Below are 56,091 nucleotides of genomic sequence, written 5' to 3' on the forward strand. Positions count from 1 at the left end.
TGACTACTGGCTCAAGCTCGCAAAGCGCGTCAACACGCTCCTCGCGCAGGACGACGTCGATGGGATCGTGATCACGCACGGGACCGATACGATCGAGGAAACCAGCTATTTTCTGGACCTCGTCGTCAAGAGCAAGAAACCTGTCGTCGTCGTCGGCGCGATGCGGCCGTCGACAGCGATCAGCGCGGATGGGCCGATCAACCTCTTTAATGCGGTGATCCTCGCAGGCAGTGACGAGGCCGTCGGCAAGGGCGTGCTCGTTGCCCTCAACGATCAGATCAACGCGGCGCGCGATGTGACCAAGAACAACACCTCGTCGGCAGACACCTTCCGCACGCCGGAGCTCGGCTTCCTCGGCTACATGCAGGGCAACAAACCATACTTCTATCGTCAATCGACGCGGCGGCACACGGCGGACTCCGAATTTGACGTCTCTAACCTCGATGTCCTGCCGCAAGTCGACATCGTCTACGGCTACGCCAACATGAACCGGGTCGCGATCGACGCTTTTGTCGCCGCCGGAGCCAAGGGGATCGTGCATGCCGGCACGGGCGACGGCAGCCTGGCCCGGCCCGCGGTCGAGCCGGCTCTCGACGAGGCCCGCAAGAAGGGTGTCGTGATCGTTCGCAGCAGCCGTGTCGGCAACGGTATCGTCGCGCGCAACGGGGAAGCCAAGGACGACGAACACGACTTCGTCGTCTCGGACACGCTCAATCCTCAAAAGGCGCGTATCTTGCTGATGCTGGCGCTGACCAAGACGACCGACACCAAGGAGATCCAGCGGATGTTCTACACCTATTAGACCATCCGAAGTGCGGGCGCGCTACTCCCGCTTGAAACGGTAGTCAAAGGCGGCGCCGAGCGGCTTGATCAGCCCGACCGTCGGCGTCGGAAAATGGATCGGCAGGATCAGCGTGTCGGTGTCGGCGACGGAAGCAAAAAACTTCCGCCGCGACACCGCCGACTGCTTCGCATCCCAATCCGGCTTGGACGACCATTCCGGCTCGCGGCACTGGATCTGGTGATGCATGAGGTCGCCGGCGACCACCGCGCGCTGGCCTTTCGAGAAGATGTTCACGCAGCAATGACAGGGCGAATGCCCCGGCGTCGGCGTCAGCGTCACGGTGTCGTCGAGCGCGTAATCGTCATCCACCAGCAGCGCCTGCCCGGCTTCCACGATTGGCAAGCAATTGTCGCGGAAGACCGTGCCGGGCGGATCGTTGCCTTTGGCATTTTCCGTCTCCCACGCCGCATACTCGCCCTTGTGAAAGACGTATTTGGCGTTCGGGAACGTCGGCACCCAGCGGCCGTCGCGCAGTATCGTGTTCCAGCCGGTATGGTCGATGTGCAGATGGGTGCAGAACACGTAGTCGATCTGCTCGAAGCCGATGCCGAGCGCGAACAGCTCGTTGCGCCAGCGCTCCTTGCCGGGAAAGTCGAACGGCGGCGGATGCCCCTTGTCCTCACCGGTGCAGGTGTCGACCAGGATGGTGTAGCGCGGCGTGCGGACGACGAATGTCTGGTAGGTGATGACCATCATGCCGCGCGCGGCATCGAACACCTCGGGCTCCATGGTCGGCAGATGGTGCTTGAACACGCCCTCGTCATAGGCCGGGAAAAAATCCTGCGGCCGCCGCCACGGTCCTTCCCGCTCGATCACCGCGTCGATGGTGATGTCGCCGATCCTGAGCTGCTTCATGGTTATCGCTCCCTTTTTGGGAGAGCGTAGCGGGCGGCACAGCGTCGTTCAAGCCGTGCAACGCCCATGCAGCGCCCATGCGTGAGGATCGCCGCAAATCGACCCCAAACGCCACCGACGATGATCGCGGAATTGGGGAAGAATCGGTGGGCAGGAAACTCGGATTTGCGACGGCGGCCATGATCGCCGCTGCGGCGGGCGTCTACATCAACAACACAAACCTGCTGGCGACGCATCGCGACGGCAAACCGGTGTTGCTCGCCCATCGCGGCAAGGCGCAACGCTTCGATGAGCGCGAGTTGAAGAACGATACCTGCACTGCCGCGCGCATGTTGCCGGCGACGCACGACTACCTCGAGAACACCATACGTTCGATGCGAGCAAGCTTCGAGGCCGGCGCCAATTTGGTCGAGCTCGACGTGCATCCGACGACCGACGGCGAGTTCGCCGTATTCCACGACTGGACGCTCGACTGCCGCACCGACGGTCACGGCGTCACGCGCGAGCAGCCCATGGCGAAGCTGAAAATGCTCGACATCGGCTATGGCTACACTGCCGACGGCGGCAAGACCTTCCCGTTTCGCGGCAAGGGCATCGGAATGATGCCGACGCTCTCCGATGTGTTTGCCGCCTTCCCCGACCGGCGGCTTCTCATCAATGTGAAGAGCCGCGACGCGAACGAGGGCGAGAAGCTCGCGGCCGTGCTGAACGCGCTGCCGGCCGAACGACGGCGGATGATCATGGTCTATGGTGGTGACGAGCCGATCGAAATGGTCCGCCGCCTCATCCCGGACGTCCGCACCATTTCGCGCGGCGCAATCCGCAGCTGCCTGACCCGCTATATCGGCTATGGCTGGAGCGGCCTGGTTCCGGCGGCCTGCCGGAACGCGATGGTGCTGGTTCCGATCAATGTTGCCCCCTGGCTATGGGGTTGGCCTGACCGATTCCTGAATCGCATGGACGACGCCAACAGCGCCGTTTTCGTACTCGGTCCTTACAACGGAGGTGAGTTCTCGACCGGCATCGATACGCCGGAGTTGTTTGGCCGGCTGCCGCAAGGCTATTCCGGCGGCATCTGGACCAACGAGATCGAGACGATCGCCGAAATCACTGGCAAGACAAAGGACTAACGCCGTCGGACGCCGGTCAGGCCTGCTTCAGCAGATGCCGGGCGAATTCGGGCAGCGTGCGGAAGGCCATGTGCATATTGTCGTTGAAGGACGCGGTCTGATAACCATGGTGCTGCCAGGCGCGGACAAGCGCTGCACGGCTGAAGATCGAGACATGGCCGTTGCGCGGGCCGACATACCACCAATTGAGGCCGTGCATCTCGAAATCGGGCGGCTGCACCAGCGTGGAGAACAGCACGAGCCCGGCCTCCTCCGTGCTTGACGCGATGGCGGCGATACCGGCCATCGGATCGGGCATGTGCTCCAGCGTTTCGAAGCAGGTGACGAGATCGAATTTTTCCTGCGGCGGCCGCGCGAAATCGGCCACGAAGGGATCGAAGGTCTGCGCTTCCAGGAAGCCTGAGCCGCGCAAATTTGCGCTCAGCAGGCCGTCGCCGCCGCCATAGTCGAGCACGCGCAACTCGGCCTTCCTCGCTCCGAATAAATCCTGCACCAGTTTTGCGCAGCTCGCGGGTCGAGCCTCCCTGTAGTCGGGATCGAACTCGATATAGCCGTCGTTATAAATGTCGGCCTTGAAGTTCGTCTCGCTCCAATCGTCAAATGCATCGGTGAACAGGAACCCGCAGAGCTGGCAGCGGCGGTAATAGACCGGCGTCCCCGACACCGGCAGCCGCCTGCTGCGCTTTTCATTGCAGTGTTTCGCGAAATCGACCACGCCGAACAGCGCGGCCTCCGCGCCACAGATCTTGCACGGCAGAGGTGCCGTGGAAACCGGTCTCAGTTTGGTGATCATGCCCCGTCCCGCAACCTCGCCCGAGGCGATCTTCGCCCGCGAGGATTGCGCGAGGGTTGCGCGGTCGCGACCGTTCACGGTTATGGATCCGTCACTTGCAATGTCGGCAACCGATCAGGGCGATCCCGATTACGACCGCAACCCCGGCGCTTCCTGCCCCGTGCGGGCGACGTATTCGGTGTAGCCGCCGCCAAACTGGTGGATGCCATCCGGCGTCAGCTCCAGCACGCGGTTCGACAGCGTCGCCAAAAAATGCCGGTCATGCGAGACGAACAGCATGGTGCCTTCGAAATCCGACAGCGCCGTGATCAGCATCTCCTTGGTGGCGAGATCGAGATGGTTGGTCGGCTCGTCCAGCACCAGAAAGTTTGGCGGATCGAACAGCATCTTGGCCATCACCAGCCGCGCCCTCTCGCCGCCCGACAGCACGCGGCAGCGCTTCTCGACGTCGTCGCCGGAGAAGCCGAAGCAGCCTGCGAGTGCGCGCAGGGAGCCCTGCCCCGCGGTCGGAAACGCATATTCGAGCGACTCGAACACCGTCTGCTCGCCGTCGAGCAGGTCCATCGCGTGCTGGGCGAAATAGCCCATCTTGACGCTGCCGCCGACCGCCACAGTGCCCTGATCCGGCTCGCTCGCACCGGCAATGAGCTTGAGCAGCGTCGACTTGCCGGCGCCGTTGACGCCCATCACGCACCAGCGCTCGCGGCGGCGGATCATGAAATCGAGCCCGTCATAGATGCGCTTGCTGCCATAGCCCTTGTGGACATTCTTCAAGGCCACGACGTCCTCGCCCGAACGCGGCGCCGGCAGGAAGTCGAAGGCAATGGTCTGGCGACGGCGCGGCGGCTCGACCCGCTCGATCTTGTCGAGCTTCTTCACGCGGCTCTGCACTTGAGCTGCATGCGAAGCGCGCGCCTTGAAGCGCTCGATGAACTTGATCTCCTTGGCGAGCATAGCCTGCTGGCGCTCGAACTGCGCCTGCTGCTGCTTCTCGTTCAGCGCACGCTGCTGCTCGTAGAACTCGTAATTGCCGGCGTAGGTGGTGAGCGAGCCGGAATCGATCTCGACCACCTTTGAGATCACGCGGTTGATGAACTCGCGGTCATGCGAGGTCATCAACAGCGTGCCTTCGTAATCGTGCAAAAACTTCTCGAGCCAGATCAGGCTTTCCAGATCGAGATGGTTGCTCGGTTCGTCGAGCAGCATGACGTCGGGACGCATCAGAAGAATGCGGGCCAGCGCCACGCGCATCTTCCAGCCGCCGGAGAGTTTTCCGACGTCGCCGTCCATCATCTCCTGGCTGAAGCCGAGGCCTGAGAGCGCCTCGCGCGCCCGGCCGTCCAGCGCATAGCCGTCGAGCTCCTCAAAGGCGTGCTGCACCTCGCCATAGCGGGCGATGATCTCGTCCATCTGATCGGCCTTATCGGGGTCGGCCATCGCGGTCTCAAGCTCGTGCAGCTCGGCCGCGACCACACTCACCGGCCCTGCCCCGTCCATGACCTCAGCCACGGCGCTGCGGCCGGACATCTCGCCGACATCCTGGTTGAAATAGCCGATGGTGATGCCGCGGTCGGTCGAGACCTGCCCTTCGTCGGGCAGTTCCTCACCGGCGATCATCCGGAACAGGGTGGTCTTGCCTGCGCCATTCGGCCCGACGAGGCCGATCTTCTCGCCCTTGTTGAGGGCGGCGGAGGCTTCGATGAACAGGATCTGGTGGCCGGCTTGCTTGCTGACGTTGTCGAGGCGGATCATGATGTCTTCTGGGGGAATTTTTGCGTTGCGGCGTAATAGGCCATGCGGGCCGCCAAGGGAAGCCCGGCCAGACCCGGATCAGCCCCGGCCGGTCGTCAAATTCCCGCAATTCCCCCAGAAGCTTAGGGCTTGTAGACCTCCACGGTCTGCATCATGCCCATCTCCTCATGGTTCATCATGTGGCAGTGGAGCATGTAGACACCGGTGAAATCGATAAAGCGTGAGCGGAACACGACCTGGCCGCCCTTGCGCTCGACGATCACGGAATCCCGCCATTCCGGCACGGCCAGCGTCTTGCCGTTGACCGAGACCACCTGGAACGGGTTGGTGTGGATGTGGAAGACGTGGTCGTCATGCTCATGGGTGTTGACGATGGTCCACTCCTCGACCGCCCCGAGCTTGACCCGCTGGTCGATGCGGCCGGGGTCGAACTTCTTGCCGTCGACGAAGAACTCGAATTCCTGCCAATGGCCGGCGGCGTCGGCTTCCGGCGCGGTCGCCGACAGCACCACCTTGCGGCGGTTGGTGATCTCCGTGTCCTTGATGGCCGCGAGCGGCGCCGGCGGCAGGGCGCGCGGCAGCTTCATGTCCATCGGCGCGCCTGACACCACGACCCGCGCCAGCGGCCCCACCGGCGAAGGGTGGCCCTGATCGTAAGGCGCCGCGTTGAAGGCGTAGGTGCCGGGGCTGCCTGCTTTCACCAGAATATCGGCGCGCTGGCCCGGCGCGATCAGGACCTGCTTGAGCGACTGCATGGCGCCGAGCTGGATACCGTCATAGGCGATCGCCTGCAGATCGTGCTTCTCGAGATCGAGCAGCATGTCGTCCTGATAGGCGGCATTGAGGATACGCCAGCGCTGAACCTCGCCGGGCCGCATCTCGATCGCCGGCCGCCGCTGCCCGTTGATCGCGAGGAAGCGCGTCGCAGTCTCCGGAAACAGCGTCTCGAAATTCTCGACCATGCCGTTGGCGTCGTAGACCACTTGGGTCAGCACCATGAGGCGCTCGCGGGCAGTGGCGATCTCGGGAACGTCGGCGAAATCGCCCTCGATGACGACGGCGCCGACCATGCCGGAGGACATCTGGATATCGGCGCTGCCGTGGTGATGCGGGTGATACCAATAGGTGCCCCTGGTGTGATCGGCCGGCAGGGTGATTTCGATGTTGTAGCTGCGGCCCGGGGCCATCGAGCGCATGACGTTGTCGGAAATCCCGCTCGGGCTGGTATGCGCGCCGTGGAAATGGAAATTGGTGTTGTTGAACTGGTGCGGATGGCTGATGTCGGCCGGCAATCCATCGCGGTTCGGCGGCAGGTCGTTGATCATCTTGATGCGCAGGGTTTCGCCGGGCTTCATGCGCAAGGTCGGTCCGGGGCTGCCACCTTCATAGGACCTGACGCAGAGCCTGACGCCGCCGATCTGGCGATAGGCATAGCCGACGCGCAAGGTCGTGCTGAGCACGCCGTTGACGGACCGCCGCACCTCGGGCTCGAGCAGCGGCTGATCCATCGCGGGGACCGGGGTTTCCGGAATCATCCCCATCGTCGGTGACATGTCCGCGGCGTGCGATGCGCCCGCATGGTCGTGCATGGCGTGCTGGGCCTTCGCGGCCCCTGCGACCAGCGACAACGCGCCCACCTTGAGACCGTAATCGAGCAATTGGCGCCGCGAGAGCTTTGTCATATCCGCCGTGACTGGAGAGACGTCGTTCGGATCGTGCTGCATTTGAGTTTCGCCCCCGTTGCCGATCCGTCTTCAGTTCGATTCGATTCTAAAGCAAGCGCGAACGACGATTCCATCCGGGAAGCGCACGACATTCACCGGTTGTAAACGCCCCGACCCTTTCTATCGTCGTATGACGAATCATGACGGATTCGAGCTAGCATTGGCGCGTACTCTCTGGGCATCGATGCCGCGAGCATCATGATGTCGTCGAAACCCTGTACAAGGATCAGATCATGAGGCCTTCGCGACGCGAGTTCGTGAAGTGGTTATCGGCGGGAGGCATCTCGGTCAGCCTGTCGCATCTGGCTTCGGCGGCGGGAGTTTCCTTCGCGGCCCACGAGACGCTGCCGGGACGCGGTAACTTCAATCCCGCAACAAAGGGCGCCGGCCGTGTCGACGGCGTCGCCAAGGTCACCGGCGCAAAGCTTTACGCCTCCGACTTCCGCGCCAACGATCTGCCGGGTTGGCCGTCAGCCACCTCGCACGCCATCCTGGTCCGCGCCAATGACGCCACGCATGTCTACACCGGCATGGACCTCGCCCGCCTCGGCGGCGCGCTCAAGCCGTCGGTGGTGGTGACTGCCGCCGATCTCGACCGGATCGGGACGCAGGTGCCGGAATTCTATGCGGGCGACCTGTTCTGTCCGATCGGCAAGACGCCGCTCTATCTCGGCCAGCCGGTCGCGCTTTTGATCTTCGAAAAGTTCGACGCCTTCGACCAGGCGCGTCTCGCGCTGCGCGACGGCACGTTCGTCCAATTCGGCGAGGAGACCGGGCCAGTCGTCGTTCCCGATTACGGCGCCTTCCGCTTCACCCGCGTGGCAGGCCCCTCGCCTGACAAGCCGGATGTCTATTCGCCGCTCCAGGCCGGCTGGGTCTCGCCGAAGAAAGTACAGAGCGCGGCGCTGCCGGTGTGGTCGCCGCTCGCCAAGGAGATGCCGGCAGATTACGCCAAGGCGGCGAAATATGGCGAGCAGATCCGCGCCGAGCTTGCAGCGGATGACGCCTCCATGCTGGTGCTCGACCGCGAGTTCGAGACGCAATCGGTCGACCCGATGTTCCTGGAGCCGGAATGCGGGCTCGGCTGGTACAACGGCAAGGGCGGCAACCTCGAACTGCTGCTTGGCGTACAATCGCCCTACGAGGCGGCGGAGTCGATCGCGCATCTGTTTGGCAAGGCCCGCGCGCCCTACAAGCCGGCGCACATCAACGCGCAGTTCGCCCATGTCGGCGGCGGCTTTGGCGGACGCGATCACACGCCTTTCATTCTCTATGTTGCGCTTGCGGCGGTCTGCTTTCCCGGTAAGCCCGTGCGGCTGGCACATGACCGCTACCAGCAGTTTCAGGCCGGCATCAAGCGCCACGCGATCAAGATGCGCTCGCGCATCGGCATCGATCGCGCGACCGGCAAGATCAAGGCGTTCGCCGCCGATCACGTGCTCGACGGCGGCGGGCTCGCCCATTTCTCGGCCAGCGTCGCCGTCGTCGCGGGCACGGGCGCGATCGGCATCTACGACATTCCAAAGGTCGACGTCAGGACCGTCGCGGTGCACTCGCGCGGTGTGAGCGCGGGCTCGATGCGCGGCTACGGCATCCTGCAAGCCATGACGGCGCTGGAGGTCCTGATCGACGAGGCGGCGTCCGAGCTCAAGCGCGATCCGATCGAATTCCGGCGGCGCAATGCGCTGCCCCAGAACGGCCGGACCATGACGGGCAATCCCTACATCGTCTCGGTGCGCACGCCCGAAATCCTTGACAAGCTCGAGCAGCATCCGATCTGGCAGCAGCGGGCACAATTCAAGCAGACATCGTCGGATCGGCTGGTCGGCACCGGCGTCGCCTGCGTGACGAAAGACTACGGCTCCGGCGCGGACGGCTCGCTCGGACGCGTGGAGCTTGCCCCCGACGGCAGGATCGTAATCTATTGCGATCATGTCGAGATGGGCAACGGCATCGGCACGGCCTTGGCCAACCGGGTCGCAAGCCATCTCGGCGCCATCGCCGACGAGGTCTCGGTCGCCCGCGTCGACAGCTATGACGTACTCGGACTGGTCACGTCCGGCGATCCCTCCACCATGGACCAGAAGACCCAGGATGCCGCGGAGAAAAATCCGCGCTGGGTGCCCGCGATCAGCTCGCCGACGAGCTCCTCGATCGGCGCGCATGTCGGCACCCATTCCGCCGGGGAAGCCGCCCGCGTCATTTTCCGCTTCGGCCTATGGCCCGCGGCGCTTGAGCTGTGGCGCATCCCGAAGACCGATCCCCGCGCCAAGCAATCGGCGATCGCAAGCTGGCAGAACGGCCAGCTCACGATGCCGGGCCTGGAGCCGCTGGCACTCCCCGTGCTTGCGGCAACCGCCCATGCGCGTGGCTTCGTCACCGGTGCGGTCGCGCACAGCTTCTCCCGCTGGGCGTGGTCGCGGGCACGCTTTCCGCTGTTCGGCGAGCAATACCGCGCCGACATCGACGCGCTGGCGATCCGCAGGGGCAACGGCAAGTTCGAACGGATCAACCGTGTCAGCGTCAAGTTTCCGCCGACCGACAACAACCGGATCGGCACCGCCTACACCTCGATGTGCGGCACGGTCGTCCGCGTCGAGATCGAGCGCGCGACCGGGAGCTTGCGCATCGCCAAGGCCTACAGCGTGTTCGAATGTGGCACCGCGCTGGTGCCTGAGGTGGTGATGGGCCAATCCCAGGGCGGTTTCGCCATGGGCGTCGGCTATGCGCTGCTGGAGACGCTGCCGCCCTTCGAGGGCGGTCCCGGAAACGGCGAATGGAATCTCGGGCGCTATCTGGTCGCACGCGGCTCCGACCTGCCGCTCCGCGATCTCGAGATCGAGATGCTGAAGCCGCTAGTACCAGACGAAGCACCGAAGGGCATGGCCGAAGTCGTGATGATCCCGATCGTGCCGGCGCTGATCAACGCCATCCATGACGCCACCGGCCATCGCTTTCGCGCGCTGCCGGTCACCGCAAGCCTATTGAAGGGAGTGCTCGCGTGACGACCCTCAGCCTTACCATCAACGGCCAGAAGCACGGTCCGATGGACGTCCGCGACGACCTCTCGATGAACGATTTTCTGCGCGAGATGCTCGGCATGACCGGCACCAAGTTCGGCTGCGGCGCCGCGCAATGCCTGAGCTGCGCCATCATCGTCGACGCGCCTGATGGCACCAGCACCACCAGCCCGACCTGCGTCGCCCCGGCCGTGAATTTTGACGGCAAGTCGATCCGCACCGTCGAGGGGCACGCCAAGGACGGCGAACTCTCGGCCCTGCAAAAAGCCTTCGTCGACCACTTCGCCTTCCAGTGCGGCTACTGCACCGCCGGCTTTCTCAACGAGGGACAGGTGCTTCTGGAACGACTGTCGCATGCGCCGGTCGCGCGCGAGGCGCTGGAGCAGACCATCGCGGATGCGCTCGATGGCCATCTCTGCCGCTGCACCGGTTACATCAAATATCACGAGGCGGTGCGTGACGTGATCCTCGCCGATTCAAACCGCTACCTCATCGCCACCAAGTGAGCGTGCCTGGGGGCACACGAGCCATGATCTCCGACGCACGATTCAAGACGATTGCCGTGATCGCGGCGCTCGCGAGCAGCCTGTGCGCGGCCTACGCGGCCTCGGAGACGGCGAGCCACGCGCTGGCTTCGCCAGAGAGCTTTGCCGCGATCAGCGACACCGAGAAGCGCTCGGCGGCGATCTTCACCGAGCTCGGAAGAGTCCTGACGCATCCGCGCTGCACCAATTGCCATCCGGCCGGCGACAGGCCGCACCAGGGCGACAATGCCCGCCTCCATCAGCCGCCGGTCACGCGCGGCGCCGACGGCCACGGCCTGGAGGCGATGCGCTGCAACAGCTGCCACCAGCAGGCCAATTTCGAGCCCGGCCGCATGCCCGGCCATCCCGACTGGCATCTGGCGCCACGCGAGATGGCCTGGGAGGGCAAGACCGTCGGCGAGATCTGCGAGCAGATCAGGGATCCCGCGCGCAATGGCGGACGCAAGGTGGAAGACCTGATCGACCATATCGGCAAGGACACCCTGGTCGGCTGGGCCTGGAAGCCCGGCTTCGGCCGCTCGCCCGTGCCGGGCACGCAAGAGCAGGCCGGCGCACTGGTCGAGGCCTGGGTGAAGACCGGAGCGGCGTGTCCGGCTCCTTAGCGGGTGCTCACAAATTCGATTCGGATGAATAGCCGCTCTACACATGGGAGCAGACATGGTCAGCCCACCTTAAAGAGTCGGCTAAGGGCCAACAGCGGAAATGAAGTGCGGCTCAAAAAGAGGCCGGGCGCGCGCCCCTTAGCAGTCATCCGCAGCGGACCACTCCGGCGCCCGGCCCTTTAGGACGCTAATTCACCTTGCGGACCTGCGGAAGCTGATACGCGCCGCTGAGAATTTCCTGGCTTGGCTGATAAAGACGAAGCATGACGTAGAAGTCACCTTTCGGCGCCGGTAGCCAGTTGGCAGCCGCCTCGCCCGTTGGGGTCTCAGCCTGGATCGGTATAGTAATTGAACCATCCGATCCTTTTATCATGCCCTTTGTGTCCGTCCCGACCTTGAAACGATGGATCGGGTTCGCGACGAGCATCTTGTCGGAGGCGTTGTACATGGTGAGCGACCAGAAAGCTCCGACCGGCGGCTCGCGGTCGAACTTCACGATATACTTGTTCGAGCCATTCAAAACGTTCCCATCGGCATCGGTGTAGCGGATCGGGTACATCGCTTCCTTCTCGCCATTCCCGCCGAGATAGGGTCCCGCGACCATCGCCCGAAGCGGATAGTTGAAGCCGAAGCTGTCGAGCCCCGTCACCCAGTCCCAGCCGTTGCGGCGAGTGGCGGTGCTGGCAAAGGATGAGATCGAGACTGCCGGACCGTCCGCGAGTCCTCGCAGCAAGCCCTTTCGCGTCTCCGGACGGACCTTCGATGGATCGAAACCGTCATTGGTCAAACCGATACGGGCAAATTGTCCGAACAGAGCCTCATCAACCGTCTTCACCTTGTTCGACTTGAGTGCAAAGGCCAGCTGCGTCAGGAAGCCAAGTTCGTCATTCGCGATAGACGGCAGAGGACTCAGCGTTGCTGTTGACGGCTTTCCGCTCAACGGCTCTACCTTGAATTTCGCCTGGAGATCGTGAACAAGCTGTGGCGTAGCGCCTACTGCGCCAAGGCGCCCCCAAAGCCACACTTTATTCGTCGTCACGTCGAGACGCTTCACATCAGGCGGAAGTTGCCCGCTCCAGCCCGGCGGCACGACGGCAAACCGCCCGGCCTTCGTTCCTGTAGTGCGACGACCGATGTAATGCTCAAGCTCCTGCCACATGTTGAAGACGTCGATGACGTAGTAGCGGTCGCTCGTATCGGGGACTGTGATGAGGTACGGCTCGTTGAGCGTCACGACCGCGCTGAGATAGTAGGTATCATTATTCGCCGTCGGCATGTCCTTTGCGGCGGGAGTCGCCAGCTCCTGTGCCCAGCCAACCTGGTTGAGCGGGGCGCGATAGCTCGTATCCGGCTTCGGCGAGGGGACATCGGTGTATTCACGCGCAACACGCTCCATCCGCACGAGCGGATAGCCCCAAACGTAGACGGATACGCCGAGGTGATAGCCGTCCGCTTCGAGTCCTTTGGCAAGGACTTCGGGTGAAGCCGGCGTCGTCAGCAACTTGTCCTCGACTTCCGCAGCTTTCATAGCTGTCGGGAATGCGCACCATGTCAGAAGCAACAGCAATGACCGCGCTGCAGGGCGTCGTGAAGTAGCCGATAGAAACATCGTAGCTCTCCTCTTTTTTTGCTTTCACATTGCGATTATGAGCGGTAGTTCCCCCCAATCCGACTCTGCTGTTCGCGCGATTGAGCCCGTGATGCGAACGGCGGGAACCGACCGCTTTCTTGTGTTCGGAACGGGCTGTACTACCTGCAGATGCAGGCTCTCCCTTCTATGCCAAATACGCAACGTGGCAAATTGCGCAGGGTTCCGGTGTCAGCATTGAGTCATAAGCGGCAGTAGACGCCAAGCTGGATCGGCGTCCGGTTTGCCTTTGAGAGCCGACATGACACGTCTTCAAGCGACCTTCGGCTAAGAGCCACAACCGGACATCGCTCTTCAGAGCATCATGAGGTTGCGAACCCCTTCGTCCCCCTTCGTCGTCGCCCTTGCCGATCACCTGATATCTCCAGCCTTTGTTATGCAAAGGTTGCGGAGTTTAGGATTTTCCCGAGTAAGGCTTTGGCGATCCCGCAGACCGCGCCGACGTCCTTCGTAGAGAACGCAAACATCAATCAGTGTTTCGGCGCTAATGTCTGACGCAGCGATTCCGAATGAGCTAAGCATTCCACTGACAAGGCAACTGTTGAATCTTTCCGACAGCAGAATTACCGTCGTAACAATGCCGTTATTTCCATCCGTGACAGTCATGGTGAGACACTTGGGACTCTCGGACGTCACCTGCTTTTCCAAGGTCTCTATCTCGTAATCCGAAAAGCCCAGAGACTTAAAAGCAGGCTTGTCATACTTTAACCGCGCGAAGACCTTCGTATCATGAACGATCGAGACAGAAGAGTTCTTTGCGGGAGTGTGGTCGATTGTTAGACCTGCGGCGGCGGAGAGACGACGTAGATCCTGCTCAACCAAAGACTGGCTATCGTATGAGAGGTCGCCGATATCAAAATAATTGAGGGATGAATCGCTTCGGGGAAGCCGCGAGTTCGTTCCCAGTGGATGCATCTTTCTTCCAATTGAATGAGCCAAGGGTCTGCATACCCTGCGCGGTCGCGTCCTGCGCGAATGAGGGGATGAAACACCAAAGTACCGAAACAAGCGCTGCCGAAGCGACGACACCCCTGCAACGACGTCGCTCTGGCTGGAACGCATGGATCGATCGCGCTGCAAAAATGATCATTACAGGCTGCAAATGAATAGGACCTCCCGGAACAGCTCCTGTAGTGCTACACGTTAAGCGTGAAATCTCTCCGAAGCGTCAATAGACCGGCGAAACTTCTCAAGGGGCTGTTTGAGCGTCGATGGTCCGCTTCGGGCCAGCAGCGGACGCGGGGCGTTGAGGCTGCTCGGGGTCAGCGCTCGCGCCGATAGTGCATAGCGACCGCGCCGCTGCGGAGCGGCTTCGCCGAGACCAGCTTGAGCCGTCGTGCACTGGGCAGCCCACCCTGGTACAGAGTCGGGCCGTGGCCGGCGATCCTGGGGTGGACGAGGAGCTGATATTGGTCGATCAGATCCAGCCGGTCCAGCTCGGTTGCGAGTTTGCCGCTACCGAGGAGCACGCCGGCCGGAGTCGCGTCCTTGAGCCTCTGTACGCCTGTTCGCAGGTCGCCGGCGATGGAGTGGCTGTTGGCCCACGGGAAGTCCGTTCGCGTCGACGACACCACGTACTTCGGTTTGGCGTCCAGCTTGACCGCCCACTCGCGTATCGCCGGCGGCGCCTCCACGTCGCCGCGAGCGACCGCCGGCCAGTAGCTCTCCATCATCTCGTAGGTGATGCGGCCCCACAGCATCGCCCCGCCCTCGTCCATAAGGCGGGTGAAGAACGCGTGGGTCTCGTCGTCAGCAATTCCCTCCTCATGGTCGACGCAGCCGTCCAGGGTGACGTTTATGCTGAAGGTCAATAGTCCCATGCGACCAGCCTAAGCCATCCGCTCAAAAAGATGTAGGGCTATTGCTCGCGGTTCATGTTCAACTTCGGCTATACGTCATTCGCGTCGGTTGAGCCCGACCTCTGTGATGCCCGGTATCCCCCTCTGAGCCGACATGACAACGCGGCCGAAAATTGTCGCGAAGGGCCACTTTCGGACTCATGCGCCGCAACAAAAAGCGCCTTCAATATCGCCCTCGATCATCAATGTCCGGGATATATTCGGGGGATACTGACCGCTTTTGTGAGAGATGATCCAATGGAGCCCATCAGTGCAGATCTTTCCACGATACTAAATCGCATCCTTGATACGGCGGCAGATAATCTCAGGATTGCAAAGATTCTCGTTCAAATGGGGCTTGATCCCAACAACATCACCTACGACGCACTGTTTGATCGGCTGCTGGAAATTGTGCTGGCCAACATCACGCTCGCCAACATGTTTGCCTTGGTCGGCGCAATCTTCTTTGTCGCTACCTTGCTGATGCAGAGAATGGTGCCGCTGCGGGTCGCGAATATGGTCGGCTGTGCATTCTTCGCAACCTCTGGCGCGCTTTCCGGAAGCGTCGCCACCTTTCTGCTTTATCTGCTGTTGCTGCCGGTCAATGCCGTTCGTCTCCGTCAACTGCTCAGGCTCGTTAAGAAGGCACGTAACGCGATGCAAGGTGACGTGTCGATGGAATGGCTCAAACCGTTCATGACCGAACGCAGATATCGCCATGGCGACCGATTATTTAGGAAGGGTGATGCGGCGGCCGAAATGTTTCTCACCGTCACCGGGAAGTTTCTCGTCAAAGAAATCGGCGTCGAGCTTCCGCCAGGGCGTCTCATGGGAGAACTTGGCTTCCTTGCGCCCGATAACCGACGAACCGGCACGGTCGAGTGCATAGAAGACGGACAAGTCCTGACTATAACTTATGAAAGGTTGCTTGAAATCTACTTTCAAAGTAATCAGCAATTCGGCTACCACATCCTCCTCCTCACCAGTCAGCGTCTGCTGGAAAACAACCAGCGCCTCCAGGAAAACATCTCGCGGCTAGAAGCAACTCTCGCGCAAGAGAAAGCGGCGCGACAGACCCCAGCCGCGGATGGCACGGCTTGAAACTTGGCTCTTGATTGCTCCACTATTGGTGAGAACTGTCCCGACGCGGTGCAGGTCTCGCGAGGCAACGACGTCCGCTCGGGGTCAAACTGAGAAGAACTCAACGTGGGCAAATTGCGGCCCGCTCTGCCTCACTAAGCAGACTTCGATCAGATGGACCGAATTCATCGTCTTTGCGTCAGAATCTCATGGGATCGCTGTATCGCAATCAGCTTGGGCCCAAGCTGAGCATCATGCTCGAGCGTGCCGGCCGCGAAACCATGACCTACGCCAATTCTGGTACAAGTGCTAAGGTAGGTAACGACTTTTAACGCGTCGCTATCGAGTGTTCCCCTCACGACTCTTTCGACCCGAGCACTCATCATTGCCAATGGAGCATGGTCCGGAGAGCTAATGTCGGCTTCTCTGCTGACGATCGTCACCTCGACGATTACTGGCGCGTCGATTCCTTCGGGAATATGGTCAAAGAGCACGCCACGTTGCGAACTAGCCACCGCGCAGGCCTCTGCCCGGTCGAATACAAGACAACCAACGATCAAACAAAGCGCGCAAAGCCTTGTCATCTTCCATGTGCGCATATTTGTACGCTGATCGCTAATCATCGCACCACGATGCCAAGTCTTCTTAAGGTCTGCAATGAGTCACTTGCCGACATCGCCGCAAGTCAGGCCTGCTCTACCTTCGCAAGCGAACACCCAGAATTTTGAGTAGACGCCCTACGCCCTTCGCATCAGCTTGAGCGACGCCGCGAGCCGCAGGCTGCGCTTGCCGGCAAGCGCAATGCCTTCAAGCTCGCCGCTATCCGACGTGCAGATGCCCGAGAAGCCGATTCCGACCTCGTAGCCGCCGAACACGGGATTGTCGCCCTTCGCCGGCGTGTGCTCCTGGTTGAGCATCTCGCCCTTCCAGCGGCCGTCCGTCGAGGAATAGGAGCCGAGATAATAGAAGAACGCATCGCCGCCGAGGATGCGGCCGTCGATCAGCAGCATCACGCCGGAGAGGCCGGCATCGACACCGTCGAGCGCGCGCAGACTCATTCCATAGAGCCCGTTGGCAATACCGCCCTCCCCGATCGTGCCGCGTGGCGGCAGCGCCCCGTCGTCGAGCCGCGTGAGGATGGCCCAGAAGTTGCCGCCCGGCATGGTGTCCGCGCTGCCCTCGAGGCGGATCTGGCTGCCGATCAACCGGCCGCGTGCACTGATCGAGGCGACATCGGCCCCCATCAGCGGCTTGTGGTGGGGATCGTCGTTATGCCGTTCGGTGATGACCTCGGCGATGATCTCGCCGTCGCGCTCAAAATAGGTTCCCAGATGCGCGAAGGCCGAATTGCCGCCGAGCATCTTGCCGTCATGCAGGCACATGATGCTGCGGCCGAAGCCATCGTGGATGCCGTATTCAACCTTGTAGAGTCCGTCCAGCAACGCAATCGACCCGCAAAATGAGAAGGAATGCAGGCTACCTAGCACCGCCGCCCGACCAAGACCATCCGGCTTTTCCGCGCAGGGACCACGCGCGGAGCCTATCCTTGCATGATGCCATCATGCCCCTGTTTTGCCCGACGGGTCAAACCATACTTCGTAAAATACGAAATAAGCGATTTCAACGACTTGGCTACTGTGCATGGGGTTGTTTTCGACCTTTTTGTTTTGGGCGGTCCGGACCGGCGCTCGAACCTGACGGCGCGAGCGCGCGACAGAACGGCATGAACCAAACAGAGCCGTCAGCCGAGAAGCAGATCGCATCGATCGTCGCCAGCGCGGCGAAGCAGCCGCTGCTCGATGCCGCATTCGAGCTCTGGCGCTGGCGCTACCGGCTGGACTCCATCGAGGGGCGTCCGACCGCCGAAGAGGTCCGCGTCAATCGCACCCTCACGCCGGAGCAGTTCAGCGCGAAATACCGCTACGAGCGCGACCATGCGCATGAAGGGCCGATGTTCGACTACCTGAAGCGCGCGCATCCGCACGCCAGTGACGACGCGATCAGGCAGGCGATCATCACCGCCGTTAAATTCGAGGGCGCGGCGGAAGCGCATTTCAATTGGGATGGCGATTTCTGGGACTGCATCGTGCGCGCGGTGGCGCAGGCGGCCGCGCAATATCCTGATTTCCTCGACACGACCTATCGCGACGCCCGCAACAATCTCGCCTACTACATGAAGTGAGCTAGAAGCACAGCGTGGTGACGAGCTTGCCCTGTTTGTCCTTGATCGCGTAAGGGCAGCGCAGCCGTTCCAGCGCCTTCTTGGCATCCTCGTCGCCGAGGGCGGCCGCGCGCTCGTAATAGGCCTTGGCGGCGTCCTTGTCCTTCGGGCCGCCACGGCCTTCCTGCGCGAAGGCACCCATCCGCTCCAGCGCGCCGGGATGGTTTTGCGCCGCCGCCTTCTCGAACATCGCGCGTGCCGCGACGTCATCCTTCTCGCCGCCATTGCCATTGGCGAGCATCAGGCCGAGCTGGTACTGCGCCTCCGCGTTGGTCTCCGCCGCCCGACCCAGCAGCGCGCGCGCCTGCGCAGGGTCCGCCGGCGCGGCACCGCCTGCGCTGCCGAGCGCTGCGAGGTTGGAGACACCGCGGGGATTACCCGCCTGCGCCGCCTTCTCGAACAGTTTTCGCGCCTGCGCTTCGTCCTTGGCAACGCCGGAGCCGGTGCCGTAGAGCACGCCGAGCTCGACCATCGCCGCGCTCGATCCCTTGTCGGCCGCTTTGCGCCAGGCGGCGATCGCGTCCGCCGTCTGGCGGTTGGCCGCATAGGCACGTCCAAGCGCGAACATCGCACGGCGCGAGGATGGCGCAGCCTGCTTGCAGAACTTGATGGCCGTCGCGACATCGGAGGCTGCGACTTCCGACACGCCTTTCACATCGGCCGGCTTGTCCGGGTCGCTCGGATCGGCGGCGACACGATCGCACAGGACGAGGTCGGCCGATTGCGCATGCGCTGCGACAGGCACTGCAAGCGCGACAAGGATGGCACAGAGATAGATCCGCATGGGCTTCAAGTTGCGTCCGCGTCCCGGCAAATTCAAGGCTCGAGTCCGGACTCGCGCAGCACAGGCGCGACTTCGGGCGATGCCAAATAGCGCAGCAGCCGATCGGCCGCCGAAGCATGCGTTGCGTTCGCCATTCGGCCGGCGGAAAACACGGCCGGTGTCTGCAAATCGTGCGGGATCGGGCCAACCACTTCGATGCCGTCGACCTGCTTCAGCTCGCTGATCTGCTGCACGGCGAGATCGGCCTCGCCGCTGACGAGCCGCTCGGCGGTAAAGCCCTGTTGCACGATGGTGGCCCTGGCGTTGATCTCGGCCGCGATCCCCATCCGCTCGATCAGCTGCGCAAAGTAGATCCCACTCGCACCGAGCCGTGAATAGGCGACGGATCGTGCCGCCAGCACCGTCTTGCGCAGCGCGGCCTCGGTCGCGATGTCGGGATGCGCATGCCCTGCCTTGACTGCGATGCCGACATAGGAGCGCGCCAGGTCGGCCGCGCTCTCCGCGATCACACGACCTTCGCCGATCATCTCGTCGAGCCCCTCGCGCGTGAGGATCACGAGATCTGGGGCCTCGCCCTCGCGCAGCCGCTTCAGCAAGGCCTGGGTTGGCGCGAAGTCGGCGTCGATGCGGACGCCGGCTGCGGCCTCGTAGGCGGAGGACAGGCTACGCATCGCGCCCATCAGGCCGAGCGTCGAGAGCATGCGAATTTTTTCCATGTGCAGTTCCCGTAACGATCAGGCGCGGTGCATCAGCTTGAGCGCGGCGGTCAGGCGCAGGCTGCGCTTGCCGGCAAGCGCGGTGGCCTCGAGCACGGCCTGCTCCGCGTCATACGTGCCGGAGAAGCCGATGCCGACCTCGTGGCCGCCGAAGATTGGATCGTCCTTGGCTGGCGTGTGCTCCTGATTGAGGATCTGGCCCTTCCAGCGGCCGTTCGCAGCGGTGTAGCTGCCGAGATAATAGAACGAGGCATCGCCGCCGAGGATGTGCCCCCGGTTCAGCAGCATCACGCCGGTGAGGCCGCCGTCGAGGCCATCCAGCATGCGGAGATGAATCGAGTAGAGGCCATCGGCGATGCCGGCCTCGCCGACACCACCGGCGATCGGCACCTCGTCTTCCGTGATCGGCGTCATCAGCGACTGGAAGGGCACGCCGGGCAGCTCCTTCAGCTCGCCCTTGAAGCGATAGAGATCGCCGTCGGCAAAACCCTTTGCGATCAGCGTCGCATCATCGGTGCCGGCCATGGCGCGATAGTTCGGATCGGGGTTGTGGCGGACGGTCTTGATGACGATGTCGACGCCGTCGGCGGTCTTCTCGTAGCTGCCGATATGGGCAAAGGCCGAATTGCCGCCGAGCATCTTGCCGCGGCCAGCATGCATCACGCTCCGGCCGACACTGTCGCCGAGCTGAAATCGTACCTTGTAGAAGCCTTCAAACACCAGCCGTCCCCGGCCCTGCGCGCATCCGAGGACACTCTATCCCGGTTTGGGCCGCGATGGACAGGCTTGATGCCGGCATGGCCGGCAGACCCACAACAAGCGCCGTCATCAGAATGCAAAAATCCGCCGGAGCCTTGCAGCTCCGGCGGATTGAAAGCCAACCCGGGCCAGCCCCCAGCCCGGGCCGGGAGAATCTTAGGCGACCGCCTTCTTTTCGGTCGGCACGGACGAGATCGTCTTCAGAATCTGCGAAGCGATCTGGTATGGGTCGCCCTGCGAGTTCGGACGGCGGTCTTCCAGATAGCCCTTGTAGCCGTTGTTGGCGAAGGAGTGCGGAACGCGGATCGAGGCTCCACGGTCGGCAATGCCGTAGCTGAACTTGTTCCAGGGCGCGGTCTCGTGCTTGCCGGTCAGACGCTTGTCGTTGTCCGGGCCGTAGACGGCGATGTGGTCCATGATGTTCTTGTCGAAGGCCGCCATCAGCGCCTCGAAGTACTCCTTGCCGCCGACCGTACGCATATACTCGGTCGAGAAGTTGGCGTGCATGCCGGAGCCGTTCCAGTCGGTGTCGCCGAGCGGCTTGCAGTGGAACTCGATGTCGATGCCGTAGCTCTCGGTGAGGCGCAGCATCAAATAGCGAGCCATCCACATCTCGTCAGCGGCCCTCTTGGAGCCTTTGCCGAAGATCTGGAATTCCCACTGGCCCTTCGCAACTTCCGCGTTGATGCCTTCGTGGTTGATGCCGGCCGCGAGGCAGAGGTTGAGATGCTCTTCCACGATCTTGCGGGCGACGTCGCCGACGTTCGAGTAGCCGACGCCGGTGTAGTATGGACCCTGCGGCGCCGGATAACCCGAAGCCGGGAAGCCGAGCGGACGGCCGTCCTTGTAGAAGAAGTATTCCTGCTCGAAGCCGAACCAAGCGCCGGAATCGTCGAGGATGGTGGCGCGCTTGTTGGTCGAGTGCGGGGTCTTGCCATCGGGCATCATGACTTCGCACATCACGAGCGCGCCGTTCTCACGCGCGGCGTCGGGATAGACGGCGACCGGCTTCAGCACGCAATCGGAGCTGTGGCCTTCGGCCTGCTGGGTGGAGGAGCCATCGAAGCCCCAGAGCGGGAGCTGCTCGAGCGTCGGGAACGACGCGAATTCCTTGATCTGAGTTTTGCCGCGCAAGTTCGGAGTCGGCGTATATCCGTCGAGCCAGATGTACTCGAGCTTATACTTGGTCATTGAGCCTCTCTGTAGATGATGCGAAAGGTGGGGGCCGAAGGCCCCCGCACGTTGTTTCCCGGCCAACATCGGCCGTCCGTTTACAAGCATTTAACGTGCCAAAAGGCCGCACTGCGGTAGGTTATCCCCGTTCCCGGGCGGGGCGATTTCATCAGTGACGATCCACAGGCGCGTGCGTCAAAGCAGCGCACCTTTGCGTTACCCCGCACCGCAAAAAACCCGCTGAAAACGCACGATTCTGAAGCACCTGCGGTTGAATCCCGACCTGCGACTAAACCAGCGCCAATCGCTCGTAATTTTTGCGAAGTCGGCTGCCTTGTTCCAGCAACCTTCGGAACGGCTCAAGCGTTAGCCACCCCACCGGTGCCTTGGAGGGTGCAGAACCGCTATTGCCCACAAATTAGGCCAACAATGATTTCCTTTTCAGCACTTTGCATTTCGAGATGCACGGCCGATATGGAGAGTCCGGTAACCACAAGAAAACGAGTCGGGCGCACCATGGAGGTAAGCGCTTCGGCGTCAGGAGAGACAGAAATGATGAACAATAGTTTGAGCCAAGGTTCTGGCTCAGCCTCAGCCCAGATCTACCAATTCCCTGTCGGGGGCCGCGCGGCTCTCGGGGGGCGCCGCTACGGTGAGACCGGCCTTCCCGCCAATCATCTCTCGCTTCCCGTGAACGAGACGATCTGCAGCGGCAGCTGGTACCATCAGGAGGCCGTCGATGAAGCCAAGCCGAAATGGGATCGCTAATGCCTGCGTTCGGTTCAGTACCGCCGCGCCCTCACAAGCGCCCGGCGGAAGTTTGAAAAAGGGTCGAAACAACGAAGTTTCGGCCCTTTTTGATTCTTGCAGCGACAACGCCGTTCAGATCACCGCGCAGGCCGTCACCGGCCGCTTCAGATGCCTGACCGTGGTCGCCCCGGTCTTGCCAATCAACAGCGTGATTCCCGCCCCCGAATAACGCGCTCCCGAAACCGTCAGCCTTTTAGCAAGCGTTACCGGCTCGCCGTCGATCTGGAGGAAGGCGCGCTTGTCGTCGTCATAAAACCCAACGATGAACTGCGTACCATCGACACAGCGATAGGTCTGAAAGGTCTGCGCATCGGCCTGCTGCGTGCGGCAAATTCCGCCCGCCAGCATGGTGATAGCCAAAACAATGGCCTTGTGCCGGTCCATGATCGCCCCCGTAATAGCCCGCAAGCAACATAGCAAAAGCTGATCGCAATAACTTAGGCTGATCTCATGTCAGACTCCCTCGCCCGTCACCTCAGCCTGCAAGGCGCCAGCAACTTTCGCGATCTCGGCGGCTATCCGACTGCCGACGGCCGCACCACGCGCTGGCGGCAAATCTTCCGCTCCAACCATCTCGGCCAGCTCACGGCCGCCGACATCGAGATCGTCCGCACGCTTGGGGTCCGAAGCGCGTTCGATTTCCGCGGCGTCGAGGAGCGTGCGGCCGGCGTCTGTGTGGTCAACGAGATCACCGTGCACTCGCTGCCGATCGAGCCGACGGTGGTGGCTTCACTGCGCGCCGAACTCGCCAGGGGCACGCTGACCGCTCCGGTCGCGCTGGACATCATGCGCGAGTCCTATCGCAACTATGTCCGCCACAACACGCATAGTTTTCGCAACCTGTTCGGCCATCTCCTGGAGGACAGTGCGCCGCTCGTGATCCACTGCACCGCCGGCAAGGACCGCACTGGCTTTGCCAGCGCGCTGATCCTGCATGCGCTCGGCGTGCCCGACGACGTCATTGCCGAGGACTACCTGCTGACCAACACGTACTACAAGCGCGACGTGTCGAGCGCCGCGGATTTGCCCGCCGACGCTCTCAACGCGATCGGTTCCGTCGAGGCCTCTTACCTCGCGGCGGCTTTCGAGGCCGTCGGCAGCGAATATGGCGACCTCGAAACCTACTTGCGCGACGGCCTCAAGCTCGGCACAGCAGAACGGACCGCGCTGAAGGCGCGCTATCTGCAATCGTAGGCGGCGGGGCCGGGAGATCGATGATGCAAGACAAGGTCCTGATCGTAACCGGCGCGCTCGGCGCGCTTGGAAAAGTCGTCGCGGAGATCGCACAGTCGCGCGGCGCGCGCGTCGCCGGCATCGATCATGCGCCCTCGCAAGTCTCAGCCACGAACGAGCGCATCGAGATCGGCGGCGTCGATCTGTCCGACCCGGCGCAGGCGAAGACGGCCGTCGAAACGGCGGCCAAACATTTCGGCAAGCTCGATGCGCTGATCAACATCGCCGGCGGCTTTGCCTTCGAGACCGTCGGCGACGGCGACATCAAGACGTGGCAGCGCATGCATGCGCTCAACGTGATGACCGCCCTCAACGCCTCGCACGCGGCGCTGCCACACCTTGCTGCCTCGAAAGCGGGCCGCATCATCAACATCGGCGCCATGGGCGCGCTCCAGGCGGGCTCCGGCATGGGGCCCTATGCAGCGTCGAAGGCAGGCGTGCACCGCCTCACCGAAGCACTGGCCAGTGAATGGAAGGGCAAGGTCACGGTGAACGCGGTGCTGCCTTCGACCATCGACACCAAGGCCAACCGAGCCGACATGCCGAAAGCGGACTTCTCCAAATGGGTGACGCCGCAGGAACTCGCCGAGGTCATCCTGTTCCTCGCCAGCGATGCGGCAAGCGGCGTCACCGGCGCGCTGATCCCGGTGAGCGGACGGGTGTAGGCTCGGTGGCCAGGCATCTTTTCCCGGGCCCCCTACACTGCTATATTTGAACAATGACAACCGAAGATATCGAACGAGCGATCGAACGACTTGCACCTGACGAATTGGCGCGGTTTCGTGCATGGTTCGAGCAGTTCGACGCAGAACGCTTTGATAAGGCCCTGGAGCAAAGCGCCCAGGCGGGCAAGCTCGATGCCTTTGCCGAGGAGGCGCTGAGCGCCTATCGCGCCGGCCAAACCCGCGACTTGTGAAACACACGGCGTCGCCGAGATTCTGGAAGGCTTATGTGGCTTTGCCGGCCGGTGTTCAGCGGCTGGCCGATGCCAACTTCAGACTCTTAAAGAACGACCCTACTCATCCCTCGCTTCAATTCAAACGGGTCGGACGATTTTGGTCCGCCAGAGTCGGACTGCGTTATCGCGCGCTGGCCGTCGAATCCGATGGAACCTATGTCTGGTTCTGGATCGGCTCGCACGCGGACTACGACCGTCTCATAGGCTGAAAGGCGTCAATCCGACACCAATAGCCGCAGATTGCCCCTGAAGCGGATGCTCTGCTTTCCCGCGAGCGCGATGCCCTCGCCATAGGCGATCTCATCGGTCCCCGCGCGCAAGATAACCGCACCATCTGTTCCCATCAAATGGCCCGTCAGCCCGAGTCCGATCCGGGCTAAACTGCCGGCAACTGATTCTCCGATCGGACGTGTTGTGGAAACCGCGCTTTACCTCCCCGTCAAACGCTTCCTCGAGGAGCTCGGCTTCACCGTGAAGGGCGAGATTGGCGGCTGCGATCTCGTTGGCCTGAGCTCCGGCGATCCGCCCGTGGTTGTGATTGGCGAGCTCAAGCTCGCCTTCAATCTCGAACTGATTTTGCAAGCGGTCGACCGCGCACCGGCCGGCGACGAAGTCTGGATCGCTGCAAAAATGTCGTCGCGCGGCAAGGGGCGCGAAAGCGATGCGCGCTATCGCAATCTCTGCCGGCGCCTCGGCTTCGGCATGCTCGGGGTCACCGACCGCGGCCAGGTCGAGGTGCTGGTGAAGCCGCCGACGGCAGCGCCGCGCCGCGAGCCGAAGACACGCTCGCGCCTCGTTGCCGAACATCAGCGCCGCCAGGGCGATCCCGTGCTCGGCGGCAGCACGCGCACGCCGATCATGACCGCCTATCGTCAGCAGGCGCTGGCCTGCGCGTCAGCACTCGCCGCCGGCCCGCGTGCCGTGCGCGAGTTGCGCGAACGCTGCCCCGATGCCGGCAAGATTCTGCTGCATAATGTCTATGGCTGGTTCGAACGCGCCGAGCGCGGAATCTACGGGCTCACCGATGCCGGACACGCGGCGCTGAAACGCTGGCCGCAGGCGCCAGTGAAGGACACCGTGCACGAAGCATCCCTGCCCTAGCGGCATTCACATCGGGGGACTTTGCATGATCGTCGTGACTGGAAGCGTGACGGCCCGGCCCGAGACCTTCGACGAGGCGCGCCGCCTCAGCCTCGAACACGTCCATCGGTCGCGGCAGGAGCCGGGTTGCATCTCCCATGCGGTGCATGTCGACTGCGAGAATCCGCTCAAGCTGGTCTTCTTCGAGCAATGGGCCGACCGCGCAGCTCTCGCCGCACATTTCGCGGTATCAGCGTCCGGCGAGTTCGTGCGGGTCTTGCGCTCACTCGCCGCAGGCCCAACCACGCTCGAACTTTACGACGCGAGCCGGCTTGAGAAGCTTTGAGTGCATAGCTGAGATGCCACACCAATTTCATATTGCAATGCAACATAAGCGGCACTAGGTATCCCAGATCGAAACGAGGCCCCTATGAGCGCAGACTGGAATACCAAGTACGGCACGCGGCGCGTGCGTCACGATCCGCCCACCCTGGACGAGGCGATTTTCGCCGCCGTCGGCATCACCGATGATCAGGAGCAGCAGGCCGAGATCGCCGCATCATTGATGGGGATGCCGCTCGATGTCGTGCAGGCCGAGGTCAAGAAGCAGGTCCGCACCAACAGCCGCATCACCTCCACCCGCGTGATCGCCGGCGAACAGGGCGCGCAGCGCTCGGTCGTGGTCGAACGCCGCGTCGTCCGCCGCTTCGGCAACGACAAGCGCACCGGCACCTGAGCGCTATTTCGTCAACTAACATCAAAGCGGACCGGCGTTGCCGGTCCGCTTTTTGATTCAGGCAGCGCGATTGCCGTACATGCTGGAGATCAGCTTCCAGCAGGTCGAATTGAAGTTGAGCAAGGCGCGGCCGGCCGTGAACGGCGCCGCGGCAAGATCAGCAAGCTCGGCCTCGGGCGTCTTGCCGAGATCGATCGTTCCGGTTGATTCGCCATGGCGGAATTGCAGGTTCGCGCCGAACTTCTTGGCGAGCGCGCGCATGGCGTGATTCTCGGCGCCCGTGGTGATGCGCAGACGCTTGAAGCCCTTCCAGCGCGCTTCCGCGATCAGACGGCTGAACAATATCGTGCCGACGTTCTGGCGACGCGCCGAGGCTTCCACGCTGAAAGCGACTTCGGGAAGCGAATCATCCTCCGGCGGATGCAGCTCAGCCGCACCGCGGACGACGCCGTCGACGATATAGGCAACGATCACGGTACCATCCTCGGCGCAGCGGGCGGCATATCGCTCGATGAAGCTGTCGTCGAGAAAGCCATTGAAACGGTCGTGCCGGCTCGCGGCATCGAGCCTGAGCAGGTGATCGCGCAGAAGCGGCAACTCTTCCTGCTGGCCCAGGGTCCGCACATAGCCCGGGACGGATTTCGTCCGGGTCGTGTCTTCAAGTTCCAAGTCTACTTCGCGTGACAAGTCAAAACTCCTCTTGGTGTCCCTCGAGGAGGCGTTCGAATCCCTAGACCTCCAATATTGTGCATCGCAACATGTTTTTCAAGATGGGAACCCGCTCAAGTTAGAGGCATGGGAAGCGACCAATTCGTTAACAAAATCAAGGTCCCGTAATCATACGAGGACGAGCTGGGTCTGGGTCACCACGGCAACCAGCTTGCCATCCTCCGTCTCCAGCCGGGTCGTCCAGACCTGGGTCCGTCGTCCCCGGTGCACGGGAGTAGCGGTGGCGATGACAACGGTTCCCTCCTTGGCCCCGCCGATGAAATTGGTCTTGCTCTCCAGCGTGGTCGTTCCCTTTGCGTCCTCCGGCAGGTTGATCACGGTCGCAGCCGCCCCGACGGAATCGGCCAGCGCCATCACCGCGCCGCCGTGGATGGTGTAATGAAGCGTGCACAGATCGGGCCTGACCGTCATCCGCGCCACCACGCGATCCTTCTCGGCTTCGACGAATTCGACGCCCTTGAGCTCGGCGAACGGCATCTTCATCGCTTTAAGTTTCTCAAGCGGCGTCATCGGATCTCCTCCCAATTCATTGTGCTCTCAACGTGAATTGCTCTGTGCGGCAAAGCAATGACGTCCGAGGTCATGGCCGTGCTGACATCGATACCGATATTTGCGCATATGGTCTCGCCATGCGCCACTTCCCGCCCCGCCGCATCGTCTGCCTGACCGAGGAGACCGTCGAAACGCTCTATCTGCTCGGCGAGCAGGACCGCATCGTCGGTGTCTCCGGCTACGCCGTCCGCCCGCCCCAGGTCCGCCGCGAGAAGCCGCGGGTGTCGGCCTTCGTTTCGGCGGACATCCCAAAGGTTTTGGCGCTGGAACCGGACCTGGTGCTGGCCTTCTCCGATCTCCAGGCCGGCATTGTCGCCGATCTCGTGCGCGAAGGCGTCGACGTTCATGTCTTCAACCAGCGCGACGTCGCCGGGATCTTGGCGATGATCCGCACGCTGGGTGCGCTGGTCGGCGCGGCGGAACGCGCGGACCGCCTCGCTCAGGGTTTTGAACGTCGACTTGCGGAGGTGGCGGCGACACGCCGCCCCTCGCCGCGGCCAAAAGTCTATTTCGAGGAATGGGACGATCCGCTGATTTCGGGCATCGGCTGGGTGTCCGAGCTGATCGAGATCGCCGGCGGCGAGGATGTGTTTTGCGAGCTGCGACATCGGCAGGCTGCGAAGGACCGCATCGTGTCGGCGGACGCGGTGCGCAAGGCAGCGCCCGACGTGATCCTCGCTTCATGGTGCGGCAAGAAGGTTGTGCCTGCCCGTATCAGACAGCGCGATGGCTGGAACGAAATTCCGGCTGTACGCAATGACCGCATTGTCGAGATCAAATCGCCGATCATCCTGCAGCCCGGGCCAGCGGCGCTGACGGATGGGCTCGATGCGATCGTGACTGCGTTGTGGGGCGAGCGTGCCTGAACGTGCAGCAGCTGTCGCTTCCCCCAGCCCCGTCATCCTGAGGTGCGAGCTGCGCGGTGCACAGCACCGTGCAGCGAGCCTCGAAGGGTGGCGGTGATGGTCCACGCTCGCAGAAATGACGCTTGGGGCGACGTTCGGTGCTCAAGTCACAGCATTCACAACCTGATACTCAGGCCGTCGCCACACCTCACCCGAAATCACCTCCTCGATGATCCCGGCCGCCTTCATCACCTCGTCCTCGCCGATATATAGCGGCGTAATCCCGAAGCGCATAATGTCGGGCGCGCGGAAATCGCCGATGACGCCGCGGGCGATCAGGGCCTGCATGGCGGCATAGCCGCCGTCGAAGGCGAAGGAGACTTGCGAGCCGCGGCGCTCATGCGCGCGTGGCGTAACCAGCTTCAAGGAAGCGCAGCGGCGTTCGACCTCCGCGATCAACAAATCGCCGAGCGCCAGCGAACGCGCGCGGACTTCGGCGATATCGACACGATCCCAGATATCGAGCGAGGCTTCCAACGCTGCCATCGCCAGCACCGGCGGAGTACCGACGCGCATGCGCTCGATGCCGCCGGCCGGCTGATAGCCGAGATCGAACGCAAATGGTTTTGCGTGGCCCATCCACCCGGACAGCGCGGCGCGCGCGCTGTCGGCGTGGCGTGGCGCGACATACAGAAACGCTGGCGCGCCGGGGCCCGCGTTGAGATATTTGTAAGTGCACCCCGCAGCGAAATCGGCACCGCAGCCCGCCAGATCGACCGGCAGCGCCCCGGCCGAATGTGCGAGATCCCAGACCGTGACGATGCCGAGCGCACGCGCCTTCGCGGTCAGCTTCGTCATGTCGTGGCGACGGCCGGTGCGGTAATCAACCTCGGTGATGTAGAGGACCGCAATCTCCTCCGACAGCGCGGCCTCGATCTCCTCCGGCGCCACCAGGCGTAGTTGATGGCCGCGCCCGAGCGTCGCGATCAGGCCTTCGGCCATGTAGAGGTCGGTCGGGAAATTGCCGGTGTCCGACAGGATGACTTTGCGCGTCGAGTTCATATCGAGCGCGGCGGCAAGCGCCTGATAGACCTTCAGCGACAGGGTGTCGCCCATCATCACCGAGCCGGCCTCTGCGCCAATCAGACGTGCGATCCGATCGCCGACACGGCGCGGTTGGACGTACCAGCCCGCGCTGTTCCAGGCGCGGATCAGCTCGTTGCCCCACTCGGCCGTGATGACACGGTTGACGCGCTCGGCAACACCAAGCGGCAGCGCGCCGAGCGAATTGCCGTCGAGATAGATCACGCCGTCAGGCAGATGGAACAACGCCTTGGTGTCTTCGTAGACGCGAAGTTTGGTCATGGGAATCTCTAGAGGATGGTACGGACGCGCCAGAGTTCGGGGAACAGCTCGATCTCAAGCATGCGCTTGAGATAGCTGACGCCGCCGGTGCCACCGGTACCGCGTTTGAAGCCGATGACGCGCTCGACCGTCGTCACATGGTTGAAGCGCCAGCGCCGGAAATAGTCTTCGAAATCGACCAGTTTCTCGGCGACCTCGTAGAGCATCCAATGCGTCTCAGGCGCTTCGTAGACCACACGCCAGGCCTGCAGCACGCCCTCGTTAAAGCTGTGGGTCTCGCGCACATCGCGCGCCAGCACCGCGGCCGGCATCTTGAGTCCATTGCGGTCGGCGAGCCGCAACACCTCGTCATAGAGGCTCGGCGTCGCAAGCTCAGCCTCAAGCAGCTGCGTCACTTCGAGGTCGTGCGCGTGCGGCTTCAGCATGGCGTGATTGCGGTTGCCGAGCAGATATTCGATCAGCCGGTACTGCCGCGACTGGAAGCCGGAGGACTGGCCGAGCTGCGAGCGGAAGCGCGTGTATTCGCTCGGCGTCATCGTGCGCAGCACGTCCCAGGCGCTGTTCAACTGCTCGAAGATGCGCGATACCCGCGCCAGCATCTTCATTGCTGGGGCGACCTCGTCTTTGGCGATCGCGCGGCGCGCGGCGGCCAGCTCGTGGATGGCAAGCCGCATCCACAGCTCCGTGGTCTGATGCTGGATGATGAACAGCATCTCGTCATGCGCTTCCGAGAGCGGATGTTGCGCGCCGAGGATTGCATCCAGCGCGAGATAGTTGCCATAGGACATGCGCCGGGCGAAATCGGTCTCGGCGCCTTCGCTTGTGGGATCGTAATCGCTGGACGTCATGGCAGGCCCTCTCGATCGATCATCCCGTACGCTAGCTCAGTCGAGGCCAATCAGGCGCGCGGTAATCTGCGACGACGGATCTTTCAGCGCGTCGATCACGGTGAAATGGTTCAGTCCGGGATCGACGACGAGGCGCGTCGGCACGTCAAAGCCGGTCCAGACATTGGCCATCAGATCGGACTGGCGGATGAATTCGGGCCGCTCGCTGCCGCCGACCCAGGCCGTGACAGGCGAATGGCCGCGCGGCAGACGCAACGCCGCGCTTTCGAGCGTCGCCTCCTCCATGGTCATGCACAGCGTCTCGTTCATCTTGGTCTTCAACAGCGGCCGCAGATCGTGCAGACCGCTGATCGAGAGCGTGCCGGCGATGCGATTAAAGACGGCCGGCTCAAGCCGGCTGTCGTCGCACAGCATGCGCGTGACCAGATGGCCGCCCGCGGAATGGCCGGCGAGCCGGATTGGACCCGCGACGAGCGAGGCCGCCTTGGCGATCGCGGTGCTGATCTCGGCGGTGATGTCGGAGATGCGCGCGGCCGGTGTCAGCGTGTAACTCGGCAGCGCCACGGTCCAGCCATGGTGCCGCGCGCCCTCGGCCAGATCAGTCCAGGTCGATTTGTCGAAGCGCATCCAGTAGCCGCCGTGGACGAACACGACGAGGCCCTTGCTGTCGCCGTCGGGCACGATCAGGTCGAGACACTGGCGCTCGGCCGGTCCGTAGGCGATGTCGGAACGAAAACCCTTCAGCCCGGCGCGGTAAGCCGCTGCCCGCTCCGTCCACAGCGCCGGCAGTCTGTCCGAGCCCGGGATATGGGCAGAATTGGCGTAAGCATCATCCCAATCGCGCATCGTACTCCCTCGACGGACTCAGGCCTTGCGATCGGGCACCAGTCTGCCACCGGCGAAGCCCGCATCCTAGTCTTTATTTTAAGCTTAAAGTATCTAGGAGAGCCGGTGGATTGGGCAACGAGAGCTCCAAACGAGACGCCGTAGGGTGGGCAAAGCGTAGCGTGCCCACCACCTGCGTCACGCAAAGGGAAATTGGTGGGCACGGCGCAAGTGCGCCTTTGCCCACCCTACGGCACAAGCGAATGGAGCTGCGCCTACGCCTGCTCTACCCCGCACCACTCCGCGATGAACAGCGCCATTGCCTTGGTCGTCTTCTTCAGCGATTCCAGATCGACGAATTCGTTGAAGCCGTGCATCTCGCCACCGCTGGCGCCGAAGCACAGGCTCGGGATGCCGTAATTGAGGCCGTAGAAGCGGGTGTCGGTGAGCGCGGTGAAGACGAGATCATCGACCGCGCCGCCATAGACCTTGTTGAAGGCCTTGCCGAACGCAGCTTCCGGCGCGGCGGAATCGGTCAGCTCATAGCCTTCCGACAGGAAGCCGGACCATTCGACCTCCGGTGGATTGTTGGCGAGGAAGCGGTGGTTGCGCGAGGCAGCAGTGACGCAGGCCAGAATCTCTTTCTGGTGATCGGCCACCGACCAGCCCGGCAGGATGGCAATGCGGCAATCGACGTCGCACCAGGCCGGCACGCTGGAGGCCCAATCGCCGCCCTTGATGATGCCGGGGTTGAAGTTGATGGGATGGTTCAGCGTCTTGAAGTGGCGATCGGCCTTGGCGCGCTCATTCCACTCGATCTCAAGCTTTTGCAGGGCATGGACGAGATGATAGGCCGCCATGATGGCGTTGGAGCCTGAGCCGGCAAAGGCGACGTGGGTCGGATGGCCCTTCACCCGCAGTCGAAACCAGATCACGCCGACTTGGGAGCGGACCATCTTGCCGGCGGTCGGCTCGGGAATGAAACAGGCATCGGCACGATAGCCGCGCTGCAACGTCGAGAGCGCGCCGACGCCGGTGCTCTCCTCCTCGATCACGGACTGGACGTGAATTCGCGCCGTCGGCTTGAGGCCTGCCGCCTTGATCGCATCCAGCGCATAGAGCGCACCGATCGTGCCCGACTTCATGTCGCAGGCACCACGGCCGAACATCTTGCCGTCCTTGATAACGGGCGAGAACGGCGGGGTGTCCCACAATTCAAGCGGGCCCGCCGGCACCACGTCGCAGTGGCCCTGGAGGATCAGCGATTTGCCGGCCTCAGTCGTGGGACGATATGTGCCGACCACCGTGCGCGCCCTGGAGAAGTCATGCTCGATCGGTCCGAAGCCGCGCAGATCCTTGAGATCGTCGACATTGATGTGCCAGTCGTCGACCTCGTAGCCGCGCTCGCGCAGGAGGTCGCCGATCATGTCCTGGCACGGCCCCTCCGCCCCGCGGGTCGAAGGGATCGCAACGAAATCGCGTGTGGTCGCAAGCTGGGCTTCGAAGCCGGCATCGACGGCGTCAAGAATCCTCTGCTGCGTCTCGGCATTCATCAGGCAACTCCAGGCATTCGAAGGGTCCAAGGAGCGCGCAAGCTAGCCGATTTTAGCCGTTCGGGTACTCCACAAAATAAGCATCCCGCAATGCATCTTCGAGCAGCCGGCCCTCGGAATAGCCATCCAGCGTCGCAGGACGGCTCACGCCGTCAAGCAGCCGCGGACACGGCTCCGGCGCGCCGATCACGGTGCGCACCGGAATGCGCTCGGCGTAGATCGGCAAGGCGTAGTCTTCGTCGTCGTCGGCAACACCCTTGGCGCGGACTTTGGCCGAGGCCTCCTCGATCTCCATCGCGATGAAGGAGGTCGCCTTGATCTCCTGCGTATTGCTCGTCCGCAGGCTCGCGGTGCGATCCGGGAAGAAGCGGTCGACCATGGCGATCACCGCACGCTCTTTTTCCTCGGGGTCGGTGACGAGATAGGCGGTGCCGAACGCCATCACCGCGCGGTAGTCGGCCGAATGGTTGAAGCCGCAGCGGGCCAACACGAGGCTGTCGAGATGGGCGACCGTGAGGCACACCCGCTCACCCTTGGTCTGGTTACGCAGCATGCGGCTGGCGCTCGAGCCGTGCCAGTAGAGCTTCGTCCCCTCGCGCCAGAAGAAGGTCGGCGTGCAATAGGGCTGGCCGTCGATTGCATAGGAGACGTGGCACAGCATCGAGGAATCCAGGATGCGATGAACAGTGTCGTGATCGTAGAAGCCGCGATCGTGACGGCGCTTGACCTGGTTGCGCGCGGACGTCGGATAGGAATTTGAGGTCTCAGTCTGGCTCACGGCCACTCCTGTCGAGATTGGAAGAATTCCAGACCAGTTGTAGCGACCGATTTGGTCTGCGATAGTGCCAATTCCATGCAAAAAATTCCGACCAATTCCTCCTCACCAGCCAAATCCCCTTCGCTGGCAAAGCCCGAGTTGCCGCTCGACCTCACCGGTCCGCACATCACGGCCGGCGCCTCCTCAGCGCACCGGCTCTATCAGGCGCTATGCGAGTTGATCGTCGGCGGCCTGGTAAAACCCGGCGAGCCGTTGCCGCCGTCACGAACGCTGGCCAAGCAGACGGGCTTTCGCCGCAACGCTGTCGTCACCGCCTATGAGCGCCTGATCGCGGATGGTTTTGCGGAAGCAACCGTCGGCTCCGGCACGTTCGTCGCCGCGCGCATCCCAGCACGGGCTGCCGCATCCAAGAAGCCGAAGGCGGTTGTCGAGGCTCCTCGGCAAGGCGCGCTCTCGCTCGGCTGCACCCATATCGACGAGCGCGCGCTGCAACGCTTTCGTGCCTTTGTCGGCCGGCGCATGCGCGCCTTCGGCACCGAACATCTGCATTACGGCGACCCGCGCGGCAGCCGCGAGCTCCGCGTCGCGATCGCCGATCATCTGTTGTCGGCGCGAGGGCTGCGCTGCGACCCCGACCAGATCATGCTCACCTCCGGCACGCTGCATACGCTGCGCATCGTGCTCGGCACGATCCTGAAGGCGAACGATCAGGTCTGGTGCGAGGATCCCGGCTATCCCATTGCGCGCAGGACCATCGCGCAGTGCGGCTATCGCACCGTCCCCATTCCTGTCGACGCACACGGCCTGCAAATCGCCAAGGGCCGCGCGGCTGCGCCGTCCGCGCGCGCCGCCTATGTGACGCCATCGCACCAGTTTCCGCTGGGCGTGCAGATGTCGATGCCGCGGCGGCTCGAACTGCTGGACTGGGCGAAACAGGCCGGTGCCTTCGTGTTCGAAGACGACTACGACAGTGAGTTTCGTTACGACGGCGCGCCGCTGATGTCGCTCGCCGGCATCGATCAGCTCCAGCGCGTGATCTACATGGGCACGTTCGCCAAAACGCTGTTTCCGGGCCTGCGCATCGGCTATTGCGCCCTGCCCGAGCGCCTGATCGCCGACGTCACGGCCGCGCGCGCCGCGCTCGACCGCTTTCCCGGAACGCTGATGGAAGGCGCGGTGGCCGACATGCTCAATTCCGGCGCCTTCGCCGCAAACCTGAAGCGGGTGCGAAAACTCTATCGGGAGGCGCGGGACGCACTGGCCGAAACGCTCGAAGCCGCATCAGACGGCGCGCTGTCGGTTCCGGTACCCTCGCAGGGCCTGCACCTGGTCGCACGATTCGATCCGTCGGTTGCTCCTGCGATTGCCGCCGAGGCGAAGCAGGCGGCTGGCGCGGAAGGCTGGCTGCTGGCCGACACTTATGCGCGGGCGCGTCCGCTGCCGGGCTTCGTGCTTGGATTTTCCGGGCATGCGGTTCCGCAACTCGTCGCTTCCGCCGAGCGGCTTGCGCGGGAATCGCGCGCCGCCTTGCGTACCAAGAGAGGATCGGCCCGCCGGGCGTGACAAAGGTTCCCTATGAGAATCGTGTACCGCTCCCTACATTGCGGCATCGATGCCGGGACCTCACATCATGTCACTCCGCCACGCAGTCTGTCTTTCGCTTCTGATCTCCGCAACGCTCGCGACGACGGTTCGAGCGGCCACGATCGGCCGCGAACAGGACATCGTCGATCTCAAGCTTGGTCAGCGCGTGATGGTGGATGACGGAACCTGCCCCGCCGGGCAGGTCAAGGAAGTGCGTGGTGCGAAGATGACCGATAAGGGCGTCGTGCGAACCAGCTCCTGTGTGGGCCGGTTCGGTCCGAAATCGAAGTAACAAGCATGATCCGGAAAAGCGTGAAGCGGATTTCCGACGAGATCATGCTCAGACAATAGAGCCCTACGACTTCGCGGGGTCGAACATGCACTGCAAGGTCGGTTTGGCGATCTTGGTGAAGGTCGCGCCGATCTCGCTTTGCTTTGCCGCCGGCACCCAATCGGTCTCGATTGTCGGCACACCGGTCTCGCTGATGCCGCGCAGCAGGGCCTCGCGCAGGTCGCGATCCTCGACGACCGCGGCGGCATGATCATGCAGGCAGCCGCAAACTTCCTCCGGATGCTCCCAACGCCCGAGCATACGCGGCGCGCATTGGCGCACGAACTCGGTGCGGGGATCGGGTAATCGGCTGGGAGAGCGCACCTGCGCCTGGGCGGAGCTGATCGTCAGAACGGACATGAGCGCCGCAGCGCAGAAACGAAGGTGCATGATGGAATGTGCCGGCTGATTTTCTTGTTAATGATCAGAAGCGCGCGGCGACAACGATCGGCTGCGGCGCCGTGGTGACCGGCGAGCCGCTGTACTGGAAGGTGCCGACACCCGGCAGATTGCCGTCGGGCGACCCTGCGAACGAGGAACCGGCGAGCACGAAGCCGAAAGCAAGGATGAAGCTGAGCGCGCGCATGGACTTGTCTCCAGGTTCCGTGGCCGGCGGTTCCGCCGTCGTCGTTGTGGCGGTGATAACCATGCGCGGTTTCTTCCGTGATGCGCCAAAAGCCGAAAATGGTTTCATCTTCGCGGAAATTGTTTCGTCGCATCCGAGGCGACGAAACATTCGGCGGAAAACCCTAATCATTTCAGGCCGGTCGCGCCGCGGCACAAAGTGGCTTGGCAAGCTCCGTTGCGCTCAAAGGCGTGCCGCACGTTGGCCGCTGTCTTGCGCTCGCCTCACTCACTTCACACGCATTTTACGTTTCTCTGCTGAAGAGAAGCCCAAGCGAAGGCTGGGCTTTGTCGAACCGGGGGCGCGTCGCTGCGACCCAAGCCATCGAAACCGAGAAGCTCCGGATCAACACCGGGCACATTTATCTGAGGGATGGCCACTATGACGGCGGGAAATCGCGCAACGGCGCGCGACGCGGCCCAACGGACGGACCGCGCCGAGCAACAGCCCATTCGCAGCCGCGCCAGCGGGCCCGGCCCGATGGCGCTGCAATCTGGCCGCGGCTACGAGGCTGCGCCGCAGGCGTTCGTGCGGCTGACCGGCTCACATCTTGCGAAACCGCGCGTCAGCCGCAACCGCGTCATTGAGTGAACGAACCGCGTCACTGTGAACGCAAGCGCGTCACGGAGTGAAGAACTCGCCGCACTTCTGGACGTTTGCGTCGGCCGGTCCCCACGGCATGATCGGCACGGTCGAGGTCGAGTTTTTGGGCGAGCCTTCGATCAACCTGTCCGAATAGACCATGTAAACCAGCACGTTGCGCTTGGCATCGCAGCCGCGCACGATCTGCATTTTCTTGAAGAACAGCGAGCGGCGCTTGCGGAACATGTCGTCGCCCTGCTCCATCTTGTCCTTGAACTTGATGGGGCCAATTTGGCGGCAGGCGAGCGAAACGTCCGAGACCTCCTCAGCGAGGCCGAGCCAGCCCTTGAAACCGCCTTTCTCCGGCACGGTGAAGTGACAGGCCACGCCCTCGACCTCGGGATCGTCGAGGCCATAGGTCGCGAGCTTGTCGTTTGGGCTCATCCATTTGAACACGGTGGAGCGGCGGAAGATCAGATCCGGCTCGTCGGCAGCGGAAGCCGGCGCCGCCGGCACAGCCAGCAGAAGGAGGAATAAAGCAAAGTCTTTCAAGCGGATGCCGGAAAGAGCGGGGAAACGAGATGACATGAAGTTCTCCGGTAACAAGTTCCCGCAATGTAGGCACGCGACCGCCCGTCAGGAAGGCGACCGGCAGCTCATCGTGGCCGCCGTTTACCGCTCTGTGAGGCTTTTTTGCTACGATTGGACAAAAGTAGCGGACGGCAGAACTGCCGTGCTGGTGAACGCGTATACCCTCTGCGACACTAATGTCTGATTTGGATTATGGATTCGAGGAATGACTAGCGTGAACGGGTCCCGTTTTGCTGCCGCGCCGGCACGGCTGTGGCAGTTCGCCATTTTGACGGCCGCGGGTGCGATCGGTACGACCAGCCAGGCAGAAGCAGCGTTCTATTACACGCCGGATTATTCGGACGGGTCCTACTACTCACGGCAGGTGCGGCGTCCCGACGAGACGCAGCAGAAGCCGCAGAAGCGCGGCGCGGCTGCCAAGAACAAGAACAAGAGCGAGGCGCGCGTCGAAAAGGAAACCGGCGCGAAGCCGCAAGGGCCGCTGGTCATCGTCGTCTCGATCGACCGGCAGAAAGTGACGGTCTACGACTCCAACGGCGTGTTCGCGGAGTCTCCGGTGTCGAGCGGCATGAAGGGCCACTCCACGCCGATGGGCGTTTTCAGCATCATCCAGAAGCACAAATTCCACCATTCCAACATCTATAGCGGCGCGCCGATGCCGTACATGCAGCGGATCACCTGGTCCGGCATCGCCATGCATGCCGGCGTGCTGCCGGGCTATCCGGCCTCACATGGCTGCATCCGCATGCCGATGGCGTTCGCCGTGAAGATGTGGAACTGGACCAAGATGGGCGCGCGCGTGCTCGTCACGCCCGGCGAGATGACGCCGCACAGCTTCTCCCATCCGATGCTCGCTTCGCTGCGCGTGCCGCCGCAACCGGCCGCAAGCCTCGAGCCCGCGACGCCTGTTGGCGACAAGGCGGACAAGGGCGCGCCCGAAGCCAAGGTCGCGGAAGCCAAGCCGGTTGAGACGAAAACCGCCAGCGCTGACGGCATACTCGAGCTACGCTCCTCGATCGGGCATACCGTGATGTCGGATGTGACGACGGGCAATGCGCCGGTTCGTGAGGAAGCCGCACCGGCCCAAGCTGAAATCAAGTCCGCCGAAGCTTCCGAGCCGGCGAAGCAGCCCGAAGCGACCGCGAAGACGGATGAGACCGCCAAGCCCGCCGACGCCGCCAACACCGAAGCGAAACCTTCCGAGGCTGTAGAAGCGCCCAAGGCGACCACGGACGAGAAGGTCGAGGCTGCCAAATCGGAGCCGACCAATACTCCGAAGGCTGAAGCTCCGAAAACGGAAGCAGCAAAGTCCGAGCCCGCCAAATCCGAGCCCGCAAAGGCTGAGGCGGCGGAGACCGAGAAAAAACCGGACGCGGCAGTGACAGCAACGGCGCCTGCCGCTTCGCCGGACGCGAAGAAGGATCAGACCCGCGTCGCCGATCCCGCCCCCGCAGCGAAGCCGGATCTGCCGAAGCGCGCCGGCCAGATTGCGGTGTTCATCAGCCGCAAGGATTCCAAGCTCTATGTGCGGCAGAACTTTTCGCCGCTGTTCGAGGTGCCCGTGACGATCGCCGCGAGCGACCGGCCGCTTGGCACCCATGTCTTCACCGCCGAGATCGACAAGACCGACTCCAATGCGCTGCATTGGTCGGTGGTGTCGCTGCCCGTCGCCGTCCGCTCCGCCGCGCGCGAGGACGACGGTCACGTGACGCGCCGCCAGCGCGGCGCCGCCGTGATCCCTGTCGCCGCAAAGCCCGTCATCACACCGGACAGCCCGACCGAGGCGCTGGACCGTATCTCGATTCCGACCGACACCATGGCGAAGATCAACGAGATGCTGACCACCGGCGGCTCGGTCATCGTCTCCGACCAGGGCATCAACCAGGGCGAGACCGGCGAAGGCACCGACTTCATCGTCCGGCTGTACTAGAGCGTTTTCGAGCGAAGTGGATGCCGGTTCGCGTAAAGAAAACGCGTCAAAATAAGAATCTAGCGCTTCGCCGCGTCAGATAACGCGGTGTTGAGCAGGCCGATCGCAGTGGCGGAGTAAAGTGCATCCCGGATCATGTCGGGGGACGTCGCCATGCCAAATCGCAGGACTGTGCTCACCGCGGCGCTTCTCGCAGCGGCCACATCGGCAACGCGTGCTTTGGCCGATGGTGGAATGAGCCGAATCCCGGCTTACGCCTTCTCCTTCCCCGCTTTGTCCGGCGATGACATTCGCCTTGCCGCCTTCACCGGCAAGCCGCTGCTGATCGTGAACACGGCTTCGCTGTGCGGCTACACCCCGCAATATGCCGGACTGCAAGAGCTCTGGAGCGAGTTTCGCGAGCGCGGGCTCACGATCATCGGCGTGCCTTCCAACGATTTCGGCGGCCAGGAGCCCGGCGGCACCAGCGAGATTTCGGAGACCGCGCATCACCAATACGGCGTTACCTTCCCGATCGCGGCCAAGGCCGTCGTGGTCGGACCGAAGGCGCATCCGTTCTACAAATGGGCCGCCGAGGCACGGCCGAGAGAGGTTCCGAAGTGGAACTTCCACAAATATCTGATCGGCCGCGACGGCTATATCGCCGAGGTATTTGCGTCTGCGGTGGAGCCCGCCGATACGCGGATCAAGACGGCGGTCGCCAAGGCGCTGGCCGACAGTTAAGGGCACGTCGCTTCAAGACGCCTGGGCACAATTGTGGCAGAGCACCAAACATCCGTTGCAATGGCGATGGACCACCATCTAGGCTAAGATATCTGGGGCAGGAGTGGTTCTGCCGGAGGCGAAAAAGCCGCGGCCGAACAACGGGATCAATCTCGAGGACAACACCATGCGTGTGGCGGCAGGACTGATTTTGGCAAGCGCTATGTCTGTTGCGTTGACAGGCGCGGCATGGTCGCAGACTTCGGGTGCAAAACCCGCAGCCGCCACGCAAGCCGCACCGCCGGCGGCAACTCCGGCCGCTGCTCCGGCTCCCGCAGCCGCCGCCCCCGTTGCTGCGCAACCAGCCGCCGCCTCCTTCCCGCCCCCACCGCAACAAGCGCCGCAGCCCGCGCGCGCCGCCTGCAACAATCCGAACGCGCTGGGTATCGCCCGCACCGTCGAGATCGACACCACCGGCGGCCCCGGCTTCGGCTTCGAGCATTTCAAGGAGCTCGACTTCCTGCGCGACAAGGAGGTCGTCCTGACCTTCGATGACGGCCCCTGGCCGCACAACACGCCGGCCGTGCTCAAGGCGCTCGCCGACCAGTGCACCACCGGGATCTTCTTCTCGATCGGTAAGCACGCCACCTATGAGCCGGAGATCCTGAAGCAGGTCTATGCGGCCGGCCACGTCGTGGGCACGCATACCTGGTCGCATGCCAATCTCAACAACAAGAAGCTGACCGAAGCACAACGCAAGGAAGAGATCGAGAAGGGCATCAGCGCCGTGAAATGGGCGCTTGGCGGCATCTCGCCCGCAGCGTTCTTCCGCTTCCCCGCGCTGCAGCATCCGCCTGAGATGGTCACCTATCTCGGCAACCGCAACGTTGCGATCTTCTCCTGCGACATCGACTCCTTCGACTTCAAGGCCTCCAAGCCAGAGAAGGTGATCGACACCGTGATGAAGGGGCTCGAGAAGAAGGGCAAAGGCATCATCCTGATGCACGATTTCCAGAAGCACACAGCGGAAGCCCTGCCCGAGCTTCTGAACCGCCTCAAGGCCGGCGGCTACAAGGTCGTGGCGATGCGCGCCAAGGCGCCGGTCGCCTCGCTCCCCGAATACGACCAGGAGCTGATGAAGGACGTCAAGCTGCCGACGGTCAGCACACGGCCGGTCAACAGCGTCGTGACGACGGTCAACGAATAGCTGTCGCATTGTCTCTCCGCCTCGAAGGTTACGTCATCGTCTCCGCGGACGGCATGCTTGCCGACGCGGGTCATGTCATGCCCGACACCCTGAAATTCGAGGGCGACAAACGCTTCTTCGAGCAGGCGCTCGATCGCGCCGCCCTGATCGTGCACGGCCGTCACTCGCACGAGCAGCAGCCGAACTCGCCGAAGCGCAGGCGGCTGATCATGACGCGCAAGATCAAGGCCCTCACCGTCGATCCCGAGATGCCGAACGCGACCTTGTGGAATCCGGATCACACGAGCTTCGAGGAGGCCTGCGCGTTTGCCGACGTTGCCTCCGGCATGGTCGCGATCATCGGCGGCCCCGTCGTGTTCGACCTGTTCATGGATCGCTACGACACGTTCTGGCTGTCGGAAGCCCCGCATCTGCGCCTGCCCGGCGGCGAAGGCTGTTTCGTCGGCGTGCCGGAGCGGACGCCGCGCGAGGTGCTGGCTTCACACGGGATGAAGCCGGGCGCGCCGTATCTGCTCGACGCGGCGGATGAGGTGACGGTGACGCCGTGGCGGCGGGGCTAAACCAATCGATCCGCGCTACGGCGTCGGAAGATGATAGACCAGCGAACCGCGCAGCGTGTGGACCGTGCCGCCCGCGCTCACGCTGGTGAAGAGGAGACCATCCGTCAGATCGTCACGCGTTGCCACATGGGTCATGCGATACTCGGCACGGGCCGAGATACTGTCGCTGAAGAAGCGCTCGAAGCCGGCACCGAAGGTGGCGCCATGATATTCGCGCTCCGGACTGGTGCTCTGAATGCCGAAGACGCTGTAGGTGAGGGATCGCGCGGTCGAGCCGGTATAGCCGCCGAGCAGATAGACGAGCGTCTCCGGCGAAACGAGATAGCCGGCGCGTCCACCGACGGTCCAGGCCCATTTCACCGACGCGAGATCCGACGCGACCGTTGTTCCGGCGCCGGCACCCGTTGCCGTGATTTTGGCTCCGCCATTCGTTGCCGCGTCGATCAGGCCAAATGCGCCGACGACCCATTTCGGTGCAATCTGGCGATCATAGCCGATGGTGAAGGTGCCGCCGACGTCGGCGCCGCCAAGGCCGGCTGCGTTGAAATCCAGCGCGCCGGGAAGCGAGGCCGCGACATGGGGCGTGAGCGCATCGCCCCCGATGCCTGCACCGACATAAACGCCGGTCCATGCTGGACTGATCGCCGGCGCGGCCGCTGCCGTCGTCGCGGGGCCGCCGAACTGCCCGAAACGATAGGCGGCGCCGATCCGGATCACGTGCTCGGAGAGGTCGGTGGTCCAGACCGCGCCGAGCGGGTCGAGCGTCGTGTTGTGGCCAAGCGCGACATAGCGATATTCGCCGCGCAGCGACACATTGCTGGTGAGACGATATTCCGCACCGGCGCCGACCGTGTAGCCGCGCGAAGTCTGAGCCGATTCCTGCATCGTGAAAACAGGGCCGCCGAACGTGGCCGTGGCGTTCCAATTGTTGATGCGCATCTGGCTGTAGCCGGCGAGGCCGTAGAGCAGGATATCGGGCGTCGCCAGAAATCCCGCACGACCGCCGATCGTCCAGCCCTGGTCGAGCGACGGCATCACGGCAGACAGATTTGCCGCCCCGAAGAGCGTTACGTTGACTGCCGTGCGCTGGCGCGACCAGTCGTAATCTACGAAGCCGCCGACCACGAACCGCGGCGCAACCTGGACGTCGAAGCCGGCGAAAGCCGACAATCCGAGATCGGCGCCCTGCAAGCCGTCGAGATCGAAAATGGCCGGACCGCCGCCAACCGGGGTCAGATTCGAGCGGCCCGACGCGAAGTCGAAGCCCAGTCCTGCACCGACATAAAACTGGGTCCAATTCGCCACCGAGGCCAGTTGCGGGGGCGCCTTCACGGGCAAGTCTGCGGCTTCGGCCGCCGTTACGGCAAAGGCCGCGACATGCGCAGCTCCCAGAACAGCCGCCGCACGCACCACCCGTCGCTTCGAATGAACCAAGTCCCGCCCCCATCGCCTCGTGCCGGTTGCGCCCATACAACCGATCGACCGGTCATATTCTGCGCCGGGACAATCCGACAAGCCGACAAACGAGCGCGCGCGACAGCGGCCACGATTTTGTGGAACCGCTGTGATCTCAAAGCCATGATCTGTGAATGAGGGTTCACGCGATCGCCACGCGAAGACGCCCTGGAGCGGCTACACGTCCCCGTAGGCAGTCTCGGCCGAGCGCGTGGCGCGGCCATAGCCCATGATCATGAACAGCGCGCCGATGATCGAGAGATTCTTCAGTGCGTCGACCAGCATCTTGCCGTTCTCGGGCGCCGCCTGGTTCCAGAAATCGTAGAAGAAGAAGGTCGCGACCGCGACGTAGATGATCAGCAGCATCGCAAAGAAGCGCGCGCCGAAATTCAGCGCGATCATCAGGCCTGCGATGATCTCGAGCACGCCGACCGCGATCGCCAGCAGCTGCGGCGTGGTCATGGCGGTCGCCGCCTCGATCTGCTTGGCGTAAGGCGCGATCATCTCGGGCACCACGACCTTGGTGGCGATGAAGTCCGCCGTCGCCTGGATGGCGAAGAGCTTGGTGGCGCCCGTGTAGATGAACAGCACGGCGAACAGGATTCGCCCGAAAGTCACGAACGCTGGCATGATCGGCCTCTTGGCTCAGGCTTTTTGAAACCGGAATTTCGACGAACGCACCGGGCGATTATGGAGCGTCGTTCGCTGGTTTACAAACGGGGAAATGGCGAAAACCGTTTTGAAAAGGTTGAAGTGCTGACACACGCCGGAAATGCGCTCCCTCGCCCCGCAAGCGGGGCGAGGTGAAGCGACGTCGCCTCAGGTAAACAACGTCGGCTGCTGCCGCGCTGCACGCTCCTGCGCTTCCACCACGGCGACTGCGGTCATGTTGAGAATGCCGCGCGCGGTCACCGAGGGGGTAAGGATATGCGCAGGGCGCGCCGGGCCGATCAGGATCGGGCCGACGGGCAGCGCATCCGCGAGCGACTTGATCATCTGATAGGCGACATTGGCGGTGTCCAGCGTCGGCATGATCATGATGTTGGCTTCACCCTCGAGCTTGGAGTGCGGCAGCACCATCTTGCGCGCTGCGGCCGAGAGCGCGGTATCGCCCTGCATCTCGCCGTCGGCCTCGATCTCCGGATGCTTTTCCTTCAACAATTGGGTCGCCCGCCGCATCTTGCGCGAGGAATCAGTGTCGTAGCTGCCGAAATCCGAATGCGAGACGAAGGCGATCTTCGGCTTGATGTTGAAGCGCTGGACGTGCACCGCCGCGAGCGAGGCGATCTCGGCAAGCTCTTCCGCACTCGGATTGGGGCGCACCTGGGTGTCGGCGATGAAGAAGGCGCCTTTGCTGGTGATCAGCAGCGCCAGCGCGGCATAATCGCTGATGCCAGTCTGGAAGCCGACGATCTCGCGGACATGACGCAAATGATGCATGTAGCGGCCCTCGACGCCGCAGAGCATGGCGTCAGCCTCCCCGCGCATCACCGCGAGCGCCGCGATCACCGTGTTGTTGGTGCGCACCACCGTGCGCGCCGCATCCGGCGTCACGCCGCGACGGCCGGCGACCTCGACATAGGACTGCACATAAGAGCGGTAGCGCGGATCGTCCTCGGGATTGACGAGGTCGAAATCCTTGCCCGCCTTGATCGACAGGCCGAAGCGCTTGATGCGCGCGTCAACCACGGACGGACGGCCGACCAGGATCGGCGTCGCCAGCTTCTCCTCCAGCACCACTTGGGTGGCGCGCAGCACGCGCTCGTCCTCGCCTTCGGCGTAGATCACGCGCACCGGCTGGGTCTTGGCCTTCGCGAACATCGGCTTCATGACGAGGCCGGAGCGGAAGGCGAAGCGTTCCAAGAGAGCTGTGTATTCGTCGAAATTGGTGATGGGACGCGTCGCGACGCCCGATTCCATCGCGGCCTTGGCCACGGCCGGCGAGATGCGCAGAATCAACCGTGGATCAAAGGGACTCGGGATCAGCGAGCCCGGGCCGAACCCTTGCGTCTCGCCGGTGTCAAAGCCTTGTGCCACCGCATCCGATGGCGCCTCGCGCGCAAGCTGCGCGATAGCTTCGACGGCAGCGTGCTTCATCTCCTCGTTGATCGCGGTGGCGCCGACGTCGAGCGCACCGCGGAAGATGAAGGGAAAACAGAGGACGTTGTTGACCTGGTTCGGATAGTCGGAGCGCCCGGTGCAGATCATCGCGTCGGGGCGGGCTTTGCGCGCCTCCTCCGGCATGATCTCCGGCGTCGGGTTGGCGAGCGCCATGATCAGCGGCTTGTCGCCCATCGCCTTGGCCATCTCGGGCTTGAGCACGCCCGGTGCCGAAAGCCCGATGAAGATGTCGGCGCCGCCGATGACGTCGCCGAGCGTGCGCTTGTCGGTCTTCTGCGCATAGACCGCCTTCCAGCGGTCCATCGTGGTGTTGCGGCCCTCGTGCACGAGACCGTCGATGTCGCAGACCCAGATGTTCTTGCGCTGCGCGCCCATCGACACCAGGAGATTGAGCGTCGCGATCGCGGCCGCCCCTGCCCCCGAGGCGACGATCTTGACGTCCGACAGCTTCTTGCCGTTCAGCCGCAATCCGTTGGTGACGGCAGCGGCAACGATGATCGCGGTGCCGTGCTGGTCGTCATGGAAGACCGGGATCTTCATGCGCTCCTTCAGCTGCGCCTCGATCTCGAAGCACTCCGGCCCACGGATGTCCTCCAGATTGATGCCGCCGAACGTCGGCTCGAGCGCCGCCACCGTCTCGACCACGCGCTCGATGGTGTCGGCGGCGATCTCGATGTCGAACACGTCGATGCCGGCGAATTTCTTGAACAGGACCGCCTTGCCCTCCATCACGGGTTTTGAGGCGAGCGGGCCGATGTTGCCGAGGCCGAGCACCGCGGTGCCGTTCGAGACCACGGCGACTAGATTGGCGCGGATCGTCAAGGTCGCTGCTTCGGCCGGGTTCTTGGCGATCTCCATACAGGCGGCGGCAACGCCTGGAGAATAGGCAAGCGCGAGGTCGCGCTGGTTGGCGAGCGGCTTGCTCGCCTGGATCTCGAGCTTTCCGGGGCGCGGCAGACGGTGATAGGCCAGCGCCGCCTGGTGGAGATCATCAGAATAGGAGGACATGCGGTGTCTTGCCTCGCGTTACCGGCCTCAAACTACGTTGTCCTGACCGGTCTGTCGCGGGTCGCGGTATTCCGGGTCATGGAAACGGGATGAAGCACGGCCGGCGCCCCGGTGGCAACATCCGATTGCGCCCCCATCAACAGGGCGCGCGGTCAAATATTTGAAAACCATAGCTTTCCCTAGACCGCACACCGCTTTGCGAATATGGCAGGTTGCGCAGTGCAAAATGGGCAACTGGAGCTGAAGAATGAAACGAATCCTGATCGGCCTAGTCGCGGTGATCGTGCTCGCCGCGGGCGGATGGTTCGGCTTCAATCTCTACGTCCAGCATCGCGCCACCGCCGAGGTCGAGGCGGCCTTCGAGCAGCTCCGCGCCGGCGGCGGCAAAGCCAGTCACGGCAAGGTGGCGTTCGACCTGACGAGCCGGACATTGACTGTCGAGGACATCGCGGTTGAGCCTGCCGAGCAGCCGCAGGCGCATGTCAAAATCGCCGCCATCAAGGGCGTAGGCGTCCGCCAGGTCGATGAGAGACGCTTCGCAGCCGACAGCATCGATATCTCGGGCTTCGAAATTGCGCTGGACGAGGTCGGCCCCGGGAAGCTGAAAGTCTCCTACAAGGTCCCGCAGTTGACCATGCGGGATTACGCCGGCCCGCTTCGCGCGCCGAACCCACCGGCGTCAGGCTCGCTGATCGACATGTATCGATTTGTGCTCGAGCAGTATGCGAGCGTGACCGCATCTTCAGTCACGGCGCCGACCCTTGCGGTCACCTTCGACGCCGGAAAGGGCGGCAGCGGCGAGATCGCCTATTCGGGTCTCGCGATCCAGAAGCTCGGCCAGGGCAAGGTCGACGCGATGAAGGTGGACCGTGCCAACTTCACGATGAACCTGCCGCAGCCGGGCAAGGCGGACAAGCTGACCGGCGAGATATCCGACATCATCATCAATGATTTCGACTCGACCGGGATCACCGCCGCGCTCGACCCGCAGAAAGCCAATGACGACAGCTATCATCGTGTCTACGGGCAGATCTCAAGCGGCTCTTATGTAGCGACGTCGACGCTGGGCATGCGGATGCAGGTCGATGGGATCGCCGTCACCGACATTGCGGTGCAGCCGTCAAAATTCCGGCCGGCCGAGATCCTGGCGCTGCTGCCGGCAGACCGTTCGGCTCTGCCGACACCGGCGCAATCGCGCGAGATGATGGAGAAGGTCGCCGGCTTCTATGAGGGCCTTCGCGTCGGCAAGATCGAGATCGGCACCATGTCGATGACGACCCCGCAAGGGACGCCCCGGCTCAGGGCCATCAAATACAGGGAGGGCGAGCTCGCGATCGAGGGCCTCGATGCACCGACGCCGCAAGGGCAAATCAAGATGGAGCGCTTCGCGCTCAAGTCCTTCAATATCGCAAACCTGATGCACTGGGCCGCGAGCCTCACCAATCCCGGGCAGGCCCCCTCGCCGGATCAGATGCTCGGCCTGTTCCGGGTGCTCGCGGGCGCGGAGATCAAGGGCGTGGTCTCGCCCTACAAGAACACCCGGCAGCTCGTCACCATCGATACGATCAGCCTGGACTGGGGCCAGCTGGTCGGATCGATCCCGAGCAAGGCCAATCTGGTCGTGAAGATGGTCTCCCCCACCGACCCGACCAGTCCGGCGCAACGGCCGCTGATCATGGCGGGCGTCGACAAGCTCGCGATCGACCTCGATCTCGGCGCCGCCTGGACGGAGTCGTCCGGCACGTTCGCGCTCGCACCAGCAACCATCGATCTCGGCAATCTCGCCAAGGCGCAAGCCCGCTTCGCGCTCGCCAACGTGCCGCGTGGCGTGTTCACGGTCGACCCGGTGCAGGCCATGGGTCAGGCGGGGCAGATCGAGACCGGTGCGATCGAGCTCTCCTTGCGCGACAGCGGCGTCGTCGATCTCGTCGTAGCGCAGTTCGCGCGGATTCAGAACGTCAGCCGCGACGCCGCGCGCAGCGCCATCGTCGAAATGATCCGGGCGCAGGGCGAGAGGATCGTCTCCACCAATCCCGACGCCAAAACGGCAGTGGATGCGCTCGCGAGCTTCGTTGCGACATCGGGGCAAACGCTCACGATTAAGCTGACACCGCTCGGCAAGGTGCCAGTGGTCCAGCTCATGAACGCCCTCAACAGCGAGCCGATTGTCGCGTTGGCGCAGTTCAGGATCGAGGCGTCGACGGGGTTGTAGTTGGTCTCGTGTCCCGGACGCGGCGCGGCATGAAATGACGCGACGCAGAGCAGGGACCCAGAGAGGCCGTTGTTCGTCGAGACAATGGGCCCCGGCTCAGCAGCGCACCACTACGTGCTGCGCTGCGTCCGGGGCACGAGCCCCTCACTTCTGCGGCAGGTTCACCCGCACATGCAGCTCGCGGAGCTGCTTGGTGGTGGCGTCCGACGGGGCGCCCATCAGGAGGTCCATGGCCTGCTGGTTCATCGGGAACAGCGATATCTCGCGCAGATTGTTGGTGCCGCACAAGAGCATCACGATACGGTCGACACCCGCGGCCATGCCGCCATGCGGCGGCGCGCCGTACTGGAAGGCGCGGTACATGCCGCCGAACCGCTCGACCACTTCCTGCTCGCCGTAACCTGCGATCTCGAACGCCTTCACCATCGCTTCCGGCACGTGGTTGCGGATACCGCCAGAGGCGATCTCGTAGCCGTTGCAGGTGATGTCGTACTGGAACGCCTTGATGGTGAGCGGGTCCTGCCCCTTCAACGCGTCGAGGCCGCCCTGCGGCATCGAGAACGGATTGTGCGAGAAGTCGACCTTCTTGTCGTCCTCGTTGTACTCGTACATCGGGAAGTCGACGATCCAGGCGAGCTCGAACCGCTCCTTGTCGGTGAGGTTCAATTCCTCGCCGACCTTGTTGCGGGCCAAACCAGAAAACTTCCAGAACTTGTCGGGATCGCCCGCGACGAAGAAGGCGGCGTCGCCTTCCTTGACGCCGATCTGCGCGCGGATCGCCGCGGTGCGCTCAGGCCCAATGTTGTTCGCGAGCGGACCTGCGCCCTCGCCGCCCTCGCGCCACATGATGTAGCCGAGGCCGGGCTGGCCCTCGCCTTGAGCCCACGAATTCATGCGGTCGCAGAAAGCACGCGAACCACCGCCCGGCGCCGGGATCGCCCAGACCTGGTTCTTGGGATCTTCGAGCATGCGCGCGAACACCTTGAAGCCGGAGCCGCGGAAATGTTCGGAGACGTCCTGCATCTCGATGGGGTTGCGCAGGTCCGGCTTGTCGCTGCCATATTTGCGCAGCGCCTCTGCGAACGGAATTCGGCGCCAGTTCTTGCTCACTGGCTTGCCCTTGGCAAACTCCTCGAACACGCCGGTGATCACGGGCTCCATCGCAGCGAAGACGTCTTCCTGCGTGACAAAACTCATCTCGACGTCGAGCTGGTAGAACTCGCCGGGCAGACGGTCGGCGCGCGGGTCCTCGTCGCGGAAACAGGGCGCGATCTGGAAATAGCGGTCGAAGCCCGACATCATCAGCAGCTGCTTGTACTGCTGCGGCGCCTGCGGCAGCGCGTAGAACTTGCCGGGATGGATGCGCGAGGGCACCAGGAAGTCGCGCGCGCCTTCCGGCGAGGAAGCAGTCAGGATCGGGGTGTTGAATTCGAAGAAGCCCTGCCCCTCCATGCGCCTGCGCATCGACTTGATGATTTCGACGCGCGTCATGATGTTCTGGTGCAGCTTCTCGCGGCGGAGGTCGAGGAAGCGATATTTGAGACGGATGTCCTCAGGATATTCCTGGTCACCGAACACGGGCAGCGGCAGATCGCCGGCCGGACCGAGCACCTCAATCTCGCTGACGTAAACTTCGACCTTGCCGGTCGGCAAATCGTCGTTGTCGGTGCCTTCGGGGCGGCGGCGGGCCTTGCCGTCCATCCGCACCACGAATTCCGAGCGCAGCTTTTCGGCCTGCGAGAACGCCGGCGAGTCCGGATCGACCACGCACTGGGTCAGGCCGTAATGGTCGCGCAGATCGATGAACAGCACGCCGCCATGGTCGCGAACGCGATGGACCCAGCCCGAGAGGCGAACTGTCTCGCCGATGTTGCTCTCGCGGAGATCGCCGCATTTATGTGACCGGTAGCGATGCATGGTCGTCCCAAATTCAATGTCGGAGGAATCGAATCGGACGACTGAGCCAGCCGGTCCGACGTTGCGGCAGGGTTTACCCGACGAGGCCGAAGGCGGCAACCAAGGGAACGGCCAGTTTTAGGCCCGGAACGCCCATTTTTAGCCAATCTGGGCCCGAGCCTTTGCCATCGGGCGTTCCAGCCCTATCTTGAGGCCATGACGGTCCATTTCCCCTTCCAGAACTCGTATTCGGCGCTGCCGGACAGCTTCTTTGCCCGGGTCGCGCCGACCCCGGTCACGGCCCCCCGGCTGATCAAGCTGAACCGGCCGCTGGCGGTCCAGCTCGGGCTCGATCCTGATATGCTTGAGGCGCCGGAGGGCGCCGAGATCCTGGCCGGCAAGACGGTTCCACTCGGCGCAGATCCCATCGCCATGGCCTATGCCGGCCACCAGTTCGGGCATTTCGTGCCCCAGCTCGGCGACGGCCGCGCAATCCTGCTCGGCGAGGTCATCGACAAGGACGGCGTCCGCCGCGACATCCAGCTGAAGGGCTCGGGGCCGACCCCATTCTCCCGCCGCGGCGACGGCCGCGCCGCGCTCGGTCCGGTGCTGCGCGAATACATCGTGAGCGAGGCGATGTTCGCGCTGGGCATCCCGACCACGCGCTCGCTCGCTGCCGTCGTCACCGGCGAGCCGGTCATCCGCGAGACCGTACTGCCCGGCGCAGTCTTGACGCGCGTTGCCTCCAGCCACATCCGCGTCGGCACCTTCCAATTTTTCGCCGCGCGCCATGACACCGACGCGATCCGAAGGCTCGCCGATCACGTCATCGGCCGCCACTATCCGGAGCTGCTCGGTGCTGAGCGCCCCTATCACGCCCTGCTCGCCGGCGTCGTCGCGCGCCAGGCTGAGCTCGTCGCGCGCTGGCTGCTGGTCGGCTTCATCCATGGCGTGATGAACACCGACAACTCCTCGATCTCGGGCGAGACCATCGATTACGGCCCCTGCGCCTTCATGGATGCCTACAATCCCGCGCAGGTGTTCTCGTCGATCGACGAGGCGGGCCGCTACGCCTATGCCAACCAACCACGCATCGCGCTGTGGAATCTGACTCGGTTGGCGGAATGCCTGCTGCCGCTGTTCTCTGACGATCAGGAGAAGGCGGTCGAGCAGGCGCAGGACATTCTGGGCGCATTCCCGGAGACGTTCAGCAAAGCCTATCAGGCAGGCCTGCGCAAAAAGATCGGCCTCTTCACGATGCGCGACGGCGACGAGTCGCTGATCCAGGACCTGCTCGACGCCATGGCCAAGAATCAGGCTGACTTCACCCTCACCTTTCGCAAGCTCGGTGACGCCGCGGGCGATGAAGCCGGTTTTGCCGACGTCCGCGCGCAATTCATGGACCCCGGCGCGTTCGACGATTGGGCCACACGCTGGCGCGAGCGCGCGGCGCTAGAGCCGCACACCGCGACCGAGCGGCAAGCCGCCATGCGCGCCGTCAATCCGATCTTCATCCCGCGCAACCACCGCGTCGAAGCCGTGATCCAGGCCGCAGTGAATGATGACAATTACGCGCCATTCGAGGAATTGGTGAGGGTGCTGGCGAAGCCGTACCAGGACCAGCCAGAGTACGCGGCCTACCAGAATCCGCCGCTGCCGGACCAGCGGGTGTTGCAGACGTTCTGCGGGACGTGACCCGGGCCGGGCTTCGTCCGCAGCCGTTCCGTCGAGCCGCCCATCGCCGGACCGGCCACAGCGCCGCACTGCGGATTTTCCGATAATGGCATTATGCCACTGTTTTGCCCGACGCGTCAAAGCATGTCGAAAGACGCGTAAGCCGTTGTTCCGACAACCATCGGCTACTGTGCATGGGGTTGTTTTCGATATTTTTGTGAGCATGCGGCTCGGCGCCATCGCCAGCGCTTCCTGTGGAATTCAGGGCGTGCGGAACCACTGTCATCAAACTGAAACACTCGCGCTCTAACGGCCTGTCAGGGCCGTCTTGCCGGAGGCGCCCACCCTCCAACACTCCTGACAAGCGCGCCATGCCCTTCAAATTCATCCACATCACCGACACGCATCTCGCGAATCCGGGGCTGAAGCTCTATGGCCTCGACCCGCGCGCCCGGCTGGATGCTGCGATTGCGGACATCAACAAGCACCACGTCGACGCGGCCTTCGCGGTCGTGACCGGCGACCTCACCCATTGGGGCGAGCCTGAATCCTACGCCAATTTCGCAGATGCCATGGCCGCGCTGAAAATGCCGTACATTGCCATGGTCGGCAATCACGACCGCCGCGTCGCCTGCCTCGACGGGCTGAAGGCGGCGCCGCGCGATCCCAACGGATTTGTGCAGGGCACGCGGACCACCGAGCACGGCCTGTTCGTGTTCCTCGACACGCTGGACGAGACCAGCCATGCCGGCGAGATGTGCGCCAAGCGCCTCGGCTGGCTCGCGAGTACGCTGGCCGCCGCGCCGGCCGACATGCCGTTCGTGGTCTTCATGCACCATCCGCCGTTCCCGGTCGGCGTGCACGCGATGGACGAGATCGCGTTGAAGCAGAGCGCCGAATTCGCCGAGGTGATCGCGCCCTATCGGTCGCGCATTCGCCACCTCTTCTTCGGCCATGTGCACCGGCCGATCTTCGGCAGTTACGGCAAGATCCCCTTCTCCACGCTACGTGGCACCAACCACCAGGTCTGGTTCGAGCTCGATGCTACGGCCACCGACCATCTCGCAAGTCACGAGCCGCCGGCCTATGGCGTGGTGCTGATCGACCAGGAAAATCTGGTCGTGCACAGCCACGACTTCCTCGACACCAGTCTGCGCTTCCCCTTCGCCGCGCCAGCGGGAATGGACGATCGCGACTATGCGCTCAATTTCCCGGCGCGGTGAGATGAGCCTCGCTGAACCCGCGGCTCTCCCGGTCGCGGCCTCGGCGCCGCCGCGCCTGCATCTCGCGAAGCGATTTTCCACCCGCTTCAAAGCCTCACTGCCGGCCTATTTGCTGCTGCTGCCCTCGCTGGTCTTCCTCGCGCTGTTCACTTATGGCGCGGTGGGGCGGGTGTTCATCGACGCGCTCTACCAGCGCGCCACACCGAAGGCGCCGGTCCGCTTCGTCGGCCTCGACAACATCAGCGCGGTGCTGGCGGACCCTGCCTTCACCGGCGCCGTCGTCAACAACCTCATCTACGCCGTCGGCACGGCGATCCCGAGCATTGGGCTTGCACTGCTGTTCGCGCTGGCGCTGTCGCGCACCAATGCGCTGACCAGCGCGCTGCGGGCCGCGCTGTTCCTGCCGGTGCTGATCCCGATGGTCGCGGCGTCCGCGCTGTTCCTGTTCATCTTCCTGCCCAATGTCGGGCTGCTCGACTACTACATCGGCCGCTTCCTTCCGGTGCTACCGAACTGGCTCGGCGATTCCGACATCGCGCTTTATGCGATCATGGTCATCACGATCTGGAAGAACGCCGGCTACTACATGCTGTTTTTCCTCGCCGGCCTCCAATCCGTTCCGGAGGACGTCATGGAAGCCGCGCATCTCGACGGCGCCGGACCGTTCACGCGCTTTCGCCACATCATCCTGCCGGAGCTTAAGCCCACCTTCCTGTTCGTCACCGTGATCGCAATCCTCAATGCGGTGACGCAGGTCGACCACGTCTTCGTCATGACCAAGGGCGGCCCGTCGAACGCCACCAATCTCGTGCTGTTCTACATCTACCAGCAGGCGGTCGAGCATTACGACATCGGCAAGGCCTCGGCGGCGACGCTGCTGACGCTTGCGGCCTTGATGGCCCTCACCGCGCTCTCGTTCCGGACGATGGCCAACCGCGAGGACGGGGCGTGACGCTGATCGATTGGCTGTTCAAAGACACCCCGCTCGCCACCCGCCGCGAGATCACGCCGAAGCTCGGCTTCATGCTGACCGTGCTGCTCGCGCTCGTCTGGCTGATCCCGTTCCTGTGGATGGGCGTGGCGACGCTACGCCCGGCGTCCGACGGCATCAACCTGATGGCCGAGCTGATGCCGAGCCTGAAGCCGACGCTCGACAACATCAGGGATGCCTGGGAGATCGGCGATTTCCCGCGCTATTTCCTCAACACCACCATCATTTGCACCGGCATCCTGCTGGTGCAGTTCGTCACGATCACGCTGGCGGGCTTTGCCTTTGCACGGCTCGAGTTCGCCGGAAAGTCGCTGATCTTCTATCTGTTCCTGATGCAGCTCATGCTGGTGCCGGTGCTGCTGATCGTGCCGAACCTTCGCATCGTCGCGCAGTTCGGCCTCTACGACACGCTCGCCGGCGTCATGATGCCGTTCTTCGCCTCGGCCTTCGGCACCTTCCTGATGCGGCAGGCCTTTGAGGCGATCCCGACCGAACTCGAGGACGCAGCGCTGATCGACGGCGCCAGCCTATCCCAGCGCATCCGCCACATCTATGTGCCGCTGTCGCTGCCGAGTTTTTCCGCTTTCGCCATCATCTCCGTGACCAGCCACTGGAACGACTTCCTGTGGCCGCTGATGGTGATCAATTCGCCGGACAAGCGGCCGCTCACGGTCGGTCTCTCGGTGTTCACCGCCACGGCCGAAGGCACGCAGGCCTGGGGCACCATCGCAGCCGGCACGCTGATGGTGATCGCGCCGCTGCTCATCACCTTCCTCATTTTCCAGAAGCGCTTCATCAGCTCTTTCGTCACCTCAGGCATCAAATAGGAGATTTCTCGATGCTGTTTTCCCGCAGGCTCATGCTCGGCCTCGCCATCGCAGGCACCATCGCCTTCCCGGCAATGGCCGAAGGTCCGACCGAGATCGATCTGTTCTTCCCCGTCCCCGTCGACGGCAAGCTCGCCCGCGACATGGGCACCTTGATCAAGGAGTTCAACGAGACCCATCCCGCGATCAAGGCGACCGCGGTCTATACCGGCTCCTATGACGACACGCTGATCAAGACGCGCGCCTCGATCAAGGCCGGCAAGCCGCCGGCTGCCGTGATCATGTCGGCCAACTTCCTGCTCGACATGCAGATCGAGAACGAGCTCACCAATCTCGATTCCCTGATCGCCGCCGATGGCACCACCAAGGATCAGTTTCTCGGCCAGTTCTTCCCCGCGCTCCAGGGCAACGCGGTGATCGACCGCTCGGTCTACGGCGTGCCCTTCCACAATTCGACGCCGCTGCTCTACATCAACGCCGATCAGGCCAAGGAAGCCGGCCTCGATCCGAACAAGCCGCCGCAGACCTGGGCTGAATTGACCGACTGGGCCAAGAAGCTCACCAAGCGCGAAGGCGACAAGGTGACCCGCTGGGGTATCGCGATCCCCTGCGCCTACGACTATTGCGGCTGGATGATGGAAACGCTCACCATGACCAATGGCGGGCGCTACTACAACGAGGAGTTCGGCGGCGAGGTCTATTACGACACGCCCTCGATGCAGGGCGCACTGACCTGGTGGAACGACCTCGTCTACAAGCACAAGGTCCACCCGCCC

Annotated in this window: 57 protein-coding genes (2 of these 57 cut by a window edge); 29 read left to right on the top strand and 28 right to left on the bottom strand. The window is 63.3% G+C overall.

Annotated features, from left to right (window positions below; translation table 11 throughout):
* Positions 1–802, top strand: partial view of a type II asparaginase gene (locus tag UP06_RS02560; protein ID WP_082081211.1) — the 3' portion only. The gene continues 290 nt to the left of window position 1, outside the view; only the last 802 of its 1,092 coding nucleotides appear in the window; its start codon lies off the left edge, out of view; it ends in the stop codon at positions 800–802.
* Positions 803–823: 21 nt separating this feature from the next.
* On the opposite strand, the gene UP06_RS02565 is transcribed toward UP06_RS02560, so the two are convergent.
* A complete protein-coding gene (locus UP06_RS02565) occupies positions 824–1,699 on the bottom strand; it encodes an MBL fold metallo-hydrolase (RefSeq protein WP_045000192.1) in 876 nt (291 codons plus the stop codon).
* 146 nt (positions 1,700–1,845) lie between these two features.
* Here UP06_RS02565 and UP06_RS02570 point away from each other — a divergent pair, with 146 nt between their 5' ends.
* Positions 1,846–2,829, top strand: a complete 984-nt coding sequence (locus UP06_RS02570; protein ID WP_045001095.1) for a glycerophosphodiester phosphodiesterase family protein — start codon at positions 1,846–1,848, stop codon at positions 2,827–2,829.
* 16 nt (positions 2,830–2,845) lie between these two features.
* Here the strand turns inward: UP06_RS02570 and UP06_RS02575 are convergent, their stop codons facing one another.
* The 3 genes from UP06_RS02575 to UP06_RS02585 form a co-directional block, all read right to left on the bottom strand.
* Entirely contained in the window at positions 2,846–3,700 is an 855-nt protein-coding gene (locus UP06_RS02575; RefSeq protein ID WP_349509922.1) for a class I SAM-dependent methyltransferase, read from the bottom strand.
* 51 nt (positions 3,701–3,751) lie between these two features.
* A complete protein-coding gene (locus UP06_RS02580; protein ID WP_045000193.1) occupies positions 3,752–5,374 on the bottom strand; it encodes an ABC-F family ATP-binding cassette domain-containing protein in 1,623 nt (540 codons plus the stop codon).
* A gap of 122 nt (positions 5,375–5,496) precedes the next feature.
* The gene (locus UP06_RS02585) at positions 5,497–7,098 is read right to left on the bottom strand and encodes a multicopper oxidase family protein (protein WP_045000194.1); all 1,602 of its coding nucleotides are present in this window, start codon (positions 7,096–7,098) and stop codon (positions 5,497–5,499) included.
* A gap of 233 nt (positions 7,099–7,331) precedes the next feature.
* Here UP06_RS02585 and UP06_RS02590 point away from each other — a divergent pair, with 233 nt between their 5' ends.
* Genes UP06_RS02590 through UP06_RS02600 form a run of 3 tightly spaced genes read left to right on the top strand, consistent with a single transcriptional unit; the run spans position 7,332 to position 11,265 of the window.
* Complete coding sequence (locus tag UP06_RS02590; RefSeq protein WP_045000196.1) at positions 7,332–10,103, top strand: xanthine dehydrogenase family protein molybdopterin-binding subunit; 2,772 nt, start codon at positions 7,332–7,334, stop codon at positions 10,101–10,103.
* Positions 10,100–10,624 (top strand): (2Fe-2S)-binding protein, encoded by a 525-nt coding sequence (locus UP06_RS02595; RefSeq protein ID WP_045000198.1) that lies wholly within the window; start codon positions 10,100–10,102, stop codon positions 10,622–10,624. The genes UP06_RS02590 and UP06_RS02595 overlap by 4 nt, the downstream gene beginning before the upstream one ends.
* A gap of 23 nt (positions 10,625–10,647) precedes the next feature.
* A complete protein-coding gene (locus UP06_RS02600) occupies positions 10,648–11,265 on the top strand; it encodes a hypothetical protein (protein WP_045000200.1) in 618 nt (205 codons plus the stop codon).
* A 187-nt stretch (positions 11,266–11,452) separates the two neighbouring features.
* On the opposite strand, the gene UP06_RS02605 is transcribed toward UP06_RS02600, so the two are convergent.
* The 3 genes from UP06_RS02605 to UP06_RS02615 all read right to left on the bottom strand — a co-directional run bounded on the left by UP06_RS02605 (position 11,453) and on the right by UP06_RS02615 (position 14,733).
* Positions 11,453–12,832, bottom strand: coding sequence for a DUF1254 domain-containing protein (locus tag UP06_RS02605; RefSeq protein ID WP_245305387.1), 1,380 nt, complete (start codon positions 12,830–12,832; stop codon positions 11,453–11,455).
* 432 nt (positions 12,833–13,264) lie between these two features.
* Positions 13,265–13,828: a hypothetical protein gene (locus tag UP06_RS02610; protein ID WP_045000204.1), complete on the bottom strand. Its 564-nt coding sequence runs from the start codon at positions 13,826–13,828 to the stop codon at positions 13,265–13,267.
* A gap of 347 nt (positions 13,829–14,175) precedes the next feature.
* Positions 14,176–14,733 carry a dihydrofolate reductase family protein gene (locus UP06_RS02615; protein ID WP_045000206.1) on the bottom strand — a complete coding sequence of 186 codons (558 nt, stop codon included), beginning with the start codon at positions 14,731–14,733 and terminating at the stop codon, positions 14,176–14,178.
* Positions 14,734–15,009: 276 nt separating this feature from the next.
* Between UP06_RS02615 and UP06_RS02620 the strand changes: the two genes are divergently transcribed.
* The gene (locus UP06_RS02620; protein ID WP_045000208.1) at positions 15,010–15,852 is read left to right on the top strand and encodes a Crp/Fnr family transcriptional regulator; all 843 of its coding nucleotides are present in this window, start codon (positions 15,010–15,012) and stop codon (positions 15,850–15,852) included.
* Between the two features lie 164 nt (positions 15,853–16,016).
* Here UP06_RS02620 and UP06_RS02625 read toward each other — a convergent pair whose 3' ends face one another.
* Both UP06_RS02625 and UP06_RS02630 read right to left on the bottom strand, forming a co-directional pair.
* Positions 16,017–16,454: a hypothetical protein gene (locus tag UP06_RS02625; RefSeq protein WP_156162725.1), complete on the bottom strand. Its 438-nt coding sequence runs from the start codon at positions 16,452–16,454 to the stop codon at positions 16,017–16,019.
* Between the two features lie 114 nt (positions 16,455–16,568).
* Positions 16,569–17,273 carry a hypothetical protein gene (locus UP06_RS02630; protein ID WP_045000210.1) on the bottom strand — a complete coding sequence of 235 codons (705 nt, stop codon included), beginning with the start codon at positions 17,271–17,273 and terminating at the stop codon, positions 16,569–16,571.
* A 281-nt stretch (positions 17,274–17,554) separates the two neighbouring features.
* On the opposite strand from UP06_RS02630, the gene UP06_RS02635 reads away from it, so the two are divergent.
* Positions 17,555–18,013 carry a hypothetical protein gene (locus UP06_RS02635; protein ID WP_045000212.1) on the top strand — a complete coding sequence of 153 codons (459 nt, stop codon included), beginning with the start codon at positions 17,555–17,557 and terminating at the stop codon, positions 18,011–18,013.
* 1 nt (position 18,014) lies between these two features.
* Here UP06_RS02635 and UP06_RS02640 read toward each other — a convergent pair whose 3' ends face one another.
* The 4 genes from UP06_RS02640 to UP06_RS02655 form a co-directional block, all read right to left on the bottom strand.
* Complete coding sequence (locus UP06_RS02640; RefSeq protein WP_045000214.1) at positions 18,015–18,836, bottom strand: tetratricopeptide repeat protein; 822 nt, start codon at positions 18,834–18,836, stop codon at positions 18,015–18,017.
* Between the two features lie 32 nt (positions 18,837–18,868).
* Complete coding sequence (locus UP06_RS02645) at positions 18,869–19,552, bottom strand: substrate-binding domain-containing protein (protein ID WP_045000216.1); 684 nt, start codon at positions 19,550–19,552, stop codon at positions 18,869–18,871.
* Between the two features lie 18 nt (positions 19,553–19,570).
* The gene (locus UP06_RS02650; RefSeq protein ID WP_045000218.1) at positions 19,571–20,272 is read right to left on the bottom strand and encodes a GrlR family regulatory protein; all 702 of its coding nucleotides are present in this window, start codon (positions 20,270–20,272) and stop codon (positions 19,571–19,573) included.
* A 195-nt stretch (positions 20,273–20,467) separates the two neighbouring features.
* Positions 20,468–21,502, bottom strand: coding sequence for a glutamine synthetase beta-grasp domain-containing protein (locus tag UP06_RS02655; protein WP_045000220.1), 1,035 nt, complete (start codon positions 21,500–21,502; stop codon positions 20,468–20,470).
* A 534-nt stretch (positions 21,503–22,036) separates the two neighbouring features.
* Here UP06_RS02655 and UP06_RS02660 point away from each other — a divergent pair.
* Positions 22,037–22,252: a DUF2735 domain-containing protein gene (locus UP06_RS02660; protein WP_045000222.1), complete on the top strand. Its 216-nt coding sequence runs from the start codon at positions 22,037–22,039 to the stop codon at positions 22,250–22,252.
* 114 nt (positions 22,253–22,366) lie between these two features.
* On the opposite strand, the gene UP06_RS02665 is transcribed toward UP06_RS02660, so the two are convergent.
* Positions 22,367–22,678 carry an MliC family protein gene (locus tag UP06_RS02665; RefSeq protein WP_045000224.1) on the bottom strand — a complete coding sequence of 104 codons (312 nt, stop codon included), beginning with the start codon at positions 22,676–22,678 and terminating at the stop codon, positions 22,367–22,369.
* A 66-nt stretch (positions 22,679–22,744) separates the two neighbouring features.
* Between UP06_RS02665 and UP06_RS02670 the strand changes: the two genes are divergently transcribed.
* From UP06_RS02670 to UP06_RS02695, 7 genes are all read left to right on the top strand, one after another.
* A complete protein-coding gene (locus UP06_RS02670) occupies positions 22,745–23,488 on the top strand; it encodes a tyrosine-protein phosphatase (protein ID WP_045000225.1) in 744 nt (247 codons plus the stop codon).
* Between the two features lie 23 nt (positions 23,489–23,511).
* Complete coding sequence (locus tag UP06_RS02675; protein ID WP_045001099.1) at positions 23,512–24,192, top strand: SDR family oxidoreductase; 681 nt, start codon at positions 23,512–23,514, stop codon at positions 24,190–24,192.
* Between the two features lie 53 nt (positions 24,193–24,245).
* Entirely contained in the window at positions 24,246–24,443 is a 198-nt protein-coding gene (locus UP06_RS02680) for a hypothetical protein (protein WP_045000227.1), read from the top strand.
* On the top strand, positions 24,440–24,694 hold the full coding sequence (locus UP06_RS41920) for a ParE family toxin-like protein (protein WP_082078372.1): 255 nt from the start codon (positions 24,440–24,442) through the stop codon (positions 24,692–24,694). The genes UP06_RS02680 and UP06_RS41920 overlap by 4 nt, the downstream gene beginning before the upstream one ends.
* A 205-nt stretch (positions 24,695–24,899) precedes the next feature.
* Entirely contained in the window at positions 24,900–25,586 is a 687-nt protein-coding gene (locus UP06_RS02685) for a DUF2161 domain-containing phosphodiesterase (protein ID WP_045000228.1), read from the top strand.
* Positions 25,587–25,611: 25 nt separating this feature from the next.
* A complete protein-coding gene (locus UP06_RS02690) occupies positions 25,612–25,911 on the top strand; it encodes a putative quinol monooxygenase (protein WP_045000230.1) in 300 nt (99 codons plus the stop codon).
* A gap of 84 nt (positions 25,912–25,995) precedes the next feature.
* Positions 25,996–26,301 (top strand): hypothetical protein, encoded by a 306-nt coding sequence (locus UP06_RS02695; RefSeq protein ID WP_045000231.1) that lies wholly within the window; start codon positions 25,996–25,998, stop codon positions 26,299–26,301.
* Positions 26,302–26,358: 57 nt separating this feature from the next.
* Here UP06_RS02695 and UP06_RS02700 read toward each other — a convergent pair whose 3' ends face one another.
* Positions 26,359–26,970, bottom strand: a complete 612-nt coding sequence (locus UP06_RS02700) for a GNAT family N-acetyltransferase (RefSeq protein WP_045000233.1) — start codon at positions 26,968–26,970, stop codon at positions 26,359–26,361.
* 168 nt (positions 26,971–27,138) lie between these two features.
* A complete protein-coding gene (locus UP06_RS02705) occupies positions 27,139–27,540 on the bottom strand; it encodes a PaaI family thioesterase (RefSeq protein WP_045000235.1) in 402 nt (133 codons plus the stop codon).
* A gap of 119 nt (positions 27,541–27,659) precedes the next feature.
* Here UP06_RS02705 and UP06_RS02710 point away from each other — a divergent pair, with 119 nt between their 5' ends.
* Positions 27,660–28,448 carry a cobalamin-binding protein gene (locus UP06_RS02710; RefSeq protein WP_045000237.1) on the top strand — a complete coding sequence of 263 codons (789 nt, stop codon included), beginning with the start codon at positions 27,660–27,662 and terminating at the stop codon, positions 28,446–28,448.
* A gap of 141 nt (positions 28,449–28,589) precedes the next feature.
* On the opposite strand, the gene kynU is transcribed toward UP06_RS02710, so the two are convergent.
* From kynU to UP06_RS02735, 5 genes are all read right to left on the bottom strand, one after another.
* Positions 28,590–29,792 carry a kynureninase gene (gene kynU / locus UP06_RS02715; RefSeq protein ID WP_045000239.1) on the bottom strand — a complete coding sequence of 401 codons (1,203 nt, stop codon included), beginning with the start codon at positions 29,790–29,792 and terminating at the stop codon, positions 28,590–28,592.
* Positions 29,793–29,800: 8 nt separating this feature from the next.
* Positions 29,801–30,640: a tryptophan 2,3-dioxygenase gene (kynA, locus tag UP06_RS02720; protein ID WP_045000241.1), complete on the bottom strand. Its 840-nt coding sequence runs from the start codon at positions 30,638–30,640 to the stop codon at positions 29,801–29,803.
* A 36-nt stretch (positions 30,641–30,676) separates the two neighbouring features.
* Positions 30,677–31,486, bottom strand: a complete 810-nt coding sequence (locus UP06_RS02725; protein ID WP_045000242.1) for a hormone-sensitive lipase — start codon at positions 31,484–31,486, stop codon at positions 30,677–30,679.
* Between the two features lie 254 nt (positions 31,487–31,740).
* On the bottom strand, positions 31,741–33,018 hold the full coding sequence (locus UP06_RS02730; protein ID WP_045000244.1) for an ArgE/DapE family deacylase: 1,278 nt from the start codon (positions 33,016–33,018) through the stop codon (positions 31,741–31,743).
* 52 nt (positions 33,019–33,070) lie between these two features.
* The gene (locus UP06_RS02735; protein WP_045001101.1) at positions 33,071–33,796 is read right to left on the bottom strand and encodes a pyridoxamine 5'-phosphate oxidase family protein; all 726 of its coding nucleotides are present in this window, start codon (positions 33,794–33,796) and stop codon (positions 33,071–33,073) included.
* Positions 33,797–33,871: 75 nt separating this feature from the next.
* On the opposite strand from UP06_RS02735, the gene pdxR reads away from it, so the two are divergent.
* Together pdxR and UP06_RS02745 are read left to right on the top strand one after the other, a co-directional pair.
* Complete coding sequence (gene pdxR / locus UP06_RS02740) at positions 33,872–35,359, top strand: MocR-like pyridoxine biosynthesis transcription factor PdxR (RefSeq protein ID WP_045000246.1); 1,488 nt, start codon at positions 33,872–33,874, stop codon at positions 35,357–35,359.
* 67 nt (positions 35,360–35,426) lie between these two features.
* A complete protein-coding gene (locus tag UP06_RS02745) occupies positions 35,427–35,672 on the top strand; it encodes a DUF6719 family protein (RefSeq protein ID WP_045000247.1) in 246 nt (81 codons plus the stop codon).
* Between the two features lie 63 nt (positions 35,673–35,735).
* Here the strand turns inward: UP06_RS02745 and UP06_RS02750 are convergent, their stop codons facing one another.
* Together UP06_RS02750 and UP06_RS41375 are read right to left on the bottom strand one after the other, a co-directional pair.
* A complete protein-coding gene (locus UP06_RS02750) occupies positions 35,736–36,101 on the bottom strand; it encodes a hypothetical protein (protein WP_045000248.1) in 366 nt (121 codons plus the stop codon).
* Between the two features lie 34 nt (positions 36,102–36,135).
* On the bottom strand, positions 36,136–36,297 hold the full coding sequence (locus UP06_RS41375; RefSeq protein ID WP_197087107.1) for a hypothetical protein: 162 nt from the start codon (positions 36,295–36,297) through the stop codon (positions 36,136–36,138).
* A gap of 420 nt (positions 36,298–36,717) precedes the next feature.
* Between UP06_RS41375 and UP06_RS02760 the strand changes: the two genes are divergently transcribed.
* Positions 36,718–36,927, top strand: coding sequence for a hypothetical protein (locus tag UP06_RS02760; protein ID WP_045000252.1), 210 nt, complete (start codon positions 36,718–36,720; stop codon positions 36,925–36,927).
* Between the two features lie 30 nt (positions 36,928–36,957).
* On the opposite strand, the gene UP06_RS02765 is transcribed toward UP06_RS02760, so the two are convergent.
* Positions 36,958–37,506: a CreA family protein gene (locus UP06_RS02765; protein WP_045000254.1), complete on the bottom strand. Its 549-nt coding sequence runs from the start codon at positions 37,504–37,506 to the stop codon at positions 36,958–36,960.
* Positions 37,507–37,714: 208 nt separating this feature from the next.
* Here UP06_RS02765 and UP06_RS02775 point away from each other — a divergent pair, with 208 nt between their 5' ends.
* The 4 genes from UP06_RS02775 to UP06_RS02790 all read left to right on the top strand — a co-directional run bounded on the left by UP06_RS02775 (position 37,715) and on the right by UP06_RS02790 (position 41,908).
* Positions 37,715–39,439 (top strand): L,D-transpeptidase, encoded by a 1,725-nt coding sequence (locus UP06_RS02775; protein ID WP_045000259.1) that lies wholly within the window; start codon positions 37,715–37,717, stop codon positions 39,437–39,439.
* 153 nt (positions 39,440–39,592) lie between these two features.
* Complete coding sequence (locus tag UP06_RS02780; protein WP_045000261.1) at positions 39,593–40,162, top strand: glutathione peroxidase; 570 nt, start codon at positions 39,593–39,595, stop codon at positions 40,160–40,162.
* 166 nt (positions 40,163–40,328) lie between these two features.
* On the top strand, positions 40,329–41,348 hold the full coding sequence (locus tag UP06_RS02785) for a polysaccharide deacetylase family protein (RefSeq protein ID WP_045001104.1): 1,020 nt from the start codon (positions 40,329–40,331) through the stop codon (positions 41,346–41,348).
* An 8-nt stretch (positions 41,349–41,356) separates the two neighbouring features.
* On the top strand, positions 41,357–41,908 hold the full coding sequence (locus UP06_RS02790) for a dihydrofolate reductase family protein (RefSeq protein WP_045000262.1): 552 nt from the start codon (positions 41,357–41,359) through the stop codon (positions 41,906–41,908).
* A 15-nt stretch (positions 41,909–41,923) separates the two neighbouring features.
* On the opposite strand, the gene UP06_RS02795 is transcribed toward UP06_RS02790, so the two are convergent.
* From UP06_RS02795 to UP06_RS02805, 3 genes are all read right to left on the bottom strand, one after another.
* On the bottom strand, positions 41,924–43,342 hold the full coding sequence (locus tag UP06_RS02795; protein WP_245305388.1) for an outer membrane protein: 1,419 nt from the start codon (positions 43,340–43,342) through the stop codon (positions 41,924–41,926).
* Between the two features lie 198 nt (positions 43,343–43,540).
* Positions 43,541–43,993, bottom strand: a complete 453-nt coding sequence (locus tag UP06_RS02800; RefSeq protein ID WP_045000263.1) for a DoxX family protein — start codon at positions 43,991–43,993, stop codon at positions 43,541–43,543.
* 189 nt (positions 43,994–44,182) lie between these two features.
* The gene (locus UP06_RS02805; RefSeq protein WP_045000264.1) at positions 44,183–46,492 is read right to left on the bottom strand and encodes an NADP-dependent malic enzyme; all 2,310 of its coding nucleotides are present in this window, start codon (positions 46,490–46,492) and stop codon (positions 44,183–44,185) included.
* Between the two features lie 247 nt (positions 46,493–46,739).
* Between UP06_RS02805 and UP06_RS02810 the strand changes: the two genes are divergently transcribed.
* A complete protein-coding gene (locus tag UP06_RS02810) occupies positions 46,740–48,704 on the top strand; it encodes an aq_1923 C-terminal domain (RefSeq protein ID WP_045000265.1) in 1,965 nt (654 codons plus the stop codon).
* Positions 48,705–48,848: 144 nt separating this feature from the next.
* On the opposite strand, the gene aspS is transcribed toward UP06_RS02810, so the two are convergent.
* Positions 48,849–50,621, bottom strand: coding sequence for an aspartate--tRNA ligase (gene aspS, locus UP06_RS02815; protein WP_045000266.1), 1,773 nt, complete (start codon positions 50,619–50,621; stop codon positions 48,849–48,851).
* Positions 50,622–50,816: 195 nt separating this feature from the next.
* Between aspS and UP06_RS02820 the strand changes: the two genes are divergently transcribed.
* The 5 genes from UP06_RS02820 to UP06_RS02840 form a co-directional block, all read left to right on the top strand.
* Positions 50,817–52,295, top strand: a complete 1,479-nt coding sequence (locus UP06_RS02820; RefSeq protein WP_045000267.1) for a protein adenylyltransferase SelO — start codon at positions 50,817–50,819, stop codon at positions 52,293–52,295.
* A gap of 350 nt (positions 52,296–52,645) precedes the next feature.
* Positions 52,646–53,497, top strand: coding sequence for a phosphodiesterase (locus UP06_RS02825; protein WP_045000268.1), 852 nt, complete (start codon positions 52,646–52,648; stop codon positions 53,495–53,497).
* Position 53,498: 1 nt separating this feature from the next.
* Entirely contained in the window at positions 53,499–54,449 is a 951-nt protein-coding gene (locus UP06_RS02830) for a carbohydrate ABC transporter permease (RefSeq protein WP_045000270.1), read from the top strand.
* Positions 54,446–55,315 carry a carbohydrate ABC transporter permease gene (locus UP06_RS02835; protein WP_045000272.1) on the top strand — a complete coding sequence of 290 codons (870 nt, stop codon included), beginning with the start codon at positions 54,446–54,448 and terminating at the stop codon, positions 55,313–55,315. The genes UP06_RS02830 and UP06_RS02835 overlap by 4 nt, the downstream gene beginning before the upstream one ends.
* Before the next feature lie 11 nt (positions 55,316–55,326).
* Positions 55,327–56,091, top strand: partial view of an ABC transporter substrate-binding protein gene (locus UP06_RS02840; protein ID WP_045000274.1) — the 5' portion only. The gene runs 555 nt beyond the window's last position; the window shows 765 of its 1,320 coding nt (coding positions 1–765); it begins with the start codon at positions 55,327–55,329; its stop codon lies beyond the right edge, outside the window.

It is taken from the genome of Bradyrhizobium sp. LTSP857, assembly GCF_000938285.1.
In the GTDB taxonomy this organism is placed as follows: Bacteria; Pseudomonadota; Alphaproteobacteria; order Rhizobiales; family Xanthobacteraceae; genus Bradyrhizobium.

What these genes read in the sequence shown, in the direction of transcription:
- kynA (WP_045000241.1), bottom strand. Translation starts at nt 30,640, where the DNA reads ATGACGTCCAGCGATTACGATCCCACAAGCGAAGGCGCCGAGACCGAT.
- UP06_RS02820 (WP_045000267.1), top strand. Translation starts at nt 50,817, where the DNA reads ATGACGGTCCATTTCCCCTTCCAGAACTCGTATTCGGCGCTGCCGGAC.
- UP06_RS02825 (WP_045000268.1), top strand. Translation starts at nt 52,646, where the DNA reads ATGCCCTTCAAATTCATCCACATCACCGACACGCATCTCGCGAATCCG.
- UP06_RS02690 (WP_045000230.1), top strand. Translation starts at nt 25,612, where the DNA reads ATGATCGTCGTGACTGGAAGCGTGACGGCCCGGCCCGAGACCTTCGAC.
- UP06_RS02810 (WP_045000265.1), top strand. Translation starts at nt 46,740, where the DNA reads ATGAAACGAATCCTGATCGGCCTAGTCGCGGTGATCGTGCTCGCCGCG.
- UP06_RS41375 (WP_197087107.1), bottom strand. Translation starts at nt 36,297, where the DNA reads ATGCGCGCGCTCAGCTTCATCCTTGCTTTCGGCTTCGTGCTCGCCGGT.
- UP06_RS02760 (WP_045000252.1), top strand. Translation starts at nt 36,718, where the DNA reads ATGACGGCGGGAAATCGCGCAACGGCGCGCGACGCGGCCCAACGGACG.
- UP06_RS02640 (WP_045000214.1), bottom strand. Translation starts at nt 18,836, where the DNA reads ATGCGGATCTATCTCTGTGCCATCCTTGTCGCGCTTGCAGTGCCTGTC.
- UP06_RS02660 (WP_045000222.1), top strand. Translation starts at nt 22,037, where the DNA reads ATGATGAACAATAGTTTGAGCCAAGGTTCTGGCTCAGCCTCAGCCCAG.
- UP06_RS02780 (WP_045000261.1), top strand. Translation starts at nt 39,593, where the DNA reads ATGCCAAATCGCAGGACTGTGCTCACCGCGGCGCTTCTCGCAGCGGCC.
- UP06_RS02590 (WP_045000196.1), top strand. Translation starts at nt 7,332, where the DNA reads ATGAGGCCTTCGCGACGCGAGTTCGTGAAGTGGTTATCGGCGGGAGGC.
- UP06_RS02805 (WP_045000264.1), bottom strand. Translation starts at nt 46,492, where the DNA reads ATGTCCTCCTATTCTGATGATCTCCACCAGGCGGCGCTGGCCTATCAC.
- UP06_RS02580 (WP_045000193.1), bottom strand. Translation starts at nt 5,374, where the DNA reads ATGATCCGCCTCGACAACGTCAGCAAGCAAGCCGGCCACCAGATCCTG.
- UP06_RS02655 (WP_045000220.1), bottom strand. Translation starts at nt 21,502, where the DNA reads ATGACCAAGTATAAGCTCGAGTACATCTGGCTCGACGGATATACGCCG.
- UP06_RS02745 (WP_045000247.1), top strand. Translation starts at nt 35,427, where the DNA reads ATGTCACTCCGCCACGCAGTCTGTCTTTCGCTTCTGATCTCCGCAACG.
- UP06_RS02800 (WP_045000263.1), bottom strand. Translation starts at nt 43,993, where the DNA reads ATGCCAGCGTTCGTGACTTTCGGGCGAATCCTGTTCGCCGTGCTGTTC.
- UP06_RS02710 (WP_045000237.1), top strand. Translation starts at nt 27,660, where the DNA reads ATGCGCCACTTCCCGCCCCGCCGCATCGTCTGCCTGACCGAGGAGACC.
- UP06_RS02730 (WP_045000244.1), bottom strand. Translation starts at nt 33,018, where the DNA reads ATGAATGCCGAGACGCAGCAGAGGATTCTTGACGCCGTCGATGCCGGC.
- UP06_RS02565 (WP_045000192.1), bottom strand. Translation starts at nt 1,699, where the DNA reads ATGAAGCAGCTCAGGATCGGCGACATCACCATCGACGCGGTGATCGAG.
- UP06_RS02625 (WP_156162725.1), bottom strand. Translation starts at nt 16,454, where the DNA reads ATGATTAGCGATCAGCGTACAAATATGCGCACATGGAAGATGACAAGG.
- UP06_RS02750 (WP_045000248.1), bottom strand. Translation starts at nt 36,101, where the DNA reads ATGCACCTTCGTTTCTGCGCTGCGGCGCTCATGTCCGTTCTGACGATC.
- UP06_RS02615 (WP_045000206.1), bottom strand. Translation starts at nt 14,733, where the DNA reads ATGGGACTATTGACCTTCAGCATAAACGTCACCCTGGACGGCTGCGTC.
- UP06_RS02610 (WP_045000204.1), bottom strand. Translation starts at nt 13,828, where the DNA reads ATGCATCCACTGGGAACGAACTCGCGGCTTCCCCGAAGCGATTCATCC.
- UP06_RS02645 (WP_045000216.1), bottom strand. Translation starts at nt 19,552, where the DNA reads ATGGAAAAAATTCGCATGCTCTCGACGCTCGGCCTGATGGGCGCGATG.
- UP06_RS02830 (WP_045000270.1), top strand. Translation starts at nt 53,499, where the DNA reads ATGAGCCTCGCTGAACCCGCGGCTCTCCCGGTCGCGGCCTCGGCGCCG.
- UP06_RS02665 (WP_045000224.1), bottom strand. Translation starts at nt 22,678, where the DNA reads ATGGACCGGCACAAGGCCATTGTTTTGGCTATCACCATGCTGGCGGGC.
- kynU (WP_045000239.1), bottom strand. Translation starts at nt 29,792, where the DNA reads ATGACCAAACTTCGCGTCTACGAAGACACCAAGGCGTTGTTCCATCTG.
- aspS (WP_045000266.1), bottom strand. Translation starts at nt 50,621, where the DNA reads ATGCATCGCTACCGGTCACATAAATGCGGCGATCTCCGCGAGAGCAAC.
- UP06_RS02585 (WP_045000194.1), bottom strand. Translation starts at nt 7,098, where the DNA reads ATGCAGCACGATCCGAACGACGTCTCTCCAGTCACGGCGGATATGACA.
- UP06_RS02620 (WP_045000208.1), top strand. Translation starts at nt 15,010, where the DNA reads ATGGAGCCCATCAGTGCAGATCTTTCCACGATACTAAATCGCATCCTT.
- UP06_RS02600 (WP_045000200.1), top strand. Translation starts at nt 10,648, where the DNA reads ATGATCTCCGACGCACGATTCAAGACGATTGCCGTGATCGCGGCGCTC.
- pdxR (WP_045000246.1), top strand. Translation starts at nt 33,872, where the DNA reads ATGCAAAAAATTCCGACCAATTCCTCCTCACCAGCCAAATCCCCTTCG.
- UP06_RS02785 (WP_045001104.1), top strand. Translation starts at nt 40,329, where the DNA reads ATGCGTGTGGCGGCAGGACTGATTTTGGCAAGCGCTATGTCTGTTGCG.
- UP06_RS02765 (WP_045000254.1), bottom strand. Translation starts at nt 37,506, where the DNA reads ATGTCATCTCGTTTCCCCGCTCTTTCCGGCATCCGCTTGAAAGACTTT.
- UP06_RS02775 (WP_045000259.1), top strand. Translation starts at nt 37,715, where the DNA reads ATGACTAGCGTGAACGGGTCCCGTTTTGCTGCCGCGCCGGCACGGCTG.
- UP06_RS02675 (WP_045001099.1), top strand. Translation starts at nt 23,512, where the DNA reads ATGCAAGACAAGGTCCTGATCGTAACCGGCGCGCTCGGCGCGCTTGGA.
- UP06_RS02680 (WP_045000227.1), top strand. Translation starts at nt 24,246, where the DNA reads ATGACAACCGAAGATATCGAACGAGCGATCGAACGACTTGCACCTGAC.
- UP06_RS02695 (WP_045000231.1), top strand. Translation starts at nt 25,996, where the DNA reads ATGAGCGCAGACTGGAATACCAAGTACGGCACGCGGCGCGTGCGTCAC.
- UP06_RS02670 (WP_045000225.1), top strand. Translation starts at nt 22,745, where the DNA reads ATGTCAGACTCCCTCGCCCGTCACCTCAGCCTGCAAGGCGCCAGCAAC.
- UP06_RS02725 (WP_045000242.1), bottom strand. Translation starts at nt 31,486, where the DNA reads ATGCGCGATTGGGATGATGCTTACGCCAATTCTGCCCATATCCCGGGC.
- UP06_RS02635 (WP_045000212.1), top strand. Translation starts at nt 17,555, where the DNA reads ATGAACCAAACAGAGCCGTCAGCCGAGAAGCAGATCGCATCGATCGTC.
- UP06_RS02705 (WP_045000235.1), bottom strand. Translation starts at nt 27,540, where the DNA reads ATGACGCCGCTTGAGAAACTTAAAGCGATGAAGATGCCGTTCGCCGAG.